Source organism: Streptomyces sp. NPDC051214, assembly GCF_040682375.1.
Taxonomy (GTDB): Bacteria; Actinomycetota; Actinomycetes; order Streptomycetales; family Streptomycetaceae; genus Streptomyces.
Genome location: NZ_JBFBAT010000017.1, coordinates 159,315 through 202,792 on the forward strand (window position 1 = coordinate 159,315; position 43,478 = coordinate 202,792).

Annotated in this window: 43 protein-coding genes and 2 tRNA genes (1 of these 45 only partly in view); 27 read left to right on the forward strand and 18 right to left on the reverse strand. The window is 69.9% G+C overall.

Annotation, left to right across the window (positions count from 1 at the left end):
• Positions 1-271 carry the 5' end (the start) of a serine/threonine-protein kinase gene (locus AB0M70_RS35835; RefSeq protein ID WP_365826892.1) on the reverse strand. Its footprint begins 1,226 nt before the window's first position, so only the first 271 of its 1,497 coding nucleotides appear in the window; its start codon is at positions 269-271; the stop codon falls past the left edge of the window.
• A gap of 49 nt (positions 272-320) precedes the next feature.
• Positions 321-869 (reverse strand): DNA-binding protein, encoded by a 549-nt coding sequence (locus tag AB0M70_RS35840; protein ID WP_160506124.1) that lies wholly within the window; start codon positions 867-869, stop codon positions 321-323.
• Positions 870-1,051: 182 nt separating this feature from the next.
• Between AB0M70_RS35840 and AB0M70_RS35845 the strand changes: the two genes are divergently transcribed.
• Positions 1,052-1,124: transfer RNA gene (locus AB0M70_RS35845), tRNA-Ala, on the forward strand.
• 75 nt (positions 1,125-1,199) lie between these two features.
• On the opposite strand, the gene AB0M70_RS35850 is transcribed toward AB0M70_RS35845, so the two are convergent.
• Positions 1,200-1,928, reverse strand: a complete 729-nt coding sequence (locus tag AB0M70_RS35850) for a DUF5324 family protein (RefSeq protein ID WP_365826894.1) — start codon at positions 1,926-1,928, stop codon at positions 1,200-1,202.
• A 251-nt stretch (positions 1,929-2,179) separates the two neighbouring features.
• Between AB0M70_RS35850 and AB0M70_RS35855 the strand changes: the two genes are divergently transcribed.
• Positions 2,180-2,713, forward strand: coding sequence for a peptidylprolyl isomerase (locus tag AB0M70_RS35855; RefSeq protein WP_365826896.1), 534 nt, complete (start codon positions 2,180-2,182; stop codon positions 2,711-2,713).
• Between the two features lie 116 nt (positions 2,714-2,829).
• On the forward strand, positions 2,830-3,726 hold the full coding sequence (locus AB0M70_RS35860) for a rhomboid family intramembrane serine protease (RefSeq protein WP_365826898.1): 897 nt from the start codon (positions 2,830-2,832) through the stop codon (positions 3,724-3,726).
• 278 nt (positions 3,727-4,004) lie between these two features.
• Here the strand turns inward: AB0M70_RS35860 and crgA are convergent, their stop codons facing one another.
• Complete coding sequence (gene crgA / locus AB0M70_RS35865; protein ID WP_160506128.1) at positions 4,005-4,259, reverse strand: cell division protein CrgA; 255 nt, start codon at positions 4,257-4,259, stop codon at positions 4,005-4,007.
• 92 nt (positions 4,260-4,351) lie between these two features.
• On the opposite strand from crgA, the gene AB0M70_RS35870 reads away from it, so the two are divergent.
• The 6 genes from AB0M70_RS35870 to AB0M70_RS35895 are packed head-to-tail and all read left to right on the forward strand — an operon-like array spanning position 4,352 to position 8,767.
• Positions 4,352-5,134: a DUF881 domain-containing protein gene (locus AB0M70_RS35870; RefSeq protein ID WP_365826900.1), complete on the forward strand. Its 783-nt coding sequence runs from the start codon at positions 4,352-4,354 to the stop codon at positions 5,132-5,134.
• A gap of 22 nt (positions 5,135-5,156) precedes the next feature.
• A complete protein-coding gene (locus tag AB0M70_RS35875; RefSeq protein WP_365826902.1) occupies positions 5,157-5,849 on the forward strand; it encodes a class E sortase in 693 nt (230 codons plus the stop codon).
• On the forward strand, positions 5,800-6,042 hold the full coding sequence (locus tag AB0M70_RS35880) for a hypothetical protein (protein WP_365826904.1): 243 nt from the start codon (positions 5,800-5,802) through the stop codon (positions 6,040-6,042). The genes AB0M70_RS35875 and AB0M70_RS35880 overlap by 50 nt, the downstream gene beginning before the upstream one ends.
• On the forward strand, positions 6,039-6,692 hold the full coding sequence (locus AB0M70_RS35885) for an aminodeoxychorismate/anthranilate synthase component II (RefSeq protein ID WP_365826906.1): 654 nt from the start codon (positions 6,039-6,041) through the stop codon (positions 6,690-6,692). Before AB0M70_RS35880 ends, AB0M70_RS35885 begins: the two co-directional genes overlap by 4 nt.
• Positions 6,689-7,993 (forward strand): class E sortase, encoded by a 1,305-nt coding sequence (locus AB0M70_RS35890; RefSeq protein ID WP_365826908.1) that lies wholly within the window; start codon positions 6,689-6,691, stop codon positions 7,991-7,993. The genes AB0M70_RS35885 and AB0M70_RS35890 overlap by 4 nt, the downstream gene beginning before the upstream one ends.
• 24 nt (positions 7,994-8,017) lie before the next feature.
• Complete coding sequence (locus tag AB0M70_RS35895) at positions 8,018-8,767, forward strand: class E sortase (protein ID WP_365826910.1); 750 nt, start codon at positions 8,018-8,020, stop codon at positions 8,765-8,767.
• A 95-nt stretch (positions 8,768-8,862) separates the two neighbouring features.
• Here the strand turns inward: AB0M70_RS35895 and pknB are convergent, their stop codons facing one another.
• The 6 genes from pknB to AB0M70_RS35925 all read right to left on the reverse strand — a co-directional run bounded on the left by pknB (position 8,863) and on the right by AB0M70_RS35925 (position 17,048).
• On the reverse strand, positions 8,863-10,869 hold the full coding sequence (gene pknB / locus AB0M70_RS35900) for a Stk1 family PASTA domain-containing Ser/Thr kinase (protein ID WP_365826912.1): 2,007 nt from the start codon (positions 10,867-10,869) through the stop codon (positions 8,863-8,865).
• A 168-nt stretch (positions 10,870-11,037) separates the two neighbouring features.
• Positions 11,038-12,501, reverse strand: coding sequence for a penicillin-binding protein 2 (locus AB0M70_RS35905; protein ID WP_365826914.1), 1,464 nt, complete (start codon positions 12,499-12,501; stop codon positions 11,038-11,040).
• Entirely contained in the window at positions 12,498-13,925 is a 1,428-nt protein-coding gene (locus tag AB0M70_RS35910) for an FtsW/RodA/SpoVE family cell cycle protein (RefSeq protein ID WP_365826916.1), read from the reverse strand. Before AB0M70_RS35910 ends, AB0M70_RS35905 begins: the two co-directional genes overlap by 4 nt.
• A gap of 26 nt (positions 13,926-13,951) precedes the next feature.
• Entirely contained in the window at positions 13,952-15,499 is a 1,548-nt protein-coding gene (locus AB0M70_RS35915; RefSeq protein ID WP_365826918.1) for a Stp1/IreP family PP2C-type Ser/Thr phosphatase, read from the reverse strand.
• Positions 15,500-15,619: 120 nt separating this feature from the next.
• Positions 15,620-16,144 carry an FHA domain-containing protein gene (locus AB0M70_RS35920; protein ID WP_361828992.1) on the reverse strand — a complete coding sequence of 175 codons (525 nt, stop codon included), beginning with the start codon at positions 16,142-16,144 and terminating at the stop codon, positions 15,620-15,622.
• 10 nt (positions 16,145-16,154) lie between these two features.
• The gene (locus AB0M70_RS35925; RefSeq protein WP_365826920.1) at positions 16,155-17,048 is read right to left on the reverse strand and encodes a DUF3662 and FHA domain-containing protein; all 894 of its coding nucleotides are present in this window, start codon (positions 17,046-17,048) and stop codon (positions 16,155-16,157) included.
• A gap of 427 nt (positions 17,049-17,475) precedes the next feature.
• On the opposite strand from AB0M70_RS35925, the gene AB0M70_RS35930 reads away from it, so the two are divergent.
• The 4 genes from AB0M70_RS35930 (at position 17,476) to AB0M70_RS35945 (ending at position 20,729) form a co-directional block, all read left to right on the forward strand.
• Positions 17,476-17,562 (forward strand) — tRNA-Leu (locus AB0M70_RS35930).
• 247 nt (positions 17,563-17,809) lie between these two features.
• The gene (locus tag AB0M70_RS35935; protein ID WP_365826922.1) at positions 17,810-19,297 is read left to right on the forward strand and encodes a DUF2252 domain-containing protein; all 1,488 of its coding nucleotides are present in this window, start codon (positions 17,810-17,812) and stop codon (positions 19,295-19,297) included.
• A gap of 234 nt (positions 19,298-19,531) precedes the next feature.
• Complete coding sequence (locus AB0M70_RS35940) at positions 19,532-20,359, forward strand: J domain-containing protein (protein ID WP_365826924.1); 828 nt, start codon at positions 19,532-19,534, stop codon at positions 20,357-20,359.
• A gap of 22 nt (positions 20,360-20,381) precedes the next feature.
• Positions 20,382-20,729, forward strand: coding sequence for a rhodanese-like domain-containing protein (locus tag AB0M70_RS35945; RefSeq protein ID WP_365826926.1), 348 nt, complete (start codon positions 20,382-20,384; stop codon positions 20,727-20,729).
• 29 nt (positions 20,730-20,758) lie between these two features.
• Here the strand turns inward: AB0M70_RS35945 and AB0M70_RS35950 are convergent, their stop codons facing one another.
• The 6 genes from AB0M70_RS35950 to paaA form a co-directional block, all read right to left on the reverse strand.
• The gene (locus AB0M70_RS35950; RefSeq protein ID WP_365826928.1) at positions 20,759-21,892 is read right to left on the reverse strand and encodes an acyl-CoA dehydrogenase family protein; all 1,134 of its coding nucleotides are present in this window, start codon (positions 21,890-21,892) and stop codon (positions 20,759-20,761) included.
• A 157-nt stretch (positions 21,893-22,049) separates the two neighbouring features.
• Positions 22,050-23,126, reverse strand: a complete 1,077-nt coding sequence (gene paaE, locus AB0M70_RS35955) for a 1,2-phenylacetyl-CoA epoxidase subunit PaaE (protein ID WP_365826930.1) — start codon at positions 23,124-23,126, stop codon at positions 22,050-22,052.
• Complete coding sequence (gene paaD / locus AB0M70_RS35960) at positions 23,126-23,617, reverse strand: 1,2-phenylacetyl-CoA epoxidase subunit PaaD (RefSeq protein WP_365826932.1); 492 nt, start codon at positions 23,615-23,617, stop codon at positions 23,126-23,128. Before paaD ends, paaE begins: the two co-directional genes overlap by 1 nt.
• Positions 23,611-24,363 (reverse strand): 1,2-phenylacetyl-CoA epoxidase subunit PaaC, encoded by a 753-nt coding sequence (gene paaC, locus AB0M70_RS35965; protein ID WP_365826934.1) that lies wholly within the window; start codon positions 24,361-24,363, stop codon positions 23,611-23,613. The genes paaD and paaC overlap by 7 nt, the downstream gene beginning before the upstream one ends.
• On the reverse strand, positions 24,360-24,650 hold the full coding sequence (paaB, locus tag AB0M70_RS35970) for a 1,2-phenylacetyl-CoA epoxidase subunit PaaB (RefSeq protein WP_363210366.1): 291 nt from the start codon (positions 24,648-24,650) through the stop codon (positions 24,360-24,362). The genes paaC and paaB overlap by 4 nt, the downstream gene beginning before the upstream one ends.
• A complete protein-coding gene (gene paaA, locus AB0M70_RS35975) occupies positions 24,647-25,645 on the reverse strand; it encodes a 1,2-phenylacetyl-CoA epoxidase subunit PaaA (protein WP_365826937.1) in 999 nt (332 codons plus the stop codon). The genes paaB and paaA overlap by 4 nt, the downstream gene beginning before the upstream one ends.
• Positions 25,646-25,866: 221 nt before the next feature.
• Here paaA and AB0M70_RS35980 point away from each other — a divergent pair, with 221 nt between their 5' ends.
• Genes AB0M70_RS35980 through AB0M70_RS35990 form a run of 3 tightly spaced genes read left to right on the forward strand, consistent with a single transcriptional unit; the run spans position 25,867 to position 28,686 of the window.
• Positions 25,867-26,637, forward strand: a complete 771-nt coding sequence (locus AB0M70_RS35980) for a DUF5819 family protein (RefSeq protein WP_365826939.1) — start codon at positions 25,867-25,869, stop codon at positions 26,635-26,637.
• Positions 26,634-27,890, forward strand: coding sequence for an HTTM domain-containing protein (locus AB0M70_RS35985; protein WP_365826941.1), 1,257 nt, complete (start codon positions 26,634-26,636; stop codon positions 27,888-27,890). Before AB0M70_RS35980 ends, AB0M70_RS35985 begins: the two co-directional genes overlap by 4 nt.
• Before the next feature lie 16 nt (positions 27,891-27,906).
• Positions 27,907-28,686 (forward strand): TrmH family RNA methyltransferase, encoded by a 780-nt coding sequence (locus tag AB0M70_RS35990; RefSeq protein WP_365826943.1) that lies wholly within the window; start codon positions 27,907-27,909, stop codon positions 28,684-28,686.
• A gap of 15 nt (positions 28,687-28,701) precedes the next feature.
• On the opposite strand, the gene paaN is transcribed toward AB0M70_RS35990, so the two are convergent.
• A complete protein-coding gene (gene paaN, locus AB0M70_RS35995; protein ID WP_365826945.1) occupies positions 28,702-30,393 on the reverse strand; it encodes a phenylacetic acid degradation protein PaaN in 1,692 nt (563 codons plus the stop codon).
• Positions 30,394-30,592: 199 nt separating this feature from the next.
• On the opposite strand from paaN, the gene AB0M70_RS36000 reads away from it, so the two are divergent.
• Both AB0M70_RS36000 and AB0M70_RS36005 read left to right on the forward strand, forming a co-directional pair.
• Positions 30,593-32,110 (forward strand): 3-hydroxyacyl-CoA dehydrogenase, encoded by a 1,518-nt coding sequence (locus tag AB0M70_RS36000; protein WP_365826947.1) that lies wholly within the window; start codon positions 30,593-30,595, stop codon positions 32,108-32,110.
• Entirely contained in the window at positions 32,107-32,700 is a 594-nt protein-coding gene (locus AB0M70_RS36005) for a TetR/AcrR family transcriptional regulator (RefSeq protein WP_365826949.1), read from the forward strand. The genes AB0M70_RS36000 and AB0M70_RS36005 overlap by 4 nt, the downstream gene beginning before the upstream one ends.
• Before the next feature lie 48 nt (positions 32,701-32,748).
• Here AB0M70_RS36005 and AB0M70_RS36010 read toward each other — a convergent pair whose 3' ends face one another.
• Positions 32,749-33,315, reverse strand: coding sequence for an Lrp/AsnC family transcriptional regulator (locus tag AB0M70_RS36010; protein ID WP_365826951.1), 567 nt, complete (start codon positions 33,313-33,315; stop codon positions 32,749-32,751).
• Between the two features lie 191 nt (positions 33,316-33,506).
• On the opposite strand from AB0M70_RS36010, the gene pdhA reads away from it, so the two are divergent.
• The 9 genes from pdhA (at position 33,507) to AB0M70_RS36055 (ending at position 43,343) form a co-directional block, all read left to right on the forward strand.
• On the forward strand, positions 33,507-34,679 hold the full coding sequence (pdhA, locus tag AB0M70_RS36015; RefSeq protein WP_365826953.1) for a pyruvate dehydrogenase (acetyl-transferring) E1 component subunit alpha: 1,173 nt from the start codon (positions 33,507-33,509) through the stop codon (positions 34,677-34,679).
• The gene (locus AB0M70_RS36020) at positions 34,676-35,704 is read left to right on the forward strand and encodes an alpha-ketoacid dehydrogenase subunit beta (protein WP_365826955.1); all 1,029 of its coding nucleotides are present in this window, start codon (positions 34,676-34,678) and stop codon (positions 35,702-35,704) included. The genes pdhA and AB0M70_RS36020 overlap by 4 nt, the downstream gene beginning before the upstream one ends.
• Positions 35,704-37,194, forward strand: coding sequence for a dihydrolipoamide acetyltransferase family protein (locus AB0M70_RS36025; protein ID WP_365826957.1), 1,491 nt, complete (start codon positions 35,704-35,706; stop codon positions 37,192-37,194). The genes AB0M70_RS36020 and AB0M70_RS36025 overlap by 1 nt, the downstream gene beginning before the upstream one ends.
• A gap of 266 nt (positions 37,195-37,460) precedes the next feature.
• Positions 37,461-38,561 (forward strand): NTP transferase domain-containing protein, encoded by a 1,101-nt coding sequence (locus AB0M70_RS36030; RefSeq protein WP_365826984.1) that lies wholly within the window; start codon positions 37,461-37,463, stop codon positions 38,559-38,561.
• A complete protein-coding gene (locus tag AB0M70_RS36035; protein WP_365826959.1) occupies positions 38,558-40,033 on the forward strand; it encodes a molybdopterin molybdotransferase MoeA in 1,476 nt (491 codons plus the stop codon). The genes AB0M70_RS36030 and AB0M70_RS36035 overlap by 4 nt, the downstream gene beginning before the upstream one ends.
• Positions 40,021-41,142 (forward strand): potassium channel family protein, encoded by a 1,122-nt coding sequence (locus tag AB0M70_RS36040; RefSeq protein ID WP_365826961.1) that lies wholly within the window; start codon positions 40,021-40,023, stop codon positions 41,140-41,142. The genes AB0M70_RS36035 and AB0M70_RS36040 overlap by 13 nt, the downstream gene beginning before the upstream one ends.
• A gap of 39 nt (positions 41,143-41,181) precedes the next feature.
• Positions 41,182-42,159 carry an NAD(P)H-quinone oxidoreductase gene (locus tag AB0M70_RS36045; RefSeq protein ID WP_365826963.1) on the forward strand — a complete coding sequence of 326 codons (978 nt, stop codon included), beginning with the start codon at positions 41,182-41,184 and terminating at the stop codon, positions 42,157-42,159.
• A gap of 130 nt (positions 42,160-42,289) precedes the next feature.
• Positions 42,290-42,682: a hypothetical protein gene (locus AB0M70_RS36050; RefSeq protein WP_365826965.1), complete on the forward strand. Its 393-nt coding sequence runs from the start codon at positions 42,290-42,292 to the stop codon at positions 42,680-42,682.
• 118 nt (positions 42,683-42,800) lie between these two features.
• Complete coding sequence (locus AB0M70_RS36055) at positions 42,801-43,343, forward strand: bacterial proteasome activator family protein (RefSeq protein ID WP_249588835.1); 543 nt, start codon at positions 42,801-42,803, stop codon at positions 43,341-43,343.
• Positions 43,344-43,478 lie beyond the last annotated feature (135 nt).

The window sequence follows — 43,478 nt, forward strand, 5'->3', positions numbered from 1 at the left end:
GGGCCAGCGAGCCGCCGGCGACCAAGGCCATGGTGAACAGGACCTTGTCGTCGTCGGCGGCCCAGCTGGCCGGCGCGAGCACATGCGGGTGGTCGATCCGAAGCGCCTGCTCCCGCACGAAGCGCAGCAGTGCGTGCGCGTCGCTCTGTTGCAGGACCTTGGCCGCCACATACCGCCGTCGCCGGTGGTCCCAGGCGCGCCAGACCGCTCCGACTCCCCCACGGCCGACCGGGTCGACCAGTTCGTAGCGGCCTGCGAAGACCTCACCCATGGTCGCGCACTGCTCCCCCTCCGGGCCGCCCGGTGGCCCGGCCGACGGCTCAGTTCTGGTGCGCCTCGTAGTGGGCGACCGCGTCCGCGGTGCGTCCGGCGCCATATACCCGGAGGAACTCTGCCAGTTCCGGGTGGGTCGGGGCGAGGGAGTCCGCCGCATCGATGATGTCGCCCGCCGCGGCGACGGAACGCAGCAGCGACTGGATCTCGCGCACCACGCGCTTCACCGTGGGAGCACCCGAACTCGTCGTCGACTGCGAGGTGTTGGTCAGGACGGAGCCGCCCTGGGACTTCTTGATCTCGTCCATGCGGTCGGTGGCCTCGGCGGCGCTCACACTGCCGTCGGCGACCTGGCCCGCCAGCTCCTGGAGGAGCTGGACGCGCTGGACGACCGCGGGGTTGCCGATCTTGGCGCGCTGTCCGCTCATCAGCTGGGACAGCATGGGCGCGGACAGACCGAGCACGCCCGCGAGGCGTGCCTGGTTGAGGCCCAGATCATCGATGAGACGACGGAAGAGCGCCCCCAGCGGCTCCCCGTACCAGTTCCGCTGGAGCTCTCGTGCTCTCGCGGTCGTCTCTTGTTGTGCGGCGTCCATTGCGTCTCCCCATCGCTTCCCCAAAAACCGTGGTTCGCTGCCGCGAACCACGCCGAGCATCTTACGGAGCGTGGTCGTTCACCGGGACCCCCAATCCTTTTGCGAGATCCGGGGGGAGACCCGGTACTCTGGTCTGCGTTGCCCACCGGAGCGAAGTCCTTCCGGCTGGGTGCACCGTTTTCGGGGCCTTAGCTCAGTTGGTAGAGCGCTGCCTTTGCAAGGCAGATGTCAGGAGTTCGAATCTCCTAGGCTCCACAGAAACGCCGTAGGGCGGGTTCCCCTCAGCTGAGGGGAACCCGCCCTACGGCGTTCAACGGTGTTGCGGTGGTGTCAGCGCAGGTCCTCGCCGTTCGCGGCCTCGGACTCGGCCTGCTTGGCCTGGACCTCGGGGTCGAGCGAGGCCTGTGCCTGACCGCTGCCGTCGACCGAGGTCAGCGGCGCGCTGTCGGGAACCTCCGTCGCCGCCGGCGGCTCGACGAGCCAGTCCGGGTTGGCCTGCTTGTCCCACCACTTCCAGGCGGCGACCGCACCCCCGGCCAGGACGCCGAGGACCACGAGGCCCTTGGCGACGCGACCGGCGCGGGCCCGGCGGTTGTGCTTGCGGGCCAGCCGCTGGATCTCCTTGGGAGAGACCTCGCCGCGCAGTGCGGAGAGCGCCGCGGAACCGCGGGCCGCCGCCTCCTCACGGACGGGCTGAGCCGCGGCCATGGCGTGCTCGATCCGCGGCTTCGAGTAGTCGGCGGCCTGCTGAGCGGCCTTGCGGGTCTGCTTGGCGGCCTTACGGGTGCGGACAGCGGCCTCGTGTGCGGCATGGTCGACCTTCGGCGGCACATGCGCACGGGCCTGCTCGATGCGCGGGCCGACATGAGCGCCGTACTGCACACGGGCTTGCTCGGCGGCCTGCGACACCTTGGGCGCGAGGCGTGCACGGCCTTCGTGCGCGTACTGGACGGCCTGCTCCTTGGCCGTTCCGGCGTAAGGGGCCACCGCCTCCGCGGCATGCCGCACGCTGTCCCTAGCCGAACCGGTCGCGGCGCGCACGCTGTCGATGCGGGTCACAGGATCCTCCTCCTCGGTGGCTTATAGGTATGTCACCTTTCCACCCTTTCAAGGATCATGCCTTCCGGATCGCTCCGAGGCATGACGCAGCCGGGCATCCGGGTGCGATCATTCTGATCAAATCGGTACAAGGAGAGTGCTTTGCCGACAATGCCACGGATCGACGCGGCGCGCGCCCACTCGGTGACTACTCGTCGGAATCCGGTCCGTGCGAGGATCGGCACGTCATAGAAGACAACGGAAGGCAGACCGTGGCCGAGCAGCTTTACGCCACCCTGAAGACCAACCGAGGCGACATCGAGGTGCTGCTGCACCCCAACCACACGCCGAAGACGGTCAAGAACTTCGTCGAGCTCGCCCAGGGCGAGCGCGAGTGGGTTCACCCGGAGACCGGAAAGAAGACGACGGACCGGCTCTACGACGGCACGGTCTTCCACCGCGTCATCAGCGGTTTCATGATCCAGGGCGGCGACCCGCTGGGCAACGGCACGGGCGGCCCGGGGTACGAGTTCGAGGACGAGTTCCACCCCGACCTCGCCTTCGACAAGCCCTACCTGCTCGCCATGGCCAACGCGGGCCCGGGCACCAACGGCTCCCAGTTCTTCGTGACGGTTTCCCCGACTGCCTGGCTCACGCGCAAGCACACCATCTTCGGCGAGGTCACGGACCCGGCGAGCCAGAAGGTCGTCGACGAGATCGCCGCCACGCAGACCAACCCGCGCACCGACCGCCCGGTGAACGACGTGGTCATCGAGTCCGTCGTCATCGAGACCCGCGCCGCCTGACACCGGCGCACCCCGCGAGGGAACCAAACCGCCCCGCCCATCCGTAAGGAAGGGCGGGGCGGTGCGTTCGCTGCGCGCGCGTAGCTGTGCCTTCGTACGGACATTGAGGGGACCCCATGGACCAGGCACCAGGAAGCCCGCAGGGGCCACAGGACTCGGCGAGCCTGCCCGGCTGCTACCGGCATCCGGATCGCGAGACCGGCATCAGCTGCACCCGCTGCGAGCGGCCGATCTGCCCGGAGTGCATGATCAGCGCTTCGGTCGGCTTCCAGTGCCCCGAGTGTGTGCGCGAGGGCTCGGGCACCGGGCACGCACCCGCGGCGAATCAGCCGCGCACCCTCGCCGGTGGCTCGATCGCCACGGACCCGCGTCTTGTCACCAAGATCCTGCTCGGCCTGAATGTCGCGGTGTTCATCGCGGTCCTGTCCATGGGCGACCGCCTGGTCAATGAGCTCGTCCTGATCGGGGCGTGGCCGCCGGAGCCCTGGGTGCCGACGGAAGGCGTCGCCGAAGGCCAGTGGTATCGCCTGGTCACGTCGATGTTCACGCACCAGGAGATCTGGCACATCGCGTTCAACATGCTCGGCCTGTGGTGGCTCGGCGGCCCCCTGGAGGCGGCACTCGGCCGCGCCCGTTACCTCGCGCTGTACATGCTGTCCGGCCTGGCGGGCGGCGCGCTGACCTATGTCGTCGCGGAATCGGACCAGGCCTCGCTCGGGGCGTCCGGTGCGATTTTCGGCCTGCTCGGCGCGACCGCGGTCCTGATGCGGCGCCTGAACTACGACATGCGCCCCGTCATCGCGCTGCTCGCGCTGAACATGCTCTTCACCTTCACCTGGAGCGGCATCGCCTGGGAGGCGCACGTCGGCGGCCTGGTCGCCGGTGTCGCCATCGCGTACGGGATGGTGCACGCGCCCCGCGAGCGGCGGGCGCTCGTGCAGTGGGGGACCTGTGCGGTGGTGCTGCTCGTGGTGCTCGCGGCTGTGCTGATCAGGACCGCCCAGCTCGTCTGATGCTCGCCCATGGCGACCGATGGCCGAGGTTGTCCACAGCGTGTGGCCGCGCTTGTGCATTCTGTGGGGAACAACAGTGCCCCTTGTCGCTGACCTGGGTTTCCCCAGCCAGGACAAGGGGCCTGTGAGGGCTTGCGGGCGATCAGCCAGTCATACCGGCGTCAACACCACGAGGGTTATCCACAGATCGTCTTTCTTTTCCCCAGACAGCGCCCGGATGTGGATAGCGCTGTGGATAACTCAGGGCAAGGCTTGCGTTCAGCCCCGCGGGAGGGGCGCTACTTCCACTGGGTGGAGACGCCGAACCCCGCAGCGATGAAGCCGAAGCCGACCACGATGTTCCAGTTGCCCAGCGGGTCGATCGGCAGCTTGCCGTCGGTGACGTAGAAGACGACGATCCAGGCGAGCCCGATGAGGAACATCGCGAGCATCACCGGAGCCACCCAGCTGCGACTGGTCAGCTTGATGTTCGTCGCCTTCTTCGCGGGCGGCGTGTAATCGTCGGCCTTCTTGCGGATCCGTGACTTCGGCACGAGGGTCTCTCCTGTCGATACGGGGAGCTGAGCCCTCCCCCGGGCGTCCGTTAGCGTAGTGCTTCCGCGGCGCTGAAGGAGATAAGGGTACGTTGAGCAATTCCGCCGACTCCCCCACAGGTCCGGGTCGCCGTCCTCGCTGGCGGCCCGTCCGGTTGCTGACGGCCGCCGTTTTCGCGCTCGCGGGCCTCATCTTCTTCACCAGCTTCAACACGGCCAAGGGCACGAACATCCGCACCGACGCCTCGCTGCTCAAGCTCTCCGACCTGATCGAGGAGCGCAGCCACAAGAACGGCAAGCTGGACGAGTCCAACGGCACGCTGCGCGACGACGTCGAATCCCTGGCCGAGCGTGACAACGGCGGCACGAAGGCCGACGACGCGCGGCTCAAGGCCCTGGAGAAGAACGCGGGCACCAAGAAGCTCAGCGGTGAGGCGGTCTCCGTCACCCTCGCCGACGCCCCGCCGAACGCCACCGCCAAGCTCCCCGGCTACCCCGAGCCCCAGCCCAACGACCTGGTCATCCACCAGCAGGACCTCCAGGCCGTGGTCAACGCGCTCTGGCAGGGCGGCGCCAAGGGCATCAAGGTCATGGACCAGCGCCTCATCTCCACCAGCGCCGTCCGCTGCGTGGGAAACACCCTGATCCTCCAGGGCCGCGTCTACTCACCCCCGTACAAGGTGACCGCGGTAGGGGACCCGGAGAAGCTCAAGACGGCGCTCGCCGCGTCCCCGGAGATCCAGAACTACATGCTGTACGTGAACGCCTACGGCCTCGGCTGGAAAGTCGACGACGACGGGGCGATGACTCTTCCCGGCTACTCGGGCACAGTGGATCTCCACTACGCGAAGCCCGTGGAACAGCCCGTGGAGTAAGCCGCTGGGGGAGCCTGTGTCGGTGCGAGTGCTCGTCAGGACGTTCAGCGAACTGTGCATCACCGCCGGCACGTTGATCGTGCTTTTTGTGGTGTACGTCCTGTTCTGGACCGGCGTGAAGGCCGACAACGCCATGGACAGCCAGATCGACACGCTGCAGGACCAGTGGGCGCAAGGGTCGGTGCCGGCGCACACGGACGACGCGCCCTCGAAGGCGACGTCCCCGAAGAAGCCCGCTCCCTACGAGGACGGCAAGCCCTTCGCCGTCATGTACATCCCGCGGCTTGGTTTCACGTGGAACAAGCCGGTGCTCCAGGGCACCGGGACCGAGACCCTCAAGAAGGGCCTCGGCCACTACGGGGACACCGCGCAGCTGGGCCAGCGGGGCAATTTCGCGGTGGCGGGCCATCGCCGCACGTACGGAGACCCGTTCAAGGACTTCCCGAAGCTGCGGCCGAACGACCCCGTGGTCCTGACCGACGGCACCACGTGGTTCACGTACCGCATCGACAACAAGCCCTACAAGACGCTGCCGGGCGACACGGGGGTCATCGACGCGGTGCCCCGCAAGTCCGGATACGACGGGCCGGGCCGTTACCTCACCCTTACGACCTGTGAACCAGAGTGGGGACACAGCCACCGGTTGATCGTCTGGGCGCACCTCGATGCCACCCAGCCCGTCGAGGCCGGGAAACCGGAGGCACTACGCCGTTAGTCTGGTGCCGTACGGCTACGGAAGGGACGGCATGTACGGCTGGATCTGGCGGCATCTGCCGGGAAACGCATGGGTAAGGGCGCTGCTTTCGCTGGTGCTCGTCTTCGCTGTGGTCTACGTGCTCTTCCAGTACGTCTTCCCCTGGGCCGAGCCGCTGCTTCCCTTCAACGACGTGACGGTGGACGGCCAGTGAGTACCGCAGAGCGTCCCCGCCGCATCCTCGTCGTCGACAACTACGACAGCTTCGTCTTCAACCTCGTCCAGTACCTCTACCAGCTCGGTGCCGAGTGCGAGGTCGTGCGCAACGACGAGGTCGAGCTGCGCCACGCGCAGGACGGCTTCGACGGCGTCCTGCTCTCGCCGGGCCCCGGAACGCCCGAGCAGGCGGGAGTCTGCGTCGACATGGTGCGGCACTGCGCGGGCACCGGGGTGCCGGTGTTCGGCGTCTGCCTCGGCATGCAGTCGATGGCGGTGGCGTACGGCGGAGTGGTGGACCGTGCGCCGGAGCTGCTGCACGGCAAGACCTCTCCCGTGGTCCACGAGGGCAAGGGTGTCTTCGCGGGACTGCCGTCGCCGTTCATCGCGACGCGCTACCACTCGCTCGCCGCCGAGCCGGCCACGGTTCCCGCCGAGCTGGAAGTCACCGCGCGCACGGAGGACGGGATCATCATGGGCCTGCGCCACCGTGAACTGCCGGTTGAGGGCGTGCAGTTCCACCCCGAGTCGGTGCTCACCGAGCACGGCCACCGCATGCTCGCCAACTGGCTGGTGGAGTGCGGGGACGCGGGGGCCATCGGCAGGTCGAGCGGGCTGGCCCCGGTGGTGGGCAGGGCCACGGCGTGACCGCGGTGCGTCCCGAGCGCGATTCCTCCGGAGTTCCGTACGACGAGCAGTACGCGTCGTACGGGGAGCCTGGGGCGTTTGAGGAGCCCGGGGCGTTCGAGGCGGCTGTCGACCACCTTGCCGATCCGCTGACCGATCCGTTGCCGGGGCAGCAGGGGCAGCAGGGGCAGCAGGGGCAGCACCCTTCGCCGTGGTTCCGCAGCGGGCCTGCCGAGCCGGAGCCTGCGCCTGCCACTGCCCCTCCGCCTCCTCCGGAGCCTGAGCAGCCCCAGGAGCAGGAGTGGTACGACCCCGAGGGGTACGCCCGCGACTGGTACGGGGCACAGGAGCCGACGTACGAGCAGCTGTACGGCGCGTACGCCCCTCAGCGGCAGGCGCAACCGCAGCCACAGCCCCCGGTCGACGACGAGACAGTCGGCCTGCGGACGTCGGACACCCGCCGAATAGCCGAGCCCGAGCCCGAGCCGGGGCCGGAGCCCGCCCCGGAGCGCCCCACCGAGGGCCGAGCCGCTCGCCGCAAGGCCGCCAAGAAGGGCCCCGCGCGCACCGCGAGCACCTCCACCGCCTCGGCAGGATCCGCCGCCCCCCTGTCCCGCGTGGAGGCCCGTCGCGCCGAGCGCGCGCGTAAGCCCTCCGCGGGCGCCGTGGCGAGCCGGGGAATCGGCGAACTGTTCATCACGGTCGGCGTCCTGATGCTGTTGTTCGTGACCTACCAGCTGTGGTGGACGAACATCCGCGCCCACCAGCAGGCCAACGGCGCCGCCAGCGACCTCCAGGAGAAGTGGGCCAAGGGCAAGGGCAAGCCCGGCGCCTTCGAGCCCGGACAGGGCTTCGCACTCCTGCACATCCCGCGCCTGGACGTCGTCGTGCCGATCGCCGAGGGCATCGACAAGTCGAAGGTCCTGGACCGCGGCATGGTCGGCCACTACAACGAGGGCGGCACCAAGACGCCCATGCCGGACGCCAAGCAGGGCAACTTCGCGGTCGCCGGGCATCGCAACACCCATGGTGAGCCGTTCCGTTACATCAATCAGCTCGAACCGGGCGATCCCATCATCGTGGAGACGCAGGACAAGTACTTCGTCTACAAGATGGCGAGCATCCTGCCGCAGACCCAGCCCAGCAACACCTCGGTGATCGGACCCGTCCCGCCGGGGTCGGGCTTCACCAAACCGGGCCGGTACATCACACTGACCACCTGCACCCCGGAATTCACGAGTAAGTATCGAATGATCGTCTGGGGCAAGATGGTCGAGGAACGAGCGCGCAGCAAGGGCAAACCGAGCGCACTCGTCAACTAGAACGGTGAGAACGGGGCAGATCCAGTGGCAGCCACGACCGACCACGACGAGGAGCAGGCGGAGGAGCAGGCCGAGGCGTCCGCGCCCGCGCGCACACCACGGCCACGGGGGCGAGGTCCTGTCGCCACGGCGGTCAGCGTCTTCGGTGAACTCCTCATCACCGCGGGCCTGGTGCTCGGCCTCTTCGTCGTCTACTCCCTGTGGTGGACGAACGTCGTCGCGGACCGCGAGGCGAACCAGCAGGGCGACAAGGTGCGCGACCGCTGGGCGGGCGGCCCGGGGAACCTGAACACCAAGGACGGCATCGGCTTCCTGCACGTGCCCGCTATGGGCAACGGCGACATCCTGGTCAGGAAGGGCACCAGCAGCAAGGTGCTCAACCACGGTGTCGCGGGCTACTACGAGGACCCCATCAAGTCGGCCCTCCCGCAGGACAAGGAAGGCAACTTCACGCTGGCCGCGCACCGCGACGGGCACGGCGCGAAGTTCCACAAGATCGACAAGATCAAGAAGGGCGACGCGATCGTCTTCGAGTCCCGGGACAAGTGGTACGTGTACAAGGTGTACTCGACCCTCCCCGAGACCTCGAAGTACAACGTGAAGGCCCTGAATCCCGTCCCGAAGGAATCAGGCGCGAAGAAGCCCGGCCGCTACATCACCCTGACGACGTGCACGCCGGTCTATACGTCGAACTACCGCTACGTGGTATGGGGCGAGCTGGAGCGCATCGAGAAGGTCGACAACAAGCGCACGCCGCCTGCCGAGCTGAACTGAACTGGCCGGAGTCCTCCGGTACCGCACACGCGAAAGAGCCCCGTACACCGCCTGCTGAGCGGTGTACGGGGCTCTTCTCGTACTACTACTGCTACTTAGTCCTCGTCGTGCCTGGAGAAGCCGGCGTTGCCTCCCAGGAAGCCACCGCCGTCCCCGCCGCCGTCTCCGCCTCCGTTGTCGCCCGGGTTGCCGCCTGCCGTGGTCAGGTTGATCGCGGTGTCGGGTGCGACCTGCTGATTGGCTGGCGGATCCGAGAGGACCACCAGGGCGTTGTCGTCCTGCGGGCCCGTGACGGTGCCGACCGTGAGGCCGGCGTCCTCGATGGCCTTGCGGGCGTCCTTGAGCTTCTGGCCGGTGAGGGCCGGAACGGATGCCTGCTCGGGCTTCTTGGCGACCTTCAACGTCACGGTCGAGCCCGGGTCGGCCTGGCTCTGCGCGGAGAGGCTCTGTGAGATGACCTTGCCGGCCTCCACGGAGTCGCTCTCCTCTTCCTCGCACGTGCCGACGAGGTCGTTGGTCTTCAGCTGGGCCTTGGCCTCTTCGCAGGTCTTGCCGGTGACGTCGGGGACCGTGGACTTCTCGGCTGCCTTGGCGACCTCAAGGGTGATCTTGCTGCCCTTTTCCACCTCGGTGCCGGCGAACGGGTCCTGATCGAGGACCTCGCCCGGGGTGCCCGAGGACTCGACCGCCTTGGTGTCGACCTCGAACAGGAACTTGGGGCCTTCGAGCTTCTTCGTGGCGGCGTCGACGTTCAGGCCGATGACCTTCGGGACCGCCACCTTCCGCGCCCCCGTGGAAACAACCACCGAGATCGTGTCGCCCTTGCTCACCGTCGCGTTCGCGCCCGGGTCCTGGGAGCAGATCTCGCCCTTCGGGTACTTCTCGCACGGCTTGTGCTCGGAGTCGTCGAGTACGAGATCCACGTTCTTGGCGGACTTCTTGGCCTCCGCCAGCGTCTCACCGACGAAGTTCGGAGCCTTGAGCGAGTCGTTGCCGCCACCGCCCCCGGTGAACGCCCACTTCCCGATCAGGATCGCGCCCACCAGGACCAGCAAGCCCGCAAGGACCAGCAGGATCGTGGAGGTGTTGTTCTTCTTCTGGCGGCGGCGCGAGTGGTCGTCGTAGCCGTCGTCAGGGCCGCCGACCGGCGGCATCATCGACGTCTGGCCGCCGCCGTTCTGCGGGCGGAGCATCGCCGTCTGCTGGTCGTCCGGGTGGCCGCCGTAGCCGACCGCGCCCATGGCAGCGGTGGCCTGGACGGGCTGGCCGTCGAGGCAGGCCTCGATGTCGGCGCGCATCTCGTCGGCCGACTGGTAGCGGTAGTCCGGGTCCTTGGTGAGGGCCTTCAGGACGATGGCGTCCATCTCCGGCGTGATCTCACCGTCGAAGACGCTCGGGGCCTGCGGCTCCTCCCGTACGTGCTGGTAGGCGACCGCCACCGGGGAGTCCCCGACGAAGGGCGGGCGCACCGTGAGGAGCTCGTAGAGCAGACAGCCCGTGGAGTAGAGGTCGGAGCGCGCGTCGACCTGCTCGCCCTTGGCCTGCTCCGGCGAGAGGTACTGCGCGGTGCCGATGACCGCCGCGGTCTGCGTCATCGTCATGCCGGAGTCGCCCATGGCGCGGGCGATGCCGAAGTCCATGACCTTGACCTGGCCGTTGCGCGTCAGCATGACGTTCGCGGGCTTGATGTCGCGGTGGACGATGCCGTTGCGGTGGGAGTACTCGAGGGCCTGGAGGATGCCGATCGTCATCTCCATGGCGCGCTCGGGCAGCAGCTTGCGCCCGGAGTGCAGCAGCTCACGCAGGGTGGAGCCGTCGACGTACTCCATCACGATGTACGGGATGGAGACCCCGTCCACGTAGTCCTCGCCGGTGTCGTAGACCGCGACGATCGCAGGATGGTTGAGCGAGGCGGCCGACTGGGCCTCGCGGCGGAACCGGGCCTGGAATGACGGGTCGCGCGCGAGGTCAACGCGCAGCGTCTTCACCGCCACGGTGCGTCCGAGGCGGGTGTCGTGCGCGAGGTATACCTCCGCCATCCCGCCTCGGCCGAGCACCTGGCCCAGCTCGTACCGCCCGCCGAGGCGACGCGGCTCTTCCATAGCTAATCCAGCCCTCTCCGTCAGTCCCGACCGCACCCTTGTGTGGTCCGGCGGTGTGCTGTCCGGGCATACCGTACCCGGCTCGCCTTACGTGACCCGGCCACGACCGTCACCCGATACAGGACCGGTATCGCAACGTGCACTGATGTGGAGAGGCCGTGACGGGGGTCACTTCTTGCTGTCGAGCACCGCCTGCATCACGTCCTTGGCGATGGGGGCGGCCAGACCGCCACCGGAGATGTCGTCGCGGCTGGCCTTGCTGTCCTCGACGACCACGGCGACGGCCACCGGCGAACCGTTGTCGGTCTTGGCGTAGCTGATGAACCAGGCGTAGGGGTTCTCGCTGTTGTCGACGCCGTGCTGGGCCGTACCGGTCTTGCCGCCGACGGTGACGCCGGGGATCTTGGCGTTCGTGCCGGTGCCCTCGTTGATCACCGTCTCCATGATGTCCTGGAGCTTCTGCGCGTTCTCCTCGGACAGCGGACGGCTCATCTCCTTGGGCGCGTGCTTCTCGATCACGTCCAGGTTCGGTGCCTGCAGCTCGCTGACCATGTACGGCTCCATCAGCTTGCCGTCGTTGGCGATGGCCGAGGCGACCATGGCCATCTGCAGCGGCGTCGCGGCCGTCTCGAACTGGCCGATGGAGGAGAGCGCGGTCTGGGGACGGTCCATCTTCTCGGGGAAGACGGAGGCGTTCGAACGGACCGGCACGAACTGCTCTTCGTTGAAGCCGAACTTCTCGGCCGTCTCGAGCATCTTGTCCTTGCCGAGGTCAGAGCCGATCTTGCCGAAGACGGTGTTGCAGGACACCCGCAGCGCCTCGCGCAGCGTGGCGTTCTTGCAGGGGATGTTGCCCTCGTTCTTCAGCGGCGTCTGGGTGTCGGGCATCGTCCACGGCAGCGGCGACTTGGTCGGCGCGTCGACATCGGTGTAGAGCTCGTGCTCCAGGGCCGCCGCGGCCGTCACCGCCTTGAAGGTGGAGCCGGGCGGGTACGTCTCGCGCAGGGCGCGGTTGAGCATCGGCTGGTCTTTGTCCTTGTCCAGCTTCCCGAATTCCTCGGCCTCTTCGTTCGTGTTGCCCGCGAAGGTCGAGGGGTCGTACGAAGGAGCCGATGCCAGCGCCAGGATCGCGCCCGTGGACGGGTCGATCGCGGCGACGGCACCCTTGCCGCGGCCCTTGAGACCGTCGTACGCGGCCTTCTGCGCGGCCGCGTTCAGGGTCGTGACGGCGTTGCCGCCCTCCTTCTTCTTGCCCGTGATCATGTCCAGGCTGCGGGTGAAGAAGAGCCGGTCGTCGTTGCCGGTGAGGATGCCGTCCTCGATGGACTCGATCTGCGTGGCGCCGATGCGCTGCGAGGCGAAGCCGGTGACGGGGGACCACATGGGCCCGTTCTTGTACGTCCTCTTGTACTTGTAGTCACCGCTGCCGGCCTCTTTGGACCCGGTGATGGCCTTGCCGTCGACGATGATGTCGCCGCGCGGCTGGGCGTACCGCTCGATGGAGACACGGCGGTTCTTGTCGTGCTCGGCCAGCGTGTCGGCTTGCACGTACTGAAGCCAGTTGTCCCTGGCGAGCAGGGCGAGGACGAGCAGCCCGCAGAAGACCGCGATCCGGCGCAGGGGCTTGTTCACGGTCGGACCACCTGCGTCATTTCGGCGTCGGGGTTGGGGGCGGGAGCCGGCGCCGGGCGGCGCGCGGTGTCACTGATGCGGATGAGGATGCCGATGAGGGCCCAGTTGGCGATCACGGAGGAACCGCCGTTCGCGAGGAACGGCATGGTCATACCGGTCAGCGGGATCAGGCCCATGACGCCGCCGGAGACGACGAACACCTGGATGGCGAAGGCGCCGGACAGGCCGATCGCCAGGAGCTTGCCGAACGGGTCGCGGGCGGCGAGCGCCGTGCGCACACCGCGCTCCACGATCAGGCCGTAGATCAGCAGGATCGCCATGACGCCGGCCAGACCGAGCTCCTCGCCGAAGGTGGCGAGGATGAAGTCGGAGTTGGCGGCGAAGCCGATCAGGTCGGAGTGACCCTGGCCGAGGCCGGTGCCGAGCACGCCACCCGAGCCGAACGCCATCAGGGACTGGGCGATCTGGTCGCTGCCCGTGGAGGCGATGACGGCGTCGGAGAACGGGTTCAGCCAGGCGTCCACACGCTCCTGGACGTGCGGCTCGAACGTGGCCACACCGACGGCGCCGACCGAGGACATCACCAGACCGAACACGATCCAGCTGGTGCGCTCCGTGGCGACGTACAGCATCACGACGAACATGCCGAAGAACAGCAGCGACGTACCGAGGTCGGTCTCGAAGACCAGGATGAGGATGGACATCGCCCAGACCACGATGATCGGACCGAGGTCACGGCCACGCGGCAGGTAGAGCCCCATGAAGCGGCGGCTTGCCAGGGCGAGCGCGTCGCGTTTCACCATCAGATAACCCGCGAAGAAGATCGCGATGACGATCTTCGCGAACTCACCCGGCTGGATGGAGAATCCGCCGACGCTGATCCAGATCCTGGCGCCGAAGACGTTCATGCCCAGACCCGGCACGAGCGGCAGGAGCAGCAGGACGAGCGCGGCGACCATGGAGATGTACGTGTAGCGCTGCAGGACGCGGTGGTCCTTGAGCAGCAGCAGCACGCCCACGAAGAGCGCGATGCCGATGGCCGAGTACATCAGCTGCTTGGGCGCGGACGGACTGAAGGAGCCCGTCGCCGCCTTGGCGAGGTTCTGCAGCTTCTCCGACTGGTCCAGACGCCAGATGACCACCAGACCGAGGCCGTTGAGCAGCGTCGCGAGCGGCAGCAGCAGCGGGTCCGCGTAGGGCGCGAACCTGCGCACCACGATGTGGCCGACGGCCGCGAGCAGCCCGATGCCACAGCCGTAGCCGAGCATGCCGGGCGGCAGCTTGCCGTCGAGCGCGAGGCCCACGTTGATGTAGGCGAACAGCGGGATGACGACGGCGAACGCGAGGAGCGCGAGCTCGGTGTTGCGCCTGCTCGGCGCCCCGATCGCGCCGATGGTCGACGTGTGTGTAGTGCTACTGCTCATGGCGTGCAAAGGCCCCCAACGGCTGCTTACTGCTTACCGCACAGCGGGACCAGCTTCTCCTCGTCCTCGGAGAGGCTGGGGCCGGGTGTGGGAGTCGGTGCGGTCTTGGACTTGTTCTTGTCGGTCGAGCTGTTCTTGTCGTTCGTGTCGTTCTTGTCCGCCGGATCCGTCGGATCATCGGTGGGAGCCTTGGCCGACAGGCCGGTCGTGCCGCCCGCCTCACCCTCACCGGGCTTGGCGTTCTCGCGCTCGGCCTCGCGGCGCTTGGCGTCCTTCTCGCAGGCCGAGGCCTGCATGCTGAGCTCCTCGATCTTGCTCTTGGCGTCGTCGAGATTGCCCTCGGGGATCGTCCCCTCGACCTGCTTGCGCTGATACGGCGGCAAGTACTTGAGTTCGATCTTGGGGTAGTTCTCCTCGACCTTCGACAGGCTGACCCACGCCAGATCCTGGTCGATGCCGCGGTACAGGGCGACGTTCTTGTCGTTCGTGCCCACGTAGTACTGAGTCTGGGTCCAGCGGTAGCCGCCGTACAGGCCACCGCCGATGACCGCCAGGGCGAGCACCGTGTAGAGCGATCTCTTCAGCCACTTGCGGCCACCACCGGGCTTGACGAAGTCCTCGTCGCTGTACGCCCCGAAGTTCCCCTCGGGCACGTACCCCGTCGTGCCGCCGCTCCCGGGCGGCCCGAAGCCGCCCCCGGAGGGCTGCGGCGGCACCGGACGGCCAAGGCCCGACGCACGGCCCGCAGGCGTCTGCATGGCGCCGTCGTCCTGCGCCTGGAGCTGGTTCTCGGCGACGGCGCCGACCACTACGGGGGTGTCGGAGAGCTGACCGGCGAGGGTGTCACCGCTGTCGATGTCCAGGACATCGGCGACGATCACCGTGATGTTGTCGGGGCCACCACCGCGCAGCGCGAGCTGAATGAGCTCCTGCACGGTCTCCTGCGGGCCCTGGTAGCTCGCGAGAGTGTCTTCCATCGTCTGGTGCGAGACAACACCGGAGAGACCGTCCGAGCAGATCAAGTAGCGGTCGCCGGCCCGGACTTCACGGATGGAGAGATCCGGCTCGACATGCTCACCACTGCCCAGCGCGCGCATCAGCAAGGAGCGCTGCGGATGGGTGGTGGCCTCCTCCTCGGTGATCCGGCCCTCGTCGACCAGACGCTGCACCCAGGTGTGGTCCTGCGTGATCTGCGTCAGGACACCGTCCCGCAGGAGATAGGCCCGCGAGTCGCCCACGTGTACGAGACCGAGGCGCTGCCCCGTCCACAGCAGGGCGGTCAGGGTCGTCCCCATGCCCTCGAGCTGGGGGTCCTCCTCGACCATCAGGCGCAGCTGGTCGTTGGCGCGCTGCACGGCCGTGCCGAGCGACGTGAGGATGTCCGAACCCGGCACATCGTCGTCAAGGGTGACGAGCGTCGAGATCACCTCGGAGCTCGCCACCTCACCCGCGGCCTGGCCCCCCATGCCGTCGGCGATCGCGAGGAGACGCGGACCGGCGTAACCCGAGTCCTCGTTCCCCTCCCTGATCATGCCTTTGTGCGATCCGGCGGCGAAGCGCAAAGACAGACTCATGCGCACCTCGCCCGTCGGCTCCGGGTACATCCGCACGGTGCCCACCCTCCGGTCGGGAGCGCGCTGGCGTCCAGTGTGTGGACCGCGTCGGCTCGCTCGCTCCGCTCGCTCATTTTCGTACTACTTCCGCAGCTCGATGACGGTCTTGCCGATGCGGATCGGCGCGCCCAGCGGAACAGGCGTCGGGGTGGTGAGTCGGGTCCGGTCCAGATACGTGCCGTTGGTGGACCCGAGATCCTCGACGATCCACTGGCCGTCACGGTCCGGGTAGATCCTGGCATGCCTGCTGGACGCGTAGTCGTCGTCGAGCACGATCGTCGAATCGTGCGCCCGGCCCAGCGTGATCGTCTGACCCTGCAGGGCGACCGTCGTGCCCGCGAGGATCCCTTCGGAAACGACCAGCTTGCTGGGGGCGCCACGGCGCTGCCGCCCGCCGCCCTGCTGCTGGCGCTGGGGAGGTGGTGTGGCCGCCTGCTGTTGCTGGCGGGCGGCCTGCTGCGGTCGCGCGTTCTCACGGCGCGAACCGCGCTGTGTGACACGTGTTCCGAACAGGTCGCTACGGATGACCTGGACGGCCACGATCACGAACAGCCACAGAACGGCTAGGAAACCCAGCCGCATGACCGTCAGGGTCAGCTCTGACATTGCCCCCGCTTCACCCTTCGGCTTGCCGGTAAACGATGGTGGTTTGGCCCACGACGATCCGCGAGCCGTCGCGGAGCGTAGCGCGGGTGGTGTGCTGCCCGTCTACCACGATGCCGTTGGTAGACCCGAGATCCTGGATCGTCGAGGGCGTTCCGGTCCGGATCTCACAGTGCCGGCGCGATACGCCGGGGTCGTCGATCCGCACATCGGCGTCGGTGCTGCGTCCCAGCACCAGCGTCGGGCGGGAGATCTGATGGCGATTGCCGTTGATCTCGATCCAGCGCCGCACCTGCGCACCCGGAAGAGGTCCGGCGCCGGGCCCCTGAGGACGGTTCGGCACCGGTGCGGGTCCGCCCGGACGGCCGCCGGGAGGCGGCGCGGCAGGCATGGGAGGAGCGCTGGAGGGCTGGGCGGGCTGTGGATAGCCATAGCCGCCGCCCGCGCCGCCCGCAGGGGGCCTGGCGGGGCTGTGACCGGCGCCCGCGGGGCCCGAGGGGCCGGCCGGGGCGCTGTCGGGGCTCTGGGAGGTGCTGGACGCGAGCGTGCGGCTGCGCACCCGGTACAGGCCCGTGTCGAGATCCTCGGCCTTCTCCAGGTGGACCTTGATGGGGCCCATGAAGCTGTACCGCTGCTGCTTGGCGTACTCGCGCACCATCCCGGACAGCTCGTCGCCGAGCTGCCCCGAGTAGGGGCTCAGCCGCTCGAAGTCGGGCGCGCTGAGCTCCACGATGAAGTCATTGGGGACGACGGTCCGATCGCGGTTCCAGATCGTCGCGTTGTTGTCGCACTCGCGCTGCAGGGCGCCGGCGATCTCGACGGGCTGGACCTCGGACTTGAACACCTTGGCGAAGGTGCCGTTGACGAGACCTTCGAGTCGCTGCTCGAACTTCTTCATGACTCCCATGGGGCACCTCCTCCGTCGTAGTCATCCTGGTACTGCTTACTGATCGTATCCACGCGCCGGGAAATCGGCTGGTTCCCCCTGTCCGCCCAGTCGATGAGTGTCGCCTCTCACAAGGCATGCCCGCACCAGGGTTCCGGGATCCGTCCGGGCTCCTCTCAGGCTCCTCTACCAGGGATCGTAGAGGGGGCCTCAAACCAGTGTCGCGCACCCGACTGCGGAGCTTCGCCGGGTACGGCGCAAGTCGGTCGGTCGGACGGTCGGCCTCACCCGGTTCTCTCCGGATCAACAGGGCAGGTGCCCCCGAATAGGGATGTGAATCCACCCCTGCCAGCGTGCTAATCTTCTGGATGTCGGAAGGCGCTCGCACCAAACAGTGTTCGCACACAGTGTTCACACCAGATGGTGAGAGGCCCAGGACAACACCCATGCGCGGGTGGCGGAATAGGCAGACGCGCTGGATTCAGGTTCCAGTGCCCGAAAGGGCGTGGGGGTTCAACTCCCCCCTCGCGCACCACGTGGAGCGGGTCTCCATCAGGACGAAAGTCCTGGTGGGGGCCCGCTTTTCGTTGTGGTTCGGGGGCTAGGACCTGGCTGACTGCTGGGGTAATGATCATGGTGATCTATGTCACCGGGCGCCGGAACGGTGCGCCGAGTTGTCCACAGCTCGCGGGTTGTCCACAGGCTCTGCCGCCGTCCGGCACCCGGCGGTACCTTCATGCCAGGTGAGCCCGCGGGGGGGCGCCCGGACGGTGGGGGTGAGCATGACGGAGTTCAAGGGTGCGCGACTGCCGTACGTGGAGGGGTTCGCGCGGTGGCCCGCCGCGGGGGGTGCTGCGGCTTCGGAGGGCGCGACCGCCGCGAGGGGTGCTGCGGCTTCGGAGGGTGCCGGCGAGGCGACGGTTTCGCCGAAACGGGAGGGCAAGGCGTTGCGGGCGCGCGTCAGCCGTGCCTCGCACGAGTGGTTCGTCGAGGACGACGGCCGCCCCGATCCGGTCGACGCCGTGCAGGAGACCAACCGCAGCAGACTCCCCGAGCTCACACCGATCCGGACGGGCAGGATGGCCGCCTCGCCCTTCGCCTTCCTGCGCGGAGCCGCCGGTCTGATGGCGTACGACCTCGCGCGGACCCCCGTCACGGGAATCAGCGCCCAGATATGCGGAGACGCCCACGCGGCGAACTTCGGCCTGTACGGGGACGCGCGGGGCGGACTCGTCATGGACCTGAACGACTTCGACGAGACGGGCCACGGCCCCTGGGAATGGGACGTGAAACGGCTCGCCGCCTCCCTCGTGCTCGCCGGGCGCGAGGCCGGGGCAAGCGACGACGTCTGCAAGGAAGCGGCGTTCGACGCGGTGGGGGCGTACCGGCGCACGATGCGGCTGCTCGCGAAGCTCCCCGCGCTCGACGCGTGGAACGCCATCGCGGACGAGGAGCTGGTCTCCCACACCGACGCGAAAGACCTGCTCGGCACCCTGGAAAGCGTCTCCGAGAAGGCACGGCACAACACGAGCGCCCGGTTCGCCGCCAAGTCCACCGAGCGCATCGAGGACGAGTCCGGCTTCGTGGGCCGCCGCTTCGTCGACGCCCCACCGGTGCTCCGCCGAATACCGGACGCCGAGGCGGCCGAGGTCGCGGCCGCCCTCGCGGACTACGTCGGCACGCTGCCCGAGGACCGGCTGCCGCTGCTCGCGCGGTACGCCGTCCAGGACGTGGCCTTCCGCGTCGTGGGCACGGGCAGCGTGGGTCTGCGGTCGTACGTGGTGCTGCTGCTCGACCACCGGGGCGAGCCGCTGGTGCTCCAGGTCAAGGAGGCAACGCCCTCCGCTCTGCTGCCGCATCTGCCCACGGCAGGCTTCACGGTGCCCGAGGTCGCGCACGAAGGACACCGGGTGGTGCTCGGGCAGAAGCGGATGCAGGTGGTCAGCGACTTCCTCCTGGGATGGACGACCGTGGCCGGGCGAGCCTTCCAGGTACGGCAGTTCAGGAACCGCAAGGGCAGCGTGGACCCGGCGGCACTGGCCGCCGACCAGATCGACGACTACGGCCGGATGACCGGAGCCCTGCTGGCCCGCGCGCACGCCCACAGCGCCGACCCACGGCTCATCGCCGGCTACGTCGGCAAGAACGAGGAGCTGGACACGGCGATGGCGGACTTCGCGGTGGCGTACGCGAACCGCACGGAGGCGGACCACGCGGAGCTGGTGCGTGCGGTTAAAGAGGGGCGGGTGGGGGCGGAGGTGGGGGTTTGAGGGGGTGAGGGGGGTGGGGTGAGGGCTGAGGGGGGTGGGGGAGGGAGGGGAGGGGGGAGGCCCCCCCTTCCGATTGCCGGGAGTGTGGGGAGAGGGCCCGGCAGGCTCCCACGCAACGCCTGGCCGCCGCTCGAACGGGGTGGGGGCACGGTGGCCTAGGCTGGTCGGGTGACGACCCCGGAAGCCGAGCCTACGCAGCCTCAGACGCCTGATCCCGAGCCCGAGCCCGATCCCGTGACCGCTGGTCGCGAGGGCCCTGGCGGGGCGGCGGGGCAGGGCGGCGGCGCCGCGCGGCCGGAGGACCGGCTCGAGAAGGCGGTACGGGCGGCGGAGCAGGCGCTGATCGAGTACGAGATCGCCGTCGAGACGTTCCGGGTCGAGGTGGAGAACTTCTCCCGGCTGCACCACCAGAAGCTCGGCCCGATGTACGCGCGCCTCGACGAGCTGGACGCCGAGATCGCCGAGGCCCTGGCCGCCCGTAGCGGTGACCCCGATGACCGGCGCAAGGCGGACGAGGCGCGGGCGCGGGTCATGCCGATGCCGGGGGTCGAGGAGCTGTTCCACGGCTGGATGGACGGTGAGGGCCTCTATCCGGAGGCCGCCGCGATGCTGACCGATCAGTCGGTGCGGCCGCCGCAGCGGGTGCGGCCGAGTGACGAGGCCCGCAAGCTCTACCGCGAGCTCGTCCGCAAGTCCCATCCCGACCTCGCCCAGGACGACCAGGAGCGCGGCCGCCGCGAGGAGTTCATCACGCGGGTGAACGCCGCGTACGCGCGCGGGGACGAGCCCTTGCTGCGGGAGCTGTCGGAGGAGTGGGCCGCGGGTCCTGTGCCCGAGCAGCAGTGGCCGAGCAAGAGCGAGGAGCTCTACGCCCGCCTTGAGTGGCTCTCCCAGCGCAAGGAGCTGCTCTCCGTGGTCGCGCGGGAGCTGGAGGAGGGTGCGATCGGCGCGATGCTGCGGATGGCGCCGGACGATCCGGATCAGCTCCTCGATGAGATCGCCGAGCAGTTGCTCGCGCAGGTCACCGAGCGTGAGGCGGAGCTTGCGCGGCTGACCGCCTAGCGGGTCGGGTAGCGTCGGACGCATGGCTTTCGGATCTCATGTGCCCACGGTCGGTGTCGGCGACCTCGCGAGCGGCGACTTTCTCCTTGACGTCCGTGAGGACGAGGAGTGGCAGGCGGGTCACGCCGCGGGTGCGCTGCACATTCCGATGAGCGAGTTCGTCTCGCGTTACGGCGAGTTGACCGAGGCCGCCCCGCAGGACGGCAAGGTCAATGTCATCTGCCGGGTCGGCGGTCGTTCGGCGCAGGTCGCCATGTATCTCGTCCAGCAGGGGATCGACGCGGTGAACGTCGACGGCGGCATGCAGAGCTGGGAGGCCGCGGGCCGGCCCGTCGTGGACGACAAGGGCCAGCCCGGCGTCGTGATCTAGTTCGGCGGCGCTTGGGGCTTTTGCAGCCTTCAGCCGAGGGGGTGGGCGGCCAGGAGGTCGCCGAGGGCCTCCTCGTGTGCCGCTGCCGGGCCGAGGGACAGCTCCAGTTGTTTGGCCCAGGCGTGGTAGCGGTGCAGGGGGTAGTCGGTGTCGGATCCGAAGCCGCCGTGCAGGTGCTGGGCCGTCTGCACCACCCTTCGTACGCCGTCCGATGCCCAGATCTTGGCTACGGCCACGTCTCCCGTGGCGGGTAGGGCGCCGTTCGCGCCGGTGCTGATGCGCCAGGCGGCCTGCCAGAGGGTGACCTCCATCGCGCGCAGGTCGATGTAACGGTCAGCGGCCTGTACTGCCACGGCCTGGAAGGTGGCGACGGGGAAGCCGAACTGTTCGCGCTTGCCGGTGTATTCGGCGGTCATGCTCAGCACGCTCTCGCCGAGGCCGAGCGCGAGGGCGCAGGTTCCGGTGGTGAGCAGGTCGCGCAGCCCGTCCCAGGCTCCGTCGGCCTCGATGACGTCGTTGGCGTCGATCCGTACGGATTCGAGGCTGATCTCGCCGTGGTGTTCGCCGTTCGTGGACACCTGCTCGGCGAGGGTGAGGCCCTCGTGCTCGCGGGGGATCACGGCGAGGACGGTGCGGCCGGCGGGTGTGTGGGCGGGCACCACGATGAGGTCGGCGTTCTGTGCCCAGGGGACGGCGGTCTGTGTGCCGTCGAGCAGCCAGGTTTCTCCGTCCTGGCGTGCGGTGACGGCCAGTTCGGCGGGGTCGTGTCCGCTGCGGCCGTTCGCCGCGACGGTGAGGACGAGTTCGCCGCGGCCTGCTTTCGGCAGGATGCGCTGCTTCAGTTCCTTGCTGCCGTGGGTCTGTACGGCGTACGCGGCGGCGCTGCTCTCCAGGAGTGGTACTCGGGCGAGTTTCTTCGCGGATTCGCGCAGGATCAGGCAGAGGGCGATGGCGTCCAGGCCGGCGCCGCCGTGCTCGGGGTCGATGAGCAGGCTCAGCAGGTCGGCTTCGGCGAGCTTGGCCCACAGGGGGCGGTCGAAGTCGTCGGCGACCGCGCCTGGTACGAGGGCGGGGCTCGGTACGCCGTCGGGTGCGACGGCGGCGAAGAGCGTCTTCGCCGCCTCGACTGCGGCCTGCTGTTCCTCGGTGAAGGTGAAGTCCACTGCTTGTCCTCCCGCGCACCGGCCCGACGGTCCTGTCCTTGCCACGCCCGCCGATTCTGACGGGTCGTCAAGATAGAACAGGTTCTACGGGAAGGGAACAGCGAAGGCCGCAGTCACCGCCGGACGCCGCAGGCGAAGGGGGCGGGGGTAGCCCCCCTCAGCGGTCGAAGTCCAACTCCACTGTGTCCGTGGCCGGGTGGGACTGGCACGCGAGCACGTATCCCGCCTCGGTCTCCTCCGGTTCCAGGGCGAAGTTGCGGTCCATCCGCACCTCGCCCGAGACCCGGAAGGCCCGGCAGGTCCCGCACACCCCGCCCTTGCAGGCGTACGGCGCGTCCGCGCGGTTGCGCAGCACGGTGTCGAGGAGGGATTCCCCGTCCTGTACCGGCCAGGTGCCGGAGCGCCCGTCGAGCGTCACCGTCACGGTGCTGTGCGCGGGGGCAGCTGTCGTGGAGGTGGGCGTGGGGGTGGCGAGGCCGCCGTCCACGTGGAATATCTCCTGGTGGATGTGCTGACGCGGCACGCCGAGGCCGCGCAGTGTCTTCTCCGCGCCCTGTACGAGACCGAGCGGACCGCACAGGAACCAGCCCGCGATCTCCTGTACGGGCAGCAGTGCCGGGAGCAGCCTGCCGAGCCGCTCCTCGTCGAGCCGTCCGGAGTCGAGCCCTGACTGCTGCTCCTCCCGGGAGAGCACGGTGACCAGCTGGAACCGGTCCGGCCAGCGGTCCTTGAGGTCGGCGACCTCCTCCAGGAACATCGTCGACGCGGCGGTGCGATCGCTCCGTACGAGACAGAACGTGGCCTCTGGTTCGCGTTCGAGGAGGGTCGTGACGATGGAGAGCACCGGAGTGATGCCGCTGCCGCCGACCACGGCCGCATAGCGGCCGGGTGCCGGTTCCAGCGTGAAGCGCCCGGCCGGGGTCATCACCTCGAGGAGGTCGCCGACGGCGATTTCCTTGAGCGCGTACGTCGAGAAGGCGCCGCCTTCGACGAAGCGCACCCCGACCCGCAGGGTCCGCGGTTCCGAGGGGCTTTCGGGGTGGGGCGCGGGTGCGCAGATCGAGTACGTGCGCCGGATCTCGGTGCCGTCGGCGAAGCGGCGGAGGGCCAGATGCTGGCCCGGCACGAAGCGGTACTCCTCGCGCAGGGCGGGAGGCACCTCGAAGGTCAGCGTGACGGAGTCGTCGGTGAGCCGCTCGACCGCCGCTACCCGGAGCTGGTGGAAGCGGGCCATCACAGCTCCTTGAAGTGGTCGAAGGGTTCGCGGCAGGAGACGCACCGGCGCAGGGCCTTGCAGGCCGTCGACGAGAAGCGGCTGAGCAGCTCGGTGTCGGTCGATCCGCAGTGCGGGCAGCGGACCGAGAGGGTGAGCGGTATGGGACCGCCGGCGCTGTGCGGGCGCGGGGGCGCGATGCCGAACTCGGCGAGTTTGCGGCGGCCCTCGGCGCTGATGTCGTCCGTCGACCAGGCGGGGGAGAGTACGGTGCGCACGGAGATCTCCGCCATGCCGCGCTCACGCAGGACCTGTTCGATGTCGGCGGTCATGGCCTCTATGGCAGGGCAGCCGGTGTACGTGGGGGTCAGCTCGACGTCGACTTTGCCGATGCCGCGGACGTGCACGCCGCGCAGCACGCCGAGCTCGGCCAGCGTGATGACCGGCAGCTCCGGGTCGGGAACGGAGCCGGCCAGGGCGAGGAGCTCCTCTTCGAGGGCGGTGGTCACCATGTCGCCCCCGGGTGGCTGCGGTGCAGGTGCTGCATCTCGGCGAGCATCCGTCCGAACGATTCGGTGTGCAGGCCCTGGCGGCCCGCGCCGGCCGCCCAGGCGCCTTCCTGCGGGCCGGTGGGCACGGTCAGGGTCGCCTTTTCGATGACCGTGGTCACCGAGGCCGTCCAGCTCGTGCGCAGTGCTGCCCAGTCGACCCCTGTCGAGCCGTCCGTCGCGCCGTCGAGACCTTCCACCGGTCGGAACATCTCGCCGGTGAACCGCCAGAGTGCGTCGAGCCCGCGCTGCATCCGCTCATGGCTCTCCGCGGTGCCGTCGCCGAGCCGCAGCGTCCACTGCTCCGCGTGGTCCTGGTGGTAGGCGACTTCCTTGACCGCCTTCGCCGCCAGCGGGGCGAACGTGCTGTCGCCGCTCGCCAACGCGCCGTACAGCAGCGTTTGGTACGTGGAGAAGTACAGCTGGCGGGCGATGGTGTGGGCGAAGTCGCCGTTCGGCTGCTCGACCAGTTGGAGGTTGCGGAAGGCGCGTTCCTCGCGGAGGTAGGCCAGTTCGTCCTCGTCCCCGGCCAGGGAGAGCAGGACGCGTGCCTGGCCGAGCAGGTCGAGGGCGATGTTCGCCAGGGCGACCTCTTCTTCGAGGACGGGGGCGTGGCCCGCCCACTCCCCCAGCCGGTGCGAGAGCACCAGGGCGTCGTCGCCCAGGGCGAGGGCGGTGGCGGTGGCCGTCGGGGCCAGGGACGCGGTCACAGGTGCTTCACCCCGTCCGGGATGTCGTAGAAGGTGGGGTGGCGGTAGGGCTTGTCGCCTGCCGGTTCGAAGAAGGAGTCCTTCTCGTCGGGCGATGAGGCGGTGATCTGGGTGGACGGCACGACCCAGATCGAGACGCCTTCGCTCCTGCGGGTGTAGAGGTCGCGGGCGTTGCGCAGGGCCATTTCGGCGTCCGGCGCGTGCAGGCTGCCCGCGTGGGTGTGGGAGAGCCCGCGGCGGGAGCGCACGAACACCTCCCACAGCGGCCATTCGGTCGAGCTGCTCATGCCTTCGCCTCCCCGTGCTTGGCGGCGAACGCCGCTGCTGCCTCGCGCACCCACGCGCCTTCTTCGTGTGCGCTCTTGCGCTGCGTGATCCGGTGTTCGTTGCACGGGCCGTTGCCCTTGAGGACGGCCCAGAACTCGGTCCAGTCGATGGGGCCGAAGTCGTGATGTCCCCGCTCCTCATTCCACACGAGGTCCGGGTCGGGGAGCGTGAGTCCGAGGGACTCGGCCTGGGGGACGCAGATGTCGACGAAGCGCTGGCGCAGCTCGTCGTTCGAGTGACGCTTGATCTTCCAGGTCATCGACTGTTCCGAGTGCGACGACTCGTCGTCGGGCGGGCCGAACATCATCAGGGAGGGCCACCACCAGCGGTCCACCGCGTCCTGTGCCATGGCGTGCTGGGCGTCGGTGCCCTGGCTGAGGGCGAGCAGGGATTCGTATCCCTGGCGCTGGTGGAAGGACTCCTCCTTGCAGACGCGGACCATCGCGCGGGCATAGGGGCCGTACGAACAGCGGCAGAGCGGGACTTGGTTCGTGATCGCGGCGCCGTCCACCAGCCAGCCGATCGCGCCGACGTCGGCCCAGGTCAGCGTGGGGTAGTTGAAGATCGACGAGTACTTCTGGCGGCCCGAGTGCAGTTTGTCGAGCAGTTCGTCGCGGCTGGCGCCCAGGGTTTCGGCCGCGCTGTAGAGATACAGGCCGTGACCGGCTTCGTCCTGGACCTTGGCCATCAGGATCGCCTTGCGTCGCAGGGACGGGGCGCGGGTGATCCAGTTGGCCTCCGGCTGCATGCCGATGATCTCGGAGTGGGCGTGCTGCGCGATCTGCCTGACCAGTGAGGCGCGATAGGCGTCGGGCATCCAGTCCCGGGGCTCGATGCGCTCGTCGGCCGCGACCGCGGCGTCGAATGCCGCCTCGTGCGCCGCGGTGCGTGCGGCGTCGGCCGCTGCCTGGTCCGGTTCGGACCGGGCCGTCTGATGCTCGGCTGCTGTCGCCATCGCGGTCCCCCTCGACCTTTAGCTAGCTACCGACCGATCGTTCGGTTCGTGGAATTCAATGGTGCGGCTCAGCGCCATAAGGTGTCAACCCTGTGGATAACTTCACGGACGCTGTGCCTGGAGCGCAGGCATGAGTACCGTTCCGCTGCGACGGGCGGTAGAGAGCCGTGTGACGGGCGGCTGACGGGCGCATCACCGTGCGGGATCGGAATCGGGGCCAAATGGACGCGAACGACAACAACGCGCACGAGTCGCCGCCCCCACCCGTCGACGCCGTCCCCTCGCCCGCCGGGGGCACCCCCGCCGCCCCGGCCGAGCCCCGTACCGGCATCGCCGCCCTCTCCCCGCGCTACCAGGCGGTGGCGGCGCTCGCGCTCGCGCTCATCGCCGTAACGGCCTGTGTCCACGTCGGGATGCTCTTCCTGCACGTCGCCCCCGCGAACACCATGACCAAGCAGCACGGCCAGGCCGTCGACGACTGGATCTACCCCGAGTTCGAGCAGAACTGGAAGCTCTTCGCGCCCAACCCGATGCAGCAGAACATCGCGGTGCAGGCCCGCGCCGAGATCCGCACGGCCGACGGCTCGACCCGGACCACCGGCTGGTACGACCTCTCGGCGCGAGACGGCGCTGCCATCGACGGCAACCTGCTGCCCAGCCACACGCAGCAGAACGAGTTGCGCAGGGCGTGGGACTTCTATGTGGGCGCGCACGATGCGCAGAATCGTCCCCGCGGCCTGCGCGGGCAGCTCTCGGAGCGCTACATCCGCCGCATCGTGATGATGCGCGTCGAGCGTGAGCAGCCCCTGGACCGGGGCGCCGGCATCGAGCGCATCCAGGTCCGCTCAAGGACCACGAACGTGCCGCCCCCCGAGTGGAGCGACGAGAAGGTCTCGACGAAACCGGTGACCCGCCAGCTGCCGTGGTGGTCCGTGACGCCCGACGACATGCCCCTGGGCAAGGCCCGGGAATCCGAGGTGGACGCCCGATGAACCGCTTCGGCCCCCTGCTCGGGCGCGGCGTCGAGCGGGTCACCGCATCCGCTCTCGGCCCCTATCAGACCGCTGTGATCCGTATCGGGTTCGCCGCCACCTGGCTGCTCTTCCTGCTGCGCGAACTCCCCCACCGCCGGGAGCTCTATGGCCCCGACGGCCCGTGGAGCTGGGACATGGCCCAGCAGCTCATTGCGGAGAACGACGCCTTCACGGCCCTGATGTGGTCCGACGGGCACGTCTGGTTCGAGATCGTCTACGCACTCGCCGTCCTCAGCAGCGCCCTGCTGATGCTCGGCTGGCGCACACGCACGATGTCCGTGCTCTTCATGATCGGCGTGCTCTCGCTGCAGAACCGCTCCATCTTCATGGGCGACGGCGGCGACAACGTCATCCACCTCATGGCCACCTACCTGGTGTTCACGCGCTGCGGCCAGGTCTGGTCACTCGACGCCCGCCGAGCGGCACGCGCGCGTGCCGCGTCCGTCGGTCAGGGGCAGACGCCGGTCGACCTGTCGAAGTCGGCGCAGCCCGTCGACAGGACCGGGCCCGTGTTGTGGTGGGTCCTCGGGCTCGGCCTCTCCGTGGTGACGTTCATGGGCGAGCTGAGCGGGGGCTGGCTGCTGGTCTTCTGGGGGCTGTGGTGCGCGCACGCCCTGTGGTGGGCCGTCGGACGGCGTGCGCCCGACGGGGAGGCGCGCAAGCTGCTCGACGTCATCGTCAGGCTCGCGCACAACGCCGCACTCCTTGTGATCATGGTCGAGGCGTGTCTGATCTACGCGACGGCCGGCTGGTACAAGATCCAGGGCAGCCGCTGGCAGGACGGCACGGCCGTCTACTACCCGCTGCGTCTCGACTACTTCTCCCCCTGGCCCGCGCTCTCCGACCTGCTCGCCTCGCACGGCCTCATGGTGATGCTGGTGACGTACGGGACGGTCGCCGTGCAGGTCGCCTTCCCCTTCACCCTCTTCAACCGGCGGGTCAAGAACGTCCTCCTGGCCGCGATGATCTTCGAGCACGCGGTCATCGCGGTCCTCCTCGGCCTGCCGTTCTTCTCGCTCGCGATGATCGCGGCCGACGCGGTGTTCCTGCCGACGTCGTTCCTGCGCCGCGTCGGCGGATGGACGGCACGCGCGCGTGGGGCGCTGTTCGCGCGCCTGCCCCGCCCCGGCGCGGTGCCGGGGCAGCGCGGGACGGACGAGGAACAGGCCCCGGAATCCGCCGAGCACGCGCGCGTAGGCTTTCCCTCATGAACGGGACGTACGGGGGATGAGCGGAACGCAAGGGCGTGGCCTGGACGGTGCCGTGCGTGCCTGGCGGGAGATCGCCGAGACCTCCGTGCTCCTCGACGGTTTCCACGCCATCAAGCACGCCTTGCGCTTCGGGGCGCTCGTCCCCTCGGCGCTGACCAGTGACAGGGCCGCCGTGCTCGCCCTCGCCGACGAGCTCGCGCCGGACGTACGGGACGCCCTCGACGCGCTCCTCGTGGAGGTCCCGGACAGCACCCTGCGCGCCCTTGTGCCGCGTCTGCATCCCACGGGTGTGGCGGCCCTGGCGGAACGCCCTTCCCGCGCGGCCAACCTCGACGCGCTGGCCCGCATGCCGAGGAGCACGCCGGTCGTGGTCCTCGACGACCCCCGCAATCTGGGCAACGCCGGTGCCGTGATCCGGCTCGCGGCGGGGTTCGGGGCGACGGGAGTCGTCACCACCGGCACGCTCGACCCCTGGCATCCCACGGTCGTGCGCGGTGGTGCGGGTCTGCACTTCGCCACGGCCGTCGAGCGGATGGACGTCGCCGCACTGCCGCCGGGGCCGGTGTTCGCGCTCGACGCGGAGGGTGAGGACATCCGCGGTCTCAAGCTGCCGGATGACGCCGTGCTGGCCTTCGGGTCCGAGCGCAGCGGTCTGTCGGCGGCGCTGCGGGAGCGCGCCGATCATCTGGTGTCCCTGCCGATGCGGCCTCAGGTCTCCAGCTACAACCTGGCCACCAGCGTCGGCATGACGCTCTTCCACTGGTCGGCGGGCAGGCCTCCGGGCGCGGAGGCCTGAACCCGCCGCCGGACGTCAGGCGTCCCTGCGGATCTCCACCACACGGAAGCGGTTGGCCACGAAGGCGCCGTCACACAGGGCGGCGTTCGCGGCGGGGTTGCCGCCCGAACCGTGGAAGTCCGAGAAGGCCGCCGTCTGGTTCACATAGACACCGCCCGTGAGGTTCAAGGAGAGCTGGGCGCACTCCTCCAGGCAGGTCTCCTCCACGGCGCCGGACACCTCGTCCGACGTCGTGTACGCGCCGACCGTCATCGCGCCCTTGTCGCGCACCGTGCGGCGCAGCAGCTCCACGGCGTCCGAGGACGAGTCGACCGCGACGGCGAAGGAGACCGGGCCGAAGCACTCGTCCAGATAGACCGCCTCGGCGTCCGGCTTCGCGCCGTCCAGCTTGACGATGACCGGGGTGCGGACCACGGCGTCGGGGAACTCGGGGTTGCTGATCTCCCGTGAGGGGAGGGCCACTTCGCCGAGCCCGGCCGCCGCCTCCAGGCGGGCCTTCACGTCCGGGTTGACCAGGGCACCCAGGATGCCGTTCGCCCGGGCGTCGTCCCCGAGCAGGCCGTTCACCGACGCGGCCAGGTCGGACACCACGTCGTCGTACGACTTCGCTCCGGCGTCCGTCGTGATGCCGTCCCGGGGGATCAGGAGGTTCTGCGGCGTCGTGCACATCTGGCCGCTGTAGAGCGACAGGGAGAAGGCCAGGTTGGACAGCATCCCCTTGTAGTTGTCCGTCGAGTCGACGACGACCGTGTTCACGCCGGCCTTTTCCGTGTAGACCTGCGCCTGGCGGGCGTTGGCCTCCAGCCAGTCGCCGAAGGCGGTCGACCCCGTGTAGTCGATGATCTTGACCTCGGGGCGGACGGCGAGGGTCTTGGCGATGCCCTCGCCCGGTCGCTCGGCGGCCAGGCACACCAGGTTCGGGTCGAAGCCCGCGTCCGCGAGGGCCTCGCGCGCGATGCGCACCGTCAGCGCGAGCGGGAGCACCGCGCGCGGGTGGGGCTTGACCAGGACGGGGTTGCCGGTGGCCAGGGAGGCGAACAGGCCCGGATAGCCGTTCCACGTCGGGAAGGTGTTGCAGCCGATCAGGAGCGCGATGCCGCGGGCCACGGGCGTGAAGCGCTTGTCCAGGCCGATCGGGTCACGCTTGCCCTGCGGCTTGGACCACTCCGCGTTGTCGGGGGTGCGGGCCTGCTCGACGTAGGCGTACGCCACCGCTTCGAGGCCGCGGTCCTGGGCGTGCGGGCCGCCCGCCTGGAAGGCCATCATGAAGGCCTGGCCGCTGGTGTGCATGACCGCGTGCGCCATCTCGTGCGTGCGGGCGCTGATGCGCGACAGGATCTCCAGACAGACCATCGCGCGCACCTCCGCGCCCGCATCGCGCCAGGCGCGCATTCCGGTGCGCATCGCGGGCAGCAGCGTGTCGATGTCCGGGTGGGGGTACGTGATGCCCAGCTCGGGCCCGTACGGAGAGACTTCCGCGCCTGTCCAGTCGTCCGTGCCCGGTTGGTCGAGCTCGAAGCGGCTGCCCAGGAGGGCGTCGAAGGCGGCTTTGCCGTCGGGCAGGTTCAGGCTGCCGTTCTCCCCGTACGCCTTGGGGTGTTCGGGGTGCGGCGACCAGTACGCGCGCGTGCGGATCGTCTCCAGCGCCTGGTCGAGTGTGGGCCGGTGCGTGGCGATCAGCTGGTGCGCGGTGAGTTCGGCGGCCATATCGGACCAACTCCTCGTCGAGCCGGCTCTTCGTCGAGCCGGCGAGCTGGGCAGGGCAGGGCAGTGCGAGAACGCACGGACAGAGCTAGAGTAACCGAACGATCGGTCGGGACAAGGGGGTCCGTCGAACCTGTGGACAACTTCTCGCCGGGCACCCCCGCACCTTCCGGCGGACACCTCGTGCGGGAGGATCGCGAACATGACAGCACTCGAGCTCAGCAGCCCCGTTGCCGTGGTCGGCACCGGAACCATGGGCCAGGGCATAGCCCAGGTCGCCCTGCTGGCGGGCCACCCCGTGCGGCTGTACGACGCCGTGGAGGGCCAGGCGAAAACCGCGGCCGCCGCCATCGCCGCACGCCTTGACCGGCTCGTCGAGAAGGGCAGGCTCACGGCGGAGGACCGGTCCGACGCGGGGGACCGGCTCGCACCGGTCGCCGGTCTCGCCGAGCTCACCGGGTGCGGACTCGTCATCGAGGCGATCCTGGAACAACTCCCGGTCAAACAGCGCCTCTTCGAAGAGCTGGAAGAGATCGTCGACGAGAACTGTCTCCTCGCCACGAACACGTCCTCCCTCTCCGTCACCGCCATCGCGGGCACCCTCAAGAAGCCCGGCCGCTTCGTCGGCCTGCACTTCTTCAACCCCGCACCGCTGCTCCCCCTCGTGGAGGTCGTCAGCGGCTCCGCGACCGACGAAACGGCCGCCACGCGCGCGTACGAGACGGCGCGTGCCTGGGGCAAGACACCGGTGCGCAGCGCGGACACCCCCGGCTTCATCGTCAACCGCGTCGCCCGCCCCTTCTACGCCGAGGCGCTGCGCCTGCACGAGGAGCGGGCCGCCGACCCGGCCACCATCGACGCCGTCCTGCGCGAGTGCGGCGGCTTCAAGATGGGTCCCTTCGAGCTCACCGACCTCATCGGCCAGGACGTGAACGAGGCCGTCACCCGCTCCGTGTGGGAGTCCTTCTTCCAGGACCCCAAGTTCACGCCGTCCCTCGCCCAGCGCCGCCTCGTCGAATCACGCCGCCTGGGCCGCAAGTCGGGCCAGGGCTGGTACGCGTACGGAGACGACGCCCCACGCGCCGAGCCGCACACCGCGACGCCCGCACCGGCCCCGGCCTCCGTCGCGGTGCACGGGAAGCTGTTCCAGGCGCACGCCCTCATCGAGCTGATCACCGGCGCCGGAATCGACGTCGCGTACGAGGAGCCCATCGACCCCGACCACCCCGGCTGGATCGAACTGCCCGCCGGAGGCAAGCTCTTCCTGGCCGATGGCTGCGCCGCGGACGACGCCGAGGCACCGGTCGTCCACTTCGACCTCGCGCTGGACTACAGGTCGGCGACCAGGATGGCTCTGGCGCCCGCCGCGAACGTCACCGACGACCAGCTCCGCGAGGCCGTGGGGCTCTTCCAGGCGCTGGGCAAGCAGGTCAGCGTCGTCGCCGACGTCCCGGGGCTGATCGTGGCCCGCACCGTCGCCATGCTCGTCGACTTCGCCCAGGACGCCGTCGCGCGCGGAGTGGCCGACAAGGAGGACGTCGACACGGCGATGCGGCTCGGCGTCAACTACCCGCGCGGACCGCTCGCGTGGGGCGAGGAACTCGGCGCGGGCTGGGTCCGCGAAACGCTGGAGAACCTGCACCTGGAGTACCCCACCGGCCGCTACGCGCCCTCCCAGGCGCTGCGCCGCGCGGCAGCGCGAGAGGACCACCACTCATGACCACCACCAGGCGCGACACGTACACCCCCGAGACCCTCCTGACCGTGGCGGTCCGGGTCTTCAACGAGCGCGGGTACGACGGCACGTCCATGGAGCACCTCTCCAAGGCCGCCGGTATCTCCAAGTCCTCGATCTACCACCACGTGTCCGGCAAGGAAGAGCTGCTGCGCCGCGCGGTGAGCCGTGCGCTCGACGGGCTCTTCGGAATCCTCACCGAGGACCACGCGCGCGTGGGCACCGCGGTGCAGCGCCTGGAGCACGTCACGCGGCGCACCGTCGAGGTGCTGATCGCGGAGCTGCCCTACGTGACGCTGTTGCTGCGCGTGCGCGGCAACACCGACACCGAGCGGTGGGCCATGGAACGGCGCAGGGAGTTCGACCAGCAGGTCGCCGACCTGCTCAAGGAGGCCGTGGCCGACGGTGACCTGCGCTCGGACGTCGAGCTGCGCCTCGCCACCCGGCTGCTCTTCGGGATGATCAACTCCATCGTGGAGTGGTACCGCCCGGACGCCCGTGGGGCCTCGTCGGGTGAGCAGGTCGCCGACGCCGTCGTCCAGATGGCCTTCGCTGGGCTGCGCAGCGGCGGCTGACGGGACAAGCCCCCCGGCTCGGCCGGCCCGGTCAGGTCCCCGGTCCGGTCAGCTTTCCGGCTCCAGGTCGTCCTCCTCGAAGACCAGCAACGTACGCGTGCTGAGCACTTCGGGGATGGACTGCAGCCGGGTCAGGACCAGCTCGCGCAGCGCCCGGTTGTCTGGCGTGTGCACCAGGAGCAGTACGTCGAAGTCGCCGCTGACCAGCGCGATGTGTGAGGCGCCAGGCAGCGTGCGCAGATGCTCGCGGACCGTGCGCCAGGTGTTCTGGACGATCTTGAGCGTGATGTAGGCGGACGCGCCCTGACCCGCCCGCTCGTGGTTGATGCGGGCGCCGAAGCCGCGGATGACGCCGTCGTCGATGAGCCGGTTGATGCGCGCGTACGCGTTCGCCCGTGACACGTGGACGCGCTCGGCCACGGCCCGTATCGACGCGCGACCGTCCGTGTGCAGGATCTGCAGGATGTCGCGGTCGATCGAGTCCAGCGGACGGGGCAGGGGCTCCTGGCGGTCGCCGGCCGGGTCCCTCGGGCGGGGCAGGCTCTCCTGGCGGTTGCCGGAGCGGCCTTCCGGACGATCACCGTCGCGTCCGTCGGCCATTCGTTCAGATGCCATGTCCCCCCGCCTCCCTACCATGGACGTACTGCATCCATCCCAGGCTGTGCAGAACCGTTTGTCCACAGCCTGGAGGTGCCTGTAGCCAAAATGTGCCGACGACCGAACAATCGGTAGGTGAGGCGCCTCACATTCACCGCGCCTCCTTTGCCGCTCCCACGAGGAGACCGCTTCCACATGGAGGTGCCGACATGACGGTCATGGAGCAGCGGGGCGTCTACCGGCCCACCCCGCCACCCGCATGGCAGCTCAGGACCGATCCCGCGCCGCTGCTGCCCGACGCCGAGCCGTATCGCGTCCTGGGCACCGAGGCCGCCGGCAAGGCCGACGAGGATCTCCTGACCCGTCTGTACGCCCAGCTGGTGCGCGGTCGGCGGTACAACACGCAGGCGACCGCCCTGACGAAGCAGGGCCGCCTCGCGGTCTACCCCTCCAGCACCGGTCAGGAGGCGTGCGAGGTGGCCGCCGCGCTCGTCCTTCAGGAGCGGGACTGGCTCTTCCCGAGCTACCGGGACACGCTCGCCGCGGTCGCCCGCGGTCTCGACCCCGTCCAGGCGCTGACCCTGCTGCGCGGCGACTGGCACACCGGGTACGACCCGCGCGAGCACCGCATAGCGCCCCTGTGCACCCCTCTCGCGACCCAGCTCCCGCATGCCGTGGGGCTCGCGCACGCCGCACGCCTCAAGGGCGACGACGTGGTCGCGCTCGCCATGGTCGGCGACGGCGGGACCAGCGAGGGTGACTTCCACGAGGCGCTGAACTTCGCGGCCGTCTGGCAGGCGCCCGTCGTCTTCCTCGTGCAGAACAACGGCTTCGCGATCTCCGTGCCGCTCGACAAGCAGACGGCGGCCCCGTCCCTGGCCCACAAGGCCGTCGGGTACGGGATGCCGGGGCGCCTGGTGGACGGCAACGACGCGGCGGCGATGCACGAGGTGCTGAGCGAAGCGGTCTCCCGCGCGCGGGAAGGCGGCGGGCCCACGCTCATCGAGGCCGTGACCTACCGCATGGACGCCCACACGAACGCCGACGACGCCACGCGCTACCGCGGGGACGCCGAGGTCGAGGCCTGGAGGGCGCACGACCCGATCCTGCTCCTGGAGCGGGAGCTGACCGAGCGTGGCCTCCTTGACGAGGACCGGATGCGGGCGGCCCGCGACGACGCCGAGGCCATGGCCGCCGACCTGCGAGAACGCATGAACCAGGACGCCGAGCTCGACCCCATGGACCTGTTCGGCCATGTGTACGCCGAGCAGACCTCGCAACTGCGCGAACAGGCAGCCCAGTTGCGGGCCGAGCTCGAGGCGGCGGACGAGCACGGCACAGATGGCACAGACGGCACGGACGGCGAGGAGAACGCGCGATGAGTACGGTCGCGGCCGAACGGGCCACCAAGAAGGCAGCCAAACCGGCCACCATGGCGCAGGCGCTCGGGCGAGCGCTGCGCGACTCCCTGGCCGATGACCCGGCCGTGCACGTCCTCGGGGAGGACGTCGGGGCGCTCGGCGGGGTCTTCCGGGTCACCGACGGGCTCACCAAGGAGTTCGGCGAGGACCGCTGCACGGACACACCGCTCGCCGAGGCGGGCATCCTGGGCACGGCCGTCGGCATGGCGATGTACGGGCTGCGGCCCGTCGTCGAGATGCAGTTCGACGCGTTCGCCTACCCCGCCTTCGAACAGCTCATCTCCCACGTGGCGAAGATGCGCAACCGCACCCGGGGCGCGATGCCGCTGCCCATCACGGTCCGCGTGCCCTACGGCGGTGGCATCGGCGGAGTCGAGCACCACAGCGACTCCTCCGAGGCGTACTACATGGCCACTCCGGGGCTGCATGTCGTCACGCCCGCCACGGTCGCCGACGCCTACGGCCTGCTGCGGGCTTCCATCGCCTCCGACGACCCCGTCGTCTTCCTGGAGCCCAAGCGCCTCTACTGGTCCAAGGCCGACTGGAACCCGGACGCGCCGCAGGCCGTTGAACCCATAGGCAAGGCCGTGGTGCGACGCCCCGGGCGCAGCGCCACGCTCCTCACGTACGGGCCGTCCGTCTCCGTCTGTCTCGAAGCGGCCGAGGCCGCGGTGGCCGAGGGATGGGACCTCGAAGTGGTCGACCTGCGGTCCCTCGTCCCCTTCGACGACGAGACGGTGGCCGCGTCCGTGCGCCGGACCGGGCGCGCCGTCGTCGTGCACGAGTCGAACGGATTCGGCGGACCCGGAGGAGAGATCGCCGCCCGTGTCACCGAGCGGTGTTTCCACCACCTGGAAGCGCCGGTCCTGCGCGTCGCCGGATTCGACATCCCGTATCCGCCGCCGATGCTGGAGCGGCATCACCTGCCGGGCGTGGACCGGATCCTGGACGCGGTCGCGCGGTTGCAGTGGGAGGCGGGCAGCTGATGGCGCCGGGTCTGAACGTGAACAGCCTTGAGTTCAAGCTGCCGGATCTCGGTGAGGGGCTCACGGAGGCGGAGATCGTCCGCTGGCTCGTGCAGGTCGGCGACTTCGTCGCGGTGGACCAGCCCGTCGTCGAGGTCGAGACGGCCAAGGCCATGGTCGAGGTGCCCTGCCCGTACGAGGGTGTGGTGACGGCCCGCTTCGGCGAGGAGGGGATGGAACTTCCGGTGGGGGCGCCCTTGTTGACGGTCGCCGTCGGCGCCCCGGCCGGCGCGGCGGACCCGGCCGCGGCCCCGGAGGAGCCCGCTGAGAGGGCCCTGCAGGCGGCTGCCGCCGAGGAGTCGTCCGGCAACGTCCTGGTCGGGTACGGCACGGCGGCGGCGCCCGCGCGGCGCAGGCGGGTGCGATCGGTGGGCTTCGGCACGGCGACCACACCGAAGGCCGCGCCGACGACCGCGCCGAAGCCTGCCGCACGGCCTGCACCGCGGACCGGCCCAGTGGACGAGCCCACCGGGCCGCGGGGCGAGCCCACCAGGCCGGGCGCCCTTGCGCGCCCCGACGGCCCGATACCGGTGATCTCACCGCTCGTGCGCAAGCTGGCCCGTGAGAACGGCGTGGAGCTACGGGAGCTGACGGGCACCGGACCGGACGGGTTGATCATGCGGGCCGATGTGGAGAGCGCCATCGCGGCGGAGCGGACGGCTGCGGACACGGCCCCGGTCACGCGCACACCGGTGGCAGCGGTGAGCGAGGAGGCGCGCGGCGCTTCGGCGGGAGCGCAGGAGCGCTATCCGCTGATCGGCATCCGCGGCCTCGTCGCGGACAAGATGTCCCGCAGCAGGCGCGAGATACCGGAAGCCACCTGCTGGGTCGACGCCGACGCGACCGAACTGCTCGCGGCACGCGCCGCGATGAACGCCGCCGTGAAGTCGGGCGCCGCCAAGGAGGGCGCCGGCCGGAAGATCTCGCTGCTCGCGCTGTTCGCCCGCATCAGCGTGGCCGCCCTGGCCCGGTACCCGATGCTCAACTCCACCGTGGACATGGAGGCGCGCGAGGTGGTCCGGCTCGCCGATGTCCACCTCGGGTTCGCCGCGCAGACCGACCGCGGTCTGGTCGTCCCCGTGGTGCGCGACGCCGGCACGCGGACCACCGAATCGGTCAACGCCGAGCTGATCCGTCTCACGGAGTCGGCGAGGGACGGAAGGCTGACCCCGGGGGAACTCACGGGCGGCACGTTCACGTTGAACAACTACGGGGTGTTCGGGGTCGACGGCTCCACGCCGATCATCAATCACCCCGAGGCGGCCATGCTCGGCGTCGGCCGGATCGTGCCCAAGCCATGGGTGCACCAGGGCGAGTTGGCGGTGCGGCACGTCGTGCAGCTCTCGCTCACCTTCGACCACCGGGTGTGCGACGGTGGCACGGCGGGCGGGTTCCTGCGGTTCGTGGCGGACTGCGTGGAGCAGCCCGCGATGCTCCTTCGGTCGGTGTGAGAAGGGCCGGGGCGGCGGTGCGGGCGGCGGCGCCGTGATGTGAGTCTGCGTACAGAGGTGAGGTGAGACTCCGTACGAGGGGTGGCATTGATCCTTCGTGCGCCCATACTCGGGGCATGACCGCGCAGAGGGCTCCGGGCGGCGCCGATTCCGCCGCCTCGGACGCCGCCCCGAACGAGCTTCGGCATGCCGACCCGCCCGATCCTCGGCATGCCACCCCGACCGATGCCGCGCCCGCCTCACAGAGCACCTCACGGAACGCCTCCCTGAACACCTCCCCGAGCGCCCTTCCGTACGACGCCGTGGTGCTCGCGGGCGGCGGGGCCAGGCGGCTCGGCGGTGCGGACAAGCCGGGCCTGAAGGTAGGCGGCCGCGCGCTGCTCGACCGGGTGCTCGGCGCGTGTTCCGGCGCGGGGACGACGGTGGTCGTCGCCGCACCCCGCCCGACCACCCGCCCCGTGGAGTGGGCGCGGGAGGAACCCGCCGGGGCCGGCCCGCTCGCCGCGCTCGACGCGGGGCTGCGGTGCACGCAGGCGGAGCAGGTGATGGTGCTCTCCGCCGATCTGCCGTTCCTGGAGGAGCGGACGGTGGGCGGCCTCCTCGCCGAGCTGCGTGAGAGCGGTGCGGACGGCGCGGTCCTGAGAGATTCCGGCGGCCGGGACCAGCCGCTGGTCGCCGCCTATCGCAGTACCGCGCTGAAACGTGAGATCGCGCGGCTCGCCGCCGAGCACGACGGTCTGACGGGACTTCCGCTGCGGTCACTCACCGCGCGGCTCGAACTCACCCGGGTCACCGACGCGGTGGCGTCCTTCGACTGCGACACCTGGGACGACATCGCGGCCGCCAGGGCCCGCATCAGGGAGCATGGGCACGTGTTGGATGAATGGATTTCCGCAGTCAAGGACGAACTGGGCATCGAGCTCGACGTCGACACCGGCTTGCTGCTCGACCTCGCCCGCGACGCCGCACATGGCGTGGCCAGGCCTGCGGCTCCGCTGACCACCTTCCTGGTGGGGTACGCGGCGGCGCGGGCCGCCCAGGGCGGCGGGCCCGAAGCGGTGGCCGACGCGGCCCGCAAGGCGGCGGCGCTGGCCACGCGGTGGGCGCAGGAGGGCGGCTCCGACGCGGGACCCGGCGCTGCGCCCGGTGTGGCGCCAGAGGCGATCCCCGGCGGAAAGCCGGCCACCGCGCCCGACGCCACCCAGCAGGGCCCCCGCCCCGACGCCACGAAGCAGCCCGCGAGCCCCGACCCCGCTCAGCAGTCCGCGCCCCCCGCGCCCCCCGCACACCCCGACGCCACGCCTCAGGACGCCCGCCCCGACCCGGGGCAGGGCGCGAGGGACGACATGCGGCCGGACGCCGGATGAGTGGGCAGCCCGCGCCGGACGCCGAGCTCGACGAGGCTCTCGCCCTGGTGAACGACGACCATGACCGCAGGAACGGCAGGCGCGCCGACGCCGGGCCCACAGCCGGCGACCCCCGAAGCGCACAAGACACCTCGGGCGACCTGAGCGGCCCCGGCCACGCCACCGTGCCCCAACCCCCCACCGCCCCTGCGCCCACCCCCACCACACCCGCCCCTCACAGCAACCCCGACCCCGACGCCCACCCCCAGCACCGCGACATCACCCCCTGGCCCGCCGCCCGCACCGCGGCCGGGCGTGCCCCGCAGCCCGTGCCCTCCGCCTCCGTGCCCGCCACCGTCCCCCTGGGGCAAGCGCTCGGCCTCGTTCTGGCCGCGCCCCTGGTCGCCCTCACCGATCTGCCCTCCTTCGACACTTCGGCGATGGACGGCTGGGTCGTCGCGGGCCCCGGCCCCTGGGACGTCCGGGCCGACGGGATTCTCGCCGGGCACGGACGGCCCGAGCCGCTCTCCGACGGGGAAGCCGTGCGGATCGCGACCGGGGCACGGATCCCGCAGGAGGCCACCGCCGTCATCCGCAGCGAGCACGGCCTCACCGACGACAAGGGGCGGCTGCACCCCCGACGTGACGTCACGCAAGGGCAGGACATCCGGCCCCGTGGCCAGGAATGCCGTTCCGGTGACCAACTCCTGCCGAGCGGCTCCCTTGTGACCCCGGCGGTGCTCGGCCTCGCGGCAGCCGCCGGGTACGACGAGCTGCCCGTGGTCCCCCGGCCAAGCGCCGAAGTGCTGATCCTGGGCGATGAGTTGCTGACCGAGGGGCTCCCCCACGACGGCCTCATCCGGGACGCGCTCGGGCCGCTGCTGCCGCCCTGGCTGCGCTCGCTCGGCGCCGACGTCATCGCCGTACGCAGGCTCGGTGACGATGCCGAGGCGCTGCATCAGGCAATCACCAGCTCCGCGGCCGACCTCATCGTCACCACCGGCGGCACCGCCTCCGGCCCGGTCGACCACGTCCACCCCATCCTGCGCCGCATCGACGCCGAACTCCTCGTGGACGGCGTCGCGGTCCGCCCCGGGCACCCGATGCTGCTCGCCCGCATCCGCCCCGATCAGCACCTCGTCGGTCTGCCCGGCAATCCGCTGGCCGCGGTGTCCGGTCTGCTGACCCTGGCCGAGCCCCTGCTGCGTACGCTCTCGGGGCGCCCAGCCCCGTCGGTGTACACAGCCGTCCTGCGCGAGGACGTGCACGGGCACCCGCACGACACCCGGCTCGTGCCCGTCACCCTCCGCGCCGACCACGCCGTGCCCCTGCACTACAACGGCCCGGCGATGCTGCGCGGGATCGCGGTGGCCGACGGGCTCGCGGTCGTCCCGCCGGGTGGCGCGCGGCGCGGCCAGGAGCTGGAGGTCCTCGACCTCCCGTGGGCCGGGCCGGACCTGCACACCGACACGGCCGGGGAGTGTTTCACGTGAAACTTCCCGGCCATGACGCCATCGCCCGCAACCCCGACGAGCACCTCGTCACCCACCGGATCAAGCTGCCGCGCCAGATCGTCGAGCGGCCCCTGCGGCAGGTCGCCAAGCGTCTCCTCATGGCGCTCGCGGTGCTCGCCCTGACGACCTTCATCGTCTGGATCGACCGCGACGGCTACCACGACAACTCGGACAACCGGCTCGACTTCCTCGATGCCGCCTACTACTCCACCGTCACGCTCTCGACCACCGGGTACGGCGACATCGTCCCGTACAGCGACAGCGCGCGGCTCTGCAACATTCTCCTGATCACGCCTCTGCGCGTGCTCTTCCTGATCATCCTGGTCGGCACCACTCTCGAAGTGCTCACGGAACGTACGCGCGAGGAATGGCGTCTGAACCGCTGGAGGTCCAACTTGCGTGAACACACCGTTGTCGTCGGCTTCGGCACGAAGGGTCGCTCGGCGATCCAGACCGTGTGCGCGACCGGTCTGAAGCCCGAACAGATCGTGGTCGTCGACCCGAGCGCGAAGGTCGTCGACGCCGCCACGGCGGAGGGGTACGCGGGCGTCATCGGTGACGCGACGCGCAGCGATGTGCTGCTGCGTGCCGAGGTGCAGCGCGCCCGGCAGATCATCATCGCGACCCAGCGGGACGACACCGCCGTCCTGGTCACGCTCACCGCCCGGCAGATGAACCGCGGGGCGAAGATCGTGGCCGCCGTGCGCGAGGAGGAGAACGCGCCGCTGCTGCGCCAGTCCGGCGCCGACGCCGTGATCACCAGCGCCAGCGCGGCGGGACGGTTGCTCGGCCTCTCCGTGCTCAGCCCCAGCGCGGGCATGGTCATGGAGGACCTGATCCAGCAGGGCAGCGGGCTCGATCTCGTCGAGCGGCCGGTGATAAAGGCCGAGGTGGGGATGGGGGTCCGCGAGACGGATGACCTCGTCGTGAGTGTCGTACGCGGGCATCGGGTGCTCGGCTACGACGATCCCGCCGTCGGAAAGCTGCAGTTGATGGACCGTCTGATCACCATCGTGCGGGCGACACCGACGTCACCGATGGCGCCCGACACCAAGTCGAATCCGCCGCGCGGAGGTCTGCGCACGTAATCGGACCGTCGGGAAAGCGCAGAGAGTAGCCTCGCCCGCATGTATGCGATCACGATCCCCGAAGCCGGCGGACCCGAAGCGCTCGTGTGGGCCGAGGTCCCCGATCCCGTACCCGGCGAGGGCGAGGTGCTGGTCGACGTCGTGGCCAGCGCCGTGAACCGCGCCGACCTGCTCCAGCGCCAGGGCTTCTACAACCCGCCACCCGGATCGTCGCCCTACCCGGGTCTTGAGTGCGCGGGCCGCGTCACCGACATCGGGCCGGGCGTCTCGGGCTGGAAGATCGGCGACGAGGTGTGCGCGCTGCTCGCCGGCGGCGGCTACGCCGAGCAGGTCGTCGTCCCGGCAGGGCAACTGCTGCCCGTGCCCGACGGCGTCGACCTCGTCACGGCGGCCGCGCTGCCCGAGGTCACCTCGACCGTCTGGTCCAACGTCTTCATGATCGCCCATCTGCGCCCCGGCGAGACGTTCCTCGTGCACGGCGGTTCCAGCGGTATCGGCACCATGGCGATCCAGCTGGCGAAGGCCGTCGGTGCCAAGGTGGCGGTGACGGCGGGCAGCAAGGAGAAGCTCGACTTCTGCGCGGAGCTCGGCGCGGACATCCTCATCAACTACCGCGAGCAGGACTTCGTCGAGGAGATCAAGAACGCCACGGACGGCGCGGGCGCTGACGTCATCCTCGACAACATGGGCGCCAAGTACCTGGACCGGAACGTGCAGGCCCTCGCCACCAACGGCCGCCTCGCGATCATCGGCATGCAGGGCGGCGTCAAGGGCGAGCTGAACATCGCCGCGCTCCTCAACAAGCGCGCCGCCATCACCGCGACATCGCTGCGGGGCCGTCCCGCGCAGGAGAAGGCGTCCATCGTCGCCGCCGTACGCGAGCACGTGTGGCCGCTGATCGCCACCGGTCATGTACGCCCGATCGTCGATCAGACCGTGCCGATGAGTGACGCGGCGGCCGCCCACCGCGTCCTGGAGGAGAGCAACCACATCGGGAAGGTGCTGCTCGTGCGCTAGGCGCGCCGCGGGATGACCGGTTGACCGGGATGACCGGTGAGCACTCGAGATGCCGGACAAGCGTCACCATGTGACGCTTGCTCCAGCTTCAGTGATCTCTCCGACCCGGTAGCGGGAGGGAGCCGGCGCGGTGACCCCATGGCTTCGCCCCTTGTTGACCCTGACGGTGCTGATGGCCGTCTCCCCTGTCTCCCTCTCGTACGCGGTCGAGCCCTCTCCCGGGGAGACCCGCGCCGGAAGCGTCTTCGGCGAAGGCCGTGCCAGGCCCGGCCGGGACGAGCCCCCGCCGTCGGTCGCGGCGTCCGAGCCGCCCCGCAGGCCGCCGCCGCAGATCCCCACGCCCGCCGCCACCCCGGCCCCCGAGGTCTGGCCCCAGGGCCGGGCGACCGCCGCGTCCGACGTCACCCGCCGGACGGCCGCCGAACCCGTCGTGCCCACCCTCCGCGTCCTGCCGCTCGGCAGCGGCCTGGTCCTCATCGGCCTCGGCCTCGGTTTCTTCGCCGTACGGCTGCGCCGCGGCTGACACACGGACGGGCTGACACCCGGACGGACCGACACGGACGGCCCCTTCGTACACGGTGGATCAGCGGCAAACGGGGGCACCACCGATGTGTGATGTACGGGTGCGAGAGAATGGCGGCATGGAGATGCCGAGGAACGAAAGGTCGCCCGAGAGCCCGCAGGTCCTGGTCGTGGGCCAGGACGGAATGGCACTCGGCGGCGGCGGAGACGACGAATCCCGCGAGGTCCCGGTGACGGACATGGTCGAACAGCCGGCGAAGGTCATGCGCATCGGCAGCATGATCAAGCAGTTGCTCGAGGAGGTGCGGGCGGCACCTCTCGACGAGGCGAGCCGAGTGCGCCTCAAGGAGATCCACGCCAGTTCGGTCAAGGAGCTCGAGGACGGCCTCGCCCCCGAGCTCGTCGAGGAACTGGAGCGGCTCTCCCTCCCCTTCACCGACGACGGAGTACCCAGCGACGCCGAACTGCGCATCGCGCAGGCTCAGCTGGTGGGCTGGCTCGAGGGGCTCTTCCACGGGATCCAGACGGCCCTCTTCGCGCAGCAGATGGCGGCGCGGGCGCAGCTCGAGTCGATGCGGCGCGCGTTGCCGCCCGGTGTGGGCGGCGGCGAGGAGGAAGAGGACGGCGGCATCGCGGGACGGACCGGAGGGCCTTACCTCTAGGCGGTGGCAGCACAGAACGACGTGAAGGGCCCGGTCACGAGGGCGAATTCCAGGGGTCGTAGCAACACAGTGATCAACTGGCTGTCGCCAGGAGCTTAGCGAGGCGCTCGGCTGGGGTTTCCCAGCCGAGCGTTT

Coding starts and splice junctions, on each gene's coding strand:
- AB0M70_RS35840 (WP_160506124.1), bottom strand. CDS start 869: ATGGACGCCGCACAACAAGAGACGACCGCGAGAGCACGAGAGCTCCAG.
- AB0M70_RS35860 (WP_365826898.1), top strand. CDS start 2,830: ATGGACCAGGCACCAGGAAGCCCGCAGGGGCCACAGGACTCGGCGAGC.
- AB0M70_RS35880 (WP_365826904.1), top strand. CDS start 5,800: ATGCCACCCAGCCCGTCGAGGCCGGGAAACCGGAGGCACTACGCCGTT.
- pknB (WP_365826912.1), bottom strand. CDS start 10,869: ATGGAAGAGCCGCGTCGCCTCGGCGGGCGGTACGAGCTGGGCCAGGTG.
- AB0M70_RS35910 (WP_365826916.1), bottom strand. CDS start 13,925: ATGAGCAGTAGCACTACACACACGTCGACCATCGGCGCGATCGGGGCG.
- AB0M70_RS35915 (WP_365826918.1), bottom strand. CDS start 15,499: ATGAGTCTGTCTTTGCGCTTCGCCGCCGGATCGCACAAAGGCATGATC.
- AB0M70_RS35920 (WP_361828992.1), bottom strand. CDS start 16,144: ATGTCAGAGCTGACCCTGACGGTCATGCGGCTGGGTTTCCTAGCCGTT.
- AB0M70_RS35925 (WP_365826920.1), bottom strand. CDS start 17,048: ATGGGAGTCATGAAGAAGTTCGAGCAGCGACTCGAAGGTCTCGTCAAC.
- AB0M70_RS35935 (WP_365826922.1), top strand. CDS start 17,810: ATGACGGAGTTCAAGGGTGCGCGACTGCCGTACGTGGAGGGGTTCGCG.
- AB0M70_RS35945 (WP_365826926.1), top strand. CDS start 20,382: ATGGCTTTCGGATCTCATGTGCCCACGGTCGGTGTCGGCGACCTCGCG.
- paaE (WP_365826930.1), bottom strand. CDS start 23,126: ATGGCCCGCTTCCACCAGCTCCGGGTAGCGGCGGTCGAGCGGCTCACC.
- paaD (WP_365826932.1), bottom strand. CDS start 23,617: ATGGTGACCACCGCCCTCGAAGAGGAGCTCCTCGCCCTGGCCGGCTCC.
- paaB (WP_363210366.1), bottom strand. CDS start 24,650: ATGAGCAGCTCGACCGAATGGCCGCTGTGGGAGGTGTTCGTGCGCTCC.
- paaA (WP_365826937.1), bottom strand. CDS start 25,645: ATGGCGACAGCAGCCGAGCATCAGACGGCCCGGTCCGAACCGGACCAG.
- AB0M70_RS35980 (WP_365826939.1), top strand. CDS start 25,867: ATGGACGCGAACGACAACAACGCGCACGAGTCGCCGCCCCCACCCGTC.
- AB0M70_RS35985 (WP_365826941.1), top strand. CDS start 26,634: ATGAACCGCTTCGGCCCCCTGCTCGGGCGCGGCGTCGAGCGGGTCACC.
- AB0M70_RS35990 (WP_365826943.1), top strand. CDS start 27,907: ATGAGCGGAACGCAAGGGCGTGGCCTGGACGGTGCCGTGCGTGCCTGG.
- paaN (WP_365826945.1), bottom strand. CDS start 30,393: ATGGCCGCCGAACTCACCGCGCACCAGCTGATCGCCACGCACCGGCCC.
- AB0M70_RS36000 (WP_365826947.1), top strand. CDS start 30,593: ATGACAGCACTCGAGCTCAGCAGCCCCGTTGCCGTGGTCGGCACCGGA.
- AB0M70_RS36005 (WP_365826949.1), top strand. CDS start 32,107: ATGACCACCACCAGGCGCGACACGTACACCCCCGAGACCCTCCTGACC.
- AB0M70_RS36010 (WP_365826951.1), bottom strand. CDS start 33,315: ATGGCATCTGAACGAATGGCCGACGGACGCGACGGTGATCGTCCGGAA.
- pdhA (WP_365826953.1), top strand. CDS start 33,507: ATGACGGTCATGGAGCAGCGGGGCGTCTACCGGCCCACCCCGCCACCC.
- AB0M70_RS36020 (WP_365826955.1), top strand. CDS start 34,676: ATGAGTACGGTCGCGGCCGAACGGGCCACCAAGAAGGCAGCCAAACCG.
- AB0M70_RS36025 (WP_365826957.1), top strand. CDS start 35,704: ATGGCGCCGGGTCTGAACGTGAACAGCCTTGAGTTCAAGCTGCCGGAT.
- AB0M70_RS36035 (WP_365826959.1), top strand. CDS start 38,558: ATGAGTGGGCAGCCCGCGCCGGACGCCGAGCTCGACGAGGCTCTCGCC.
- AB0M70_RS36045 (WP_365826963.1), top strand. CDS start 41,182: ATGTATGCGATCACGATCCCCGAAGCCGGCGGACCCGAAGCGCTCGTG.
- AB0M70_RS36055 (WP_249588835.1), top strand. CDS start 42,801: ATGGAGATGCCGAGGAACGAAAGGTCGCCCGAGAGCCCGCAGGTCCTG.